The organism is Heyndrickxia ginsengihumi (assembly GCF_011008565.1).
Taxonomy (GTDB): domain Bacteria; phylum Bacillota; class Bacilli; order Bacillales; family Bacillaceae_C; genus Weizmannia; species Weizmannia ginsengihumi.
Genome location: NZ_JAAIWK010000026.1, coordinates 1 through 50,236 on the forward strand (window position 1 = coordinate 1; position 50,236 = coordinate 50,236).

General features: G+C 35.5%; 45 protein-coding genes and 2 other annotated features. Of the genes, 40 read left to right on the forward strand and 5 right to left on the reverse strand.

The genetic code is table 11. From position 1 onward, the window contains the following. The first annotated feature begins 389 nt into the window (after positions 1-389). The 9 genes from sppA to G4D61_RS14235 all read left to right on the forward strand — a co-directional run bounded on the left by sppA (position 390) and on the right by G4D61_RS14235 (position 8,377). Complete coding sequence (gene sppA / locus G4D61_RS14195) at positions 390-1,400, forward strand: signal peptide peptidase SppA (protein ID WP_035355516.1); 1,011 nt, start codon at positions 390-392, stop codon at positions 1,398-1,400. Between the two features lie 15 nt (positions 1,401-1,415). Continuing rightward, complete coding sequence (locus tag G4D61_RS14200) at positions 1,416-1,934, forward strand: RDD family protein (protein WP_025731665.1); 519 nt, start codon at positions 1,416-1,418, stop codon at positions 1,932-1,934. Positions 1,935-2,187: 253 nt separating this feature from the next. Further along, positions 2,188-2,880, forward strand: coding sequence for a DUF2953 domain-containing protein (locus G4D61_RS14205; protein WP_035349421.1), 693 nt, complete (start codon positions 2,188-2,190; stop codon positions 2,878-2,880). Between the two features lie 37 nt (positions 2,881-2,917). Next, complete coding sequence (gene ytfJ / locus G4D61_RS14210) at positions 2,918-3,370, forward strand: GerW family sporulation protein (protein WP_035355515.1); 453 nt, start codon at positions 2,918-2,920, stop codon at positions 3,368-3,370. Positions 3,371-3,524: 154 nt separating this feature from the next. After that, a complete protein-coding gene (tpx, locus tag G4D61_RS14215; RefSeq protein WP_035355513.1) occupies positions 3,525-4,028 on the forward strand; it encodes a thiol peroxidase in 504 nt (167 codons plus the stop codon). A gap of 89 nt (positions 4,029-4,117) precedes the next feature. Then, complete coding sequence (locus G4D61_RS14220; RefSeq protein ID WP_025731669.1) at positions 4,118-5,116, forward strand: class I SAM-dependent methyltransferase; 999 nt, start codon at positions 4,118-4,120, stop codon at positions 5,114-5,116. 207 nt (positions 5,117-5,323) lie between these two features. Next, entirely contained in the window at positions 5,324-6,568 is a 1,245-nt protein-coding gene (locus tag G4D61_RS14225; RefSeq protein WP_025730621.1) for an acetate kinase, read from the forward strand. A gap of 92 nt (positions 6,569-6,660) precedes the next feature. Next, on the forward strand, positions 6,661-7,221 hold the full coding sequence (locus tag G4D61_RS14230; protein ID WP_052137931.1) for a CBO0543 family protein: 561 nt from the start codon (positions 6,661-6,663) through the stop codon (positions 7,219-7,221). Between the two features lie 253 nt (positions 7,222-7,474). After that, positions 7,475-8,377, forward strand: coding sequence for an aldo/keto reductase (locus G4D61_RS14235; protein ID WP_025730617.1), 903 nt, complete (start codon positions 7,475-7,477; stop codon positions 8,375-8,377). Between the two features lie 58 nt (positions 8,378-8,435). Here the strand turns inward: G4D61_RS14235 and G4D61_RS14240 are convergent, their stop codons facing one another. Next, on the reverse strand, positions 8,436-8,891 hold the full coding sequence (locus tag G4D61_RS14240) for a universal stress protein (protein WP_025730614.1): 456 nt from the start codon (positions 8,889-8,891) through the stop codon (positions 8,436-8,438). A gap of 331 nt (positions 8,892-9,222) precedes the next feature. On the opposite strand from G4D61_RS14240, the gene ald reads away from it, so the two are divergent. Then, entirely contained in the window at positions 9,223-10,338 is a 1,116-nt protein-coding gene (gene ald, locus G4D61_RS14245; protein ID WP_025730612.1) for an alanine dehydrogenase, read from the forward strand. Positions 10,339-10,555: 217 nt separating this feature from the next. Here the strand turns inward: ald and G4D61_RS14250 are convergent, their stop codons facing one another. Continuing rightward, positions 10,556-11,653 carry a M24 family metallopeptidase gene (locus G4D61_RS14250; RefSeq protein WP_035355510.1) on the reverse strand — a complete coding sequence of 366 codons (1,098 nt, stop codon included), beginning with the start codon at positions 11,651-11,653 and terminating at the stop codon, positions 10,556-10,558. A gap of 139 nt (positions 11,654-11,792) precedes the next feature. On the opposite strand from G4D61_RS14250, the gene G4D61_RS14255 reads away from it, so the two are divergent. From G4D61_RS14255 to G4D61_RS14275, 5 genes are all read left to right on the forward strand, one after another. Then, positions 11,793-12,476, forward strand: coding sequence for a metal-dependent hydrolase (locus G4D61_RS14255; protein ID WP_035355507.1), 684 nt, complete (start codon positions 11,793-11,795; stop codon positions 12,474-12,476). 305 nt (positions 12,477-12,781) lie between these two features. Next, on the forward strand, positions 12,782-13,408 hold the full coding sequence (locus G4D61_RS14260; protein WP_025730607.1) for an FMN-dependent NADH-azoreductase: 627 nt from the start codon (positions 12,782-12,784) through the stop codon (positions 13,406-13,408). Positions 13,409-13,534: 126 nt separating this feature from the next. Next, entirely contained in the window at positions 13,535-14,350 is an 816-nt protein-coding gene (locus G4D61_RS14265; RefSeq protein WP_025730605.1) for a lipid II flippase Amj family protein, read from the forward strand. Positions 14,351-14,796: 446 nt separating this feature from the next. Further along, the gene (locus tag G4D61_RS14270; protein ID WP_025730604.1) at positions 14,797-16,113 is read left to right on the forward strand and encodes a DRTGG domain-containing protein; all 1,317 of its coding nucleotides are present in this window, start codon (positions 14,797-14,799) and stop codon (positions 16,111-16,113) included. Between the two features lie 46 nt (positions 16,114-16,159). Continuing rightward, positions 16,160-17,095 (forward strand): DHH family phosphoesterase, encoded by a 936-nt coding sequence (locus G4D61_RS14275; RefSeq protein ID WP_025730602.1) that lies wholly within the window; start codon positions 16,160-16,162, stop codon positions 17,093-17,095. Positions 17,096-17,135: 40 nt separating this feature from the next. Here G4D61_RS14275 and ytrI read toward each other — a convergent pair whose 3' ends face one another. After that, positions 17,136-17,642 carry a sporulation membrane protein YtrI gene (gene ytrI, locus G4D61_RS14280; protein WP_025730600.1) on the reverse strand — a complete coding sequence of 169 codons (507 nt, stop codon included), beginning with the start codon at positions 17,640-17,642 and terminating at the stop codon, positions 17,136-17,138. Beyond that, positions 17,639-17,971: a sporulation membrane protein YtrH gene (ytrH, locus tag G4D61_RS14285; RefSeq protein WP_025730598.1), complete on the reverse strand. Its 333-nt coding sequence runs from the start codon at positions 17,969-17,971 to the stop codon at positions 17,639-17,641. The genes ytrI and ytrH overlap by 4 nt, the downstream gene beginning before the upstream one ends. 257 nt (positions 17,972-18,228) lie before the next feature. Here ytrH and dnaE point away from each other — a divergent pair, with 257 nt between their 5' ends. The 7 genes from dnaE (at position 18,229) to G4D61_RS14320 (ending at position 28,532) form a co-directional block, all read left to right on the forward strand. Then, positions 18,229-21,582 (forward strand): DNA polymerase III subunit alpha, encoded by a 3,354-nt coding sequence (dnaE, locus tag G4D61_RS14290; RefSeq protein ID WP_163174195.1) that lies wholly within the window; start codon positions 18,229-18,231, stop codon positions 21,580-21,582. 106 nt (positions 21,583-21,688) lie between these two features. Next, positions 21,689-22,927 (forward strand): NADP-dependent malic enzyme, encoded by a 1,239-nt coding sequence (gene ystJ, locus G4D61_RS14295; RefSeq protein WP_025730594.1) that lies wholly within the window; start codon positions 21,689-21,691, stop codon positions 22,925-22,927. Positions 22,928-23,169: 242 nt separating this feature from the next. Continuing rightward, complete coding sequence (gene accD, locus G4D61_RS14300; RefSeq protein ID WP_025730593.1) at positions 23,170-24,039, forward strand: acetyl-CoA carboxylase, carboxyltransferase subunit beta; 870 nt, start codon at positions 23,170-23,172, stop codon at positions 24,037-24,039. Continuing rightward, the gene (gene accA / locus G4D61_RS14305) at positions 24,033-25,016 is read left to right on the forward strand and encodes an acetyl-CoA carboxylase carboxyl transferase subunit alpha (RefSeq protein ID WP_025730591.1); all 984 of its coding nucleotides are present in this window, start codon (positions 24,033-24,035) and stop codon (positions 25,014-25,016) included. Before accD ends, accA begins: the two co-directional genes overlap by 7 nt. Before the next feature lie 362 nt (positions 25,017-25,378). Next, positions 25,379-26,338 carry a 6-phosphofructokinase gene (gene pfkA, locus G4D61_RS14310; RefSeq protein WP_025730589.1) on the forward strand — a complete coding sequence of 320 codons (960 nt, stop codon included), beginning with the start codon at positions 25,379-25,381 and terminating at the stop codon, positions 26,336-26,338. A 20-nt stretch (positions 26,339-26,358) separates the two neighbouring features. Further along, on the forward strand, positions 26,359-28,119 hold the full coding sequence (gene pyk / locus G4D61_RS14315; RefSeq protein ID WP_025730587.1) for a pyruvate kinase: 1,761 nt from the start codon (positions 26,359-26,361) through the stop codon (positions 28,117-28,119). 29 nt (positions 28,120-28,148) lie between these two features. Further along, the gene (locus G4D61_RS14320) at positions 28,149-28,532 is read left to right on the forward strand and encodes an FxsA family protein (RefSeq protein ID WP_035355500.1); all 384 of its coding nucleotides are present in this window, start codon (positions 28,149-28,151) and stop codon (positions 28,530-28,532) included. A 128-nt stretch (positions 28,533-28,660) separates the two neighbouring features. Here G4D61_RS14320 and ytvI read toward each other — a convergent pair whose 3' ends face one another. Beyond that, positions 28,661-29,782 carry a sporulation integral membrane protein YtvI gene (gene ytvI, locus G4D61_RS14325; protein ID WP_025730583.1) on the reverse strand — a complete coding sequence of 374 codons (1,122 nt, stop codon included), beginning with the start codon at positions 29,780-29,782 and terminating at the stop codon, positions 28,661-28,663. Positions 29,783-30,108: 326 nt separating this feature from the next. Here ytvI and G4D61_RS14330 point away from each other — a divergent pair, with 326 nt between their 5' ends. From G4D61_RS14330 to rplT, 18 genes are all read left to right on the forward strand, one after another. Beyond that, positions 30,109-30,579, forward strand: a complete 471-nt coding sequence (locus G4D61_RS14330) for a DUF441 domain-containing protein (protein ID WP_025730581.1) — start codon at positions 30,109-30,111, stop codon at positions 30,577-30,579. Positions 30,580-31,115: 536 nt separating this feature from the next. Continuing rightward, positions 31,116-32,231 (forward strand): citrate synthase, encoded by a 1,116-nt coding sequence (citZ, locus tag G4D61_RS14335; protein ID WP_025730579.1) that lies wholly within the window; start codon positions 31,116-31,118, stop codon positions 32,229-32,231. Positions 32,232-32,421: 190 nt separating this feature from the next. Further along, positions 32,422-33,696, forward strand: coding sequence for an NADP-dependent isocitrate dehydrogenase (icd, locus tag G4D61_RS14340; RefSeq protein WP_025730577.1), 1,275 nt, complete (start codon positions 32,422-32,424; stop codon positions 33,694-33,696). Between the two features lie 69 nt (positions 33,697-33,765). Then, a complete protein-coding gene (mdh, locus tag G4D61_RS14345; RefSeq protein ID WP_025730575.1) occupies positions 33,766-34,704 on the forward strand; it encodes a malate dehydrogenase in 939 nt (312 codons plus the stop codon). A gap of 322 nt (positions 34,705-35,026) precedes the next feature. Continuing rightward, a complete protein-coding gene (gene polA, locus G4D61_RS14350; protein WP_025730573.1) occupies positions 35,027-37,654 on the forward strand; it encodes a DNA polymerase I in 2,628 nt (875 codons plus the stop codon). 39 nt (positions 37,655-37,693) lie between these two features. Beyond that, a complete protein-coding gene (gene mutM, locus G4D61_RS14355; protein ID WP_025730571.1) occupies positions 37,694-38,527 on the forward strand; it encodes a DNA-formamidopyrimidine glycosylase in 834 nt (277 codons plus the stop codon). 72 nt (positions 38,528-38,599) lie between these two features. After that, positions 38,600-39,244, forward strand: coding sequence for a sporulation membrane protein YtaF (gene ytaF / locus G4D61_RS14360; protein WP_025730570.1), 645 nt, complete (start codon positions 38,600-38,602; stop codon positions 39,242-39,244). Between the two features lie 15 nt (positions 39,245-39,259). Continuing rightward, entirely contained in the window at positions 39,260-39,862 is a 603-nt protein-coding gene (gene coaE, locus G4D61_RS14365; RefSeq protein ID WP_163174197.1) for a dephospho-CoA kinase, read from the forward strand. 194 nt (positions 39,863-40,056) lie between these two features. Beyond that, complete coding sequence (locus G4D61_RS14370; protein ID WP_025730567.1) at positions 40,057-41,088, forward strand: glyceraldehyde-3-phosphate dehydrogenase; 1,032 nt, start codon at positions 40,057-40,059, stop codon at positions 41,086-41,088. A 468-nt stretch (positions 41,089-41,556) separates the two neighbouring features. Continuing rightward, entirely contained in the window at positions 41,557-41,940 is a 384-nt protein-coding gene (speD, locus tag G4D61_RS14375) for an adenosylmethionine decarboxylase (RefSeq protein ID WP_025730566.1), read from the forward strand. 126 nt (positions 41,941-42,066) lie between these two features. After that, positions 42,067-42,525 (forward strand): transcriptional regulator NrdR, encoded by a 459-nt coding sequence (gene nrdR / locus G4D61_RS14380; RefSeq protein WP_025730564.1) that lies wholly within the window; start codon positions 42,067-42,069, stop codon positions 42,523-42,525. Between the two features lie 80 nt (positions 42,526-42,605). Next, on the forward strand, positions 42,606-44,003 hold the full coding sequence (locus G4D61_RS14385; RefSeq protein WP_025730562.1) for a replication initiation and membrane attachment family protein: 1,398 nt from the start codon (positions 42,606-42,608) through the stop codon (positions 44,001-44,003). 5 nt (positions 44,004-44,008) lie between these two features. Then, complete coding sequence (gene dnaI, locus G4D61_RS14390) at positions 44,009-44,947, forward strand: primosomal protein DnaI (RefSeq protein WP_025730560.1); 939 nt, start codon at positions 44,009-44,011, stop codon at positions 44,945-44,947. Between the two features lie 231 nt (positions 44,948-45,178). Continuing rightward, positions 45,179-46,036: a putative sporulation protein YtxC gene (locus tag G4D61_RS14395; RefSeq protein ID WP_035355840.1), complete on the forward strand. Its 858-nt coding sequence runs from the start codon at positions 45,179-45,181 to the stop codon at positions 46,034-46,036. Positions 46,037-46,105: 69 nt separating this feature from the next. Beyond that, positions 46,106-46,328 (forward strand) — a binding site (T-box leader). Between the two features lie 39 nt (positions 46,329-46,367). Then, positions 46,368-48,293, forward strand: coding sequence for a threonine--tRNA ligase (thrS, locus tag G4D61_RS14400; protein WP_025730555.1), 1,926 nt, complete (start codon positions 46,368-46,370; stop codon positions 48,291-48,293). 370 nt (positions 48,294-48,663) lie between these two features. After that, positions 48,664-48,797: a sequence feature (ribosomal protein L20 leader region), on the forward strand. Positions 48,798-48,892: 95 nt separating this feature from the next. Further along, positions 48,893-49,435: a translation initiation factor IF-3 gene (gene infC / locus G4D61_RS14405; RefSeq protein ID WP_152604354.1), complete on the forward strand. Its 543-nt coding sequence runs from the start codon at positions 48,893-48,895 to the stop codon at positions 49,433-49,435. Positions 49,436-49,464: 29 nt separating this feature from the next. Further along, positions 49,465-49,662, forward strand: coding sequence for a 50S ribosomal protein L35 (rpmI, locus tag G4D61_RS14410; RefSeq protein WP_025730551.1), 198 nt, complete (start codon positions 49,465-49,467; stop codon positions 49,660-49,662). A gap of 29 nt (positions 49,663-49,691) precedes the next feature. After that, entirely contained in the window at positions 49,692-50,051 is a 360-nt protein-coding gene (rplT, locus tag G4D61_RS14415) for a 50S ribosomal protein L20 (RefSeq protein ID WP_025730550.1), read from the forward strand. Positions 50,052-50,236 lie beyond the last annotated feature (185 nt).

Consider the following 50,236-nt stretch of genomic DNA (forward strand, 5'->3'; position numbering starts at 1 on the left):
GTCTGAACTAGAACAACAAACTGCCTTTTTTCTGCCTTTGCTAAATCAATTTATATAAAAACGTAAGATTTTCAGTGGCCTCCGTGCAGCGCCGAGGAGGCTCATTATTCGCCCGCGGAAAGCGAGCATCCTGGAGCGGAAATCAACTAACTACCCCTTTTAATAAACAAACAAGGTTTACGAAAACAGCGTTTAGTTTATATAAAAATGAATCCACTTATTTTTTACTACTTGGCTATTTAAGTAATTTGCATAAGTACAGGGAACAATCCTGTTATAGGAATTAATAAGTCTTTATAAAGTTATGCCCATTCAGTAAAATGAGTTATGTACTGCCATTTTTTACATATCATTGGAAATAGCAAAGAAATAGAAGGGATGAATGATATATGAGCAAAAAAAGGTGGGGAGCACTTGCAATAGCCGTAGGATTATTTATTGTTTCAATAATCGTTAATATTGCAAGTATTGCAGTCAAAAAAGATTTTTCTAAAATGTTCGATGAAAGTTTTTCTACCTCTGATAATGATTTATCTGAAAAGACGATTCATGATGGGAATGAGAACAAGAAAATTGTTATTTTAAATGTAGAAGGTACGATCCAAGATACAGGAGAGTCCAATAGTCTTTTGAGTACGGGCGAATATAATCAGCATACGTTTCTACAAGAATTAAATCAGGCAGAGCATGATTCAAGTATAAAAGGAATCATTTTACGGATTAATTCACCTGGAGGTGGCGTAGTTGAATCAGCAGAAATTCATAAAAAATTAATGGATATAAAAAAGAAAACGAAAAAACCGATTTATGTATCTATGGGCTCAATGGCTGCATCAGGAGCTTATTATATTTCCACGGCTGCCGATCAAATTTATGCAAGTCCCGACACTCTAACGGGTTCTTTAGGCGTCATTATGGAAAGTGTAAATTACGGAAAGTTGGCGAAAAAGCTTGGTATTGAATTCCCGACAATCAAAAGCGGTGAATATAAAGATATTATGAGTCCAAGCAGAGAAATGACAGATAGTGAAAAAGAGATTCTGCAAAAAATGGTGGATGATTCATATGAAGGATTTGTGAGTGTAATTGCAAGCGGACGTCATATGTCTAAGAAAGAAGTGCGTAAGATTGCGGATGGCCGTGTATATGATGGGAAACAAGCTAAACAATTAAATTTAATTGATCATTTCGGTTATTTAGACGATACGATTACGCATATGAAGAAGGACCATCATCTTGATGGTGCAGAAGTAGTTGAATACGAAACAAGCGGCGGATTGGAATCGTTATTATCCGCTTCTACGCAAAAAATATTTGGCAAAGAAGCAGAGGCTACAGGGCTAATGCAATTACTTACACAATCTAATACACCCCGGTTAATGTATATGTACTCAAGGTAAGAGGAGGTGATCGTCATGGATCAACAGTTTAAACAAGAGGTTGATAATGAAATAGAGGAAATTGAGACACAAAAGAAAAATGATTCCTATCGGTTAGCTGGATTTTGGATAAGATGTTGGGCATATTTGTTAGATCTCGTTGTGATTGGTAGCATTGATCGTCTCATTGTGCATCCGATTTTTCGCATAGCTGATGTACCTTTACATGATGGTAGCATGTTTTCTCCTATTTCTATTGTTTCTGCACTTGTTTTTTACGGATATTTTGTTCTCATGACAAAATGGTGGGGACAGACAATTGGAAAAATGGTTTTTGGAATCAAAGTAGTATCTGAAAAGCAACTCGAGTGTATTAGTTGGAGTTCAGTGATCTTTCGTGAAATCATTGGTAGATATATATCCGTTACAATTTTTATTCTATATATTATTGTGGCGTTCACATCAAAAAAACAAGGATTACATGATATGTTTGCAGATACTGTAGTAATACACGAACGCGCTTTAAAAACAATTCAAACAGTAAAACCTGCTTAAATAACGAGCTTACTTTGAGACTCGAAACAATGTATGATGAAAACTTAAAGAAATTTACGGGAAATAATTGTGCAAGGCTGTTGACAGACTTATTGCTTTTTAGTTTGTCGGCAGTCTTTTTTAATTTAGATGGGCGGTTCTTACGGAACGCGAACTCCTTAAAGCAAAAAACAATCTCGTCTTTACAATATTAAATTAGCGGGTGTAGTTTATTTTTTTTAGACGTTGGCGATAATGATAAGCTGAAAGGCTGATGATTAATATGATATGGGCGATTTCAATTGTTTTTATCTTATTGTTTCTAATAATTTTACTTTGTATTTCATCGTTAGTCATAACGCTCGATTTTGCGCATCAACAAGACAATGATCATTTCACAATCCAAGTTCGTTTATGGCGCTTTATTCGGCATACGATTGCAATTCCGATGGTAAAAGTAGAAGAAGATGCGCCAAATATAGTATTTAAGAAAGAAGGAAAAGGAAAAGGGGCAGAGACAGAGGCAGAGACAACAAAGAAAATTACTCCGGAAAAAATAGAAACGAATATACACCGTTTTAAAATTTTATTAGAAAAAGTCTTCGGGTTAAAGATTATAATAGGCGATTTTATAAAATCAATTCAAATTAAAAAATTGGAATGGCATACAACAATAGGCTTATATGATGCCGCCACGACGGGGATTGTAACTGGAGGAATATGGGCAGCAAAAGGTGGCATACTAAAATTAATTTTAGAAAATCTTATTGTACATACGACACCGAATATTTCTGTCACTCCTTCGTTTCAGCGCCCAATTTCTGAAATACATTTCGTATGTATGTTTCAATTTCAAATAGGAAAAGCTATATTGACTGGTTTAAAAATCATCAAATACTGGCGAGGTAGTAAGAATCCAAAAAAGATTCAAACTCTGTTTAAACATGAGGAGAACCAAACAGGCTGATGATTTTTAAGGAAAAATATGGACAGGAGGCATTTAAATGGGTTCACATCCAATTGAAGGTTTGATGACTGCAGCAATGGAAAATTTAAAAGAAATGGTCGATGTTAATACGATCATAGGTGATCCTGTTGAAACACCTGACGGCAGTGTAATTCTCACTGTATCTAAAGTTGGTTTTGGATTCGCGGCCGGCGGTAGCCAATTTAACACGAAGGCGAAACAAGATACTAATCAAAACGGTCAAGCGCAAGTTGATCTCCCGTTTGGCGGTGGAAGCGGCGGCGGTGTTTCAATTACACCAATTGCTTTTCTCATTGTTCAATCTACGGGAGTTAAAATGCTTCATCTCGATGAAAGCACACATTTATTTGACAAAATAATAGATATTGCACCTAGTGTAGTTGAAAAAATTCAAGGAATGCTTAAACAGAAATCCAATAATTCTAATAATATGAATACAGCATCTGCACCGCAAGCAGGAAATCAATAAAAGAGTTTCATTTTCAAAAACTCGCCGTATTGGCGAGTTTTTAATTGGAAATTTTATTCATAGTTCAGTATGATAGTATGTGAAAGACTTTTGTTTACATATGTCCTTTTTGTAAACTGATATTTCTTGAAAACAATTTTAAGGAGGTTTTTTTATGGCTTCAGTTACTTTCAAAGGAAATCCAGTTACACTGTTAGGTAGTGAAGTAAAAGCAGGAGATAAAGCTCCAAATTTTACAGTTTTAGATAATGATCTTAATGAAGTAACATTAAATGATACTAAAGGATCTGTTCGAATTATTAGTGTTGTTCCTTCTATTGATACAGGTGTTTGCGATGCTCAAACTCGTCGCTTTAACGAAGAAGCAGCTAAATTAGGCAAAGATGTAAAGGTGTTGACTATTTCTGTTGACTTACCGTTTGCACAAAAACGTTGGTGTGCAGCTTCTGGTCTTGAGCATGTACAAGTACTATCTGATCATCGTGATCTTTCATTTGGTCAAGCGTACGGTGTAGTAATGAAAGAATTACGCTTACTTGCACGTTCAGTATTTGTAATCGATTCAAATGATCAAGTTACATATGTTGAATATGTAAGTGAAGGCACAAATCATCCAGATTATGAAAAAGCTCTTGAAGCAGCGAAACAAGCAAACTAATATTTAACAATTCCCCGATTTAGGTCGGGGATTTTATATGAAGATACAGTTTTGTTTAATATAAAGTAAAGCAGTAGGAGGCAAAATGTATGAGTGAATCTCCAGTAGAAAAGATTTTTGAAGTGCTGAATGAATCTTCTCAGATCTTGCAGCATAGCCTTTCATGTACATATTTAGAAGCACTTGCTGAAACAGGAGAAAATCTTTTTGAAGGAAAGATTTTACAGGAAGGTCTAAAAGACAATACGATAAAGAAATTGGAAGATCTGTACCATCATTTTAATATTGGTGAATTTTCCAAGGAACAAGTTCGCAAAGCCTATCAATTGGCTATGTTAAAAGGAATGAAGGACTATGTTCAAGCCAATCATCAAATGACACCTGATACGATTGGCTTATTTATGAGCTATCTCATATCAAAATTTATGGATCGTGTTCAAGCATATTCAATGTTAGATCCTGCAGTTGGGACAGGTAATTTACTTACGACCATTTTAAATCAGCAAGAAAATAAAAACATTACAGCATACGGTGTTGAAATCGATGAAATCTTAATTAAACTTGCTTACGTTGGGGCTAATTTACAACAACAGCAAATTGAATTTTTTAACCAAGATTCTCTTGCACATCTTTTCATTGATCCAGTTGATGTCGTTGTTTGTGATTTACCGGTTGGCTATTATCCTAATGATATTGGTGCCAAAGAATACATACTTAAAGCCGATCAAGGCCATTCGTATGCACACCACCTATTTATTGAACAAAGTCTAAAACATACAAAACCAGGCGGATATTTGTTTTTCTTAATCCCTAATCAATTATTTGAATCAAAGGAAGCGCCAAAGCTTCATCAATTTTTAAAGGAACATGCTTATATCCAAGCGATACTACAACTTCCTTTGTCAATTTTTAAAAATGAACAGTCTGCCAAAAGTATTTTTGTCCTTCAAAAAACAGCAGAAAATATTAGTGCTCCTAACCAAGTACTCCTTGCAAATCTACCATCATTATCAAATCAACAGGCAGTGCAGGATATGATTAAAAAAATTGATGCATGGTGTGCAGAAAATATTCCGACAAATTCTTGACATTGGTGATAACCAATGTCTTTTTTTATAAAATAAAGTATGATATAATCAATATATGAAAGCGCTTGCGCGGAATAAATTTTTTTATCGGATAAATAAAATGAAAATTATTTTGATTTTACGAAAAATTCTTTAGATACAGGCAGCATGATAGTCAACATGATAAGTCAGTAAGTTTCATCATTGAAATATGAAAGGATGAAGTATATGACAAAGATTATGGCTATAAATGCAGGAAGCTCATCTTTAAAATTTCAATTATTTAATATGCCAAAAGAAGAAATCATTACAAAAGGGGTTATTGAAAGAATTGGATTTAAAGATGCGTTCTTTAAAATTATGGTAAAAGGAAGAGAGGTGCAAGAAGTCAAACCAATTCTCAGTCATGAAGAAGCGGTGAAACTGCTTTTAAAAAAATTAACACAATTGAACATTATCCATTCCTTAAATGAAATTGATGGAGTAGGTCATCGAGTCGTTCATGGTGGAGAAATGTTTGAGGATTCGGCCATTGTGGATGAAAACGTCTTACAAAGAATCGAAGAATTAGCAGAATTGGCACCTCTTCATAATCGTGCCAATGCAATTGGAATACGGGCATTTCAATCTGTTTTGCCTAATGTTACACAAGTTGCTGTTTTCGATACAGCTTTTCATCAATCGATGCCACCTAGCTCTTATTTATATAGTTTGCCTTATGAATATTACGAAAAATATCGTATTCGTAAATACGGATTTCACGGAACATCTCATAAATATGTAAGTAGAAGAGCTGCGCAGCTATTAAGAAGACCAATAAAAGATTTGCGGCTTATTAGTTGTCACTTGGGGAATGGTGCGAGTATTACTGCTATTCAAGGGGGGAAATCGGTAGATACTTCAATGGGATTTACACCTTTAGCAGGGGTAACAATGGGGACGCGTTCAGGGGATATAGATCCAGCGCTAATTCCTTTTATTATGGAAAAGACAGGAAAGACTGCTGAGGAAGTGATCGATATCCTTAACAAAGAGTCTGGTCTTCTTGGATTATCAGGTGTTTCAAGCGATCTCCGCGATATTCAAGAATCTGTAGAGCAACAACATAATCATCGTGCTGAATTGGCACTAGAAGTATTTGCAAGCAAAATTCATGAATATATAGGTTCATATGCTGCAAAAATGGCTGGAGTTGATGCGATCATTTTTACAGCGGGCATTGGTACAAACAGTGATTTTATTCGTGCAAAAATATTGACTGGGTTGGAATTTATGGGAGTTTATTGGGATCCAAATTTAAATAGAATAAATGGAAAAGAAGCGTTTATTAACTACCCGCATTCACCTGTAAAAGTACTCATCATTCCTACAAATGAAGAGGTTATGATTGCACGTGATGTTGTTCGACTTGAAAAAGATTTTCTTAATGAGAGCTATGAGGCTAATGAAGTAATCGAAAGCTCTTCATATTAAAATATGTATTAATCCCTTCCTTTGTTTTGTATAGTAGCTGATTTAACGGGAAAGAATAAAGTAATTAGTTATTACAAAGGTTGGGAATGCAAATGAGCCTATATTTACTCAATTCATATCATACGATTGAAATGAAACAACAAGAGCTTCATCAATTATCATTGCATTTTTGGCTGGATCATAATCTATGGACTTGGAAATGGTGGCTTTTACTCGTATTAACTGTATTGCCTTTAATTATTTGGTGGAAAGTTTTAGAGAAAACAAAAGGGTTTGAAATTGCCTTTTATGGATCTATGTTAAGTCTTTCGGCATTAATACTAGATGTCATTGGGTCGGAGTGGGATTGGTGGGCTTATCCAGTTAAATTGCTGCCAGGAATACCGCCGTTTATAACTGCAGATTCGATATTAGTGCCGGTTGTTTTTATGATCGTTTATCAACATTATTCCTTAACCTGGAAGACATTTTTTATTTCCTCATTTATAACGGCAATGATTGTTGCATTTTTATGTGAACCTATAATGATCTGGGTTGGATATTATCAGCTTGTTAAGTGGAAACTCGTCTATTCTTTTTTATACTATTTGTTAGCAACATGTATTGCAAGATATTTGATCGTTAAAATAAAACGTCTTTCTTCTAAAGAATAGTCGACTTACTATTCTTCACGTCATTGGTTACTTACAGGTGAAAATGATCATGATTGCCTGAACAATTTCTTAATATGGTATGATTAATTTAAAGAGTCGATATGATAGATTTTTTTGATTCAACGTTCATAACTGTTGTAAATCGGATTTTTCTTTTTAGTAAAAGTAGCATCTAGAGAAAGAAAAGGTAATGCTGCAATATTTGTTAGGTTAGAAATTACTATATTGCTTAAAAAGGGGAGAATCAGTACATATGGACCGTATTCAATTGGCACCGGATTTAAGCTTTTCACGCTTTATTCACGGTTTTTGGAGAGCCGCAGAATGGAAAATGAGTGATCAAGAACGGCTAACTTTTATTGAAGAATGTAGAGAGCAAGGGATTTCAACATTTGATCATGCAGATATCTACGGTAGTTATACATGTGAAAGCCTTTTTGGCGAGGCATTACGTTTACAGCCAACCATTCGCGATCAAATTGAAATTGTAACGAAGTGTGGAATTGTCCTTCCTTCATCAAATCGGCCTAATCATACATCACATTATTACAATACGAGCTACGAACATATTATTCAATCATGTGAAACTTCTTTAAAAAATCTTCATACAGATTATATAGACGTACTTTTAATTCACCGCCCAGATCCATTTATGAATCCTGAAGAAGTGGCAGAGGCATTTACTAAATTAAAAAGAGAAGGAAAAGTTCGTTATTTTGGTGTATCAAATTTTAAATTTCATCAGTTTCAACTACTTCAATCTTATTTAGATTTTGATTTAGTTACAAACCAAATTGAAATTTCGGCATATGAATTAGAAAATATTCATGACGGCACTTTGAATTTTTGCCAAGAAAAAAGAATTCCGCCGATGGCTTGGTCACCGCTTGCTGGGGGAAAAATCTTTAAAGGTTCTGACGAAAAAGTGTGCAGACTACGTACGGCATTAGAAGAAGTGCAGGGAGAAATTAATGCGCATTCTATTGATGAAGTTTTATATGCATGGTTGTTGTCACATTCAGCTAAAATTATGCCGATTATCGGATCTGGAAAAATAGATCGAATTAAAACGGCAGTACAATCATTATCATATAAATTGACGCCAGAACAATGGTATAACATTTATACGAGCTCTACTGGATATGATGTACCATAATATTTATAAAAACAACAATGGCCTTTTCGAATATTAATCGAAAAGGCCGTTGTTATTTTTATGCGTCTTCAAACTCCTTTGAAGTTCGAACAACAAGCACGTCACAAGATGATGAACGTACAATATGTTCAGATACACTGCCGATAAAAAGTCGTTCGACTGCATTTAGTCCTGTCGCTCCACAAACGATTAAATCAGCTTTTACTTTTGGAGCAATATCTGCTGTAATAGCCGTTTTTGGTGAGCCGAGATGAATAAATGTTTCAGCCTTGATCCCTTTTTCTTCTGCCTTTTTCTGATAGGTCTGAAGCAATTTCTCACCAAACTTTTCATTTTCATTATAAAGAGTAGAATCAATCGGTGTAAGTGTTGAGAGTGCTCTATTATCAATGATATGTACAATTGATAATTGTGCATCGTTTCGCCTTGCAATTTCAATCGATTTCGTAAACGCCCATTCCGCTTCTTTTGAACCATCGACTGCCACTAGAATATGACGGTAGGTTAAACTCATGATTACTCATCTCCTTTTAAAGCAATAGTGTTCCCTTTCTATTTTACTAAACTTTTTAAATTTTGTATGTGTATAAAATGCGAAATATTTTTATTATATATTTTATTCACCTATTGAAAGAAAGGGTTTTCATGATAAAATATAATAGAAAAAGGCATAGAAAACTTTACATAGATTTGATAAAATGAAGATGTTTTAAGAATATTCTTAGTATTTGTAAGATTATCTTACAAGCTTTTTTCGTGTAAAAGTTATGAACCTGATAAGATGATTACACAGTACTAAGATATATTTATATACTAATAGTTCACATACTAAGGAGGAAGTTTTTATGCGCATCGGAGTTCCAAAGGAAATCAAAAACAACGAAAATCGTGTGGCGATGACCCCAGCAGGAGTTGTTACCTTAGTACAAGCAGGACATGAAGTATTTATTGAAACGAATGCAGGACTTGATTCAGGTTTTACAAATGAGGATTATATTCAAGCTGGCGCAAACATTGTTGATACAGCGGAAGCAGCATGGTCATATGACATGGTGTTAAAAGTAAAAGAACCAGTTGAAAGTGAATATCCTTATTTTAGAGAAGGAATGATTTTATTTACATATTTACATCTTGCGGCAGCACCGCAATTAACGGAGGAATTATTAAAGAAAAAAGTTGTAGGAATTGCCTACGAAACTGTTCAGCTTGCCAATCGTTCACTGCCATTATTAACACCAATGAGTGAAGTAGCTGGTAGAATGGCTCCACAAATAGGTGCGCAATTTCTTGAAAAGAATAATGGTGGTAAAGGTGTGCTACTGTCAGGTGTTCCTGGTGTACTTCCAGGGAAAATTACGATCATTGGCGGAGGTGTAGCAGGGACGAATGCTGCTAAAATCGCTACTGGTTTAGGTGCTGATGTTACAGTTATTGAGTTGAACCCTGAACGGTTAAGACAATTGGATGATATTTTTGGAAATAAGATCAAAACGTTAATTTCCAATCCTTTTCATATTGCTGAGGCTGTCAAAGAATCTGATTTGGTAATTGGTGCTGTGCTCATCCCAGGTGCAAAAGCTCCAAGGTTGGTGACAGAAGAAATGATTCGTTCTATGCAACCTGGATCAGTAATAGTGGACATTGCAATTGACCAAGGAGGAATTTTTGAAACGACTGATCGTGTTACAACTCATGACGACCCAACATATGTAAAGCATGATGTTGTTCATTATGCTGTTGCGAATATTCCTGGTGCTGTTGCTAGAACCTCTACTATTGCGTTAACAAATGTAACGGTTCCGTATGCGCTTGAAATTGCAAATAAAGGTTACAAAAAAGCAACTTTAGAAAATGAGGCTTTATTTAAAGGAGTCAATACATTAGGAGGACACGTTACTTATAAAGCAGTCGCTGATTCCCTAGAATTACCGTATGTAGAAGCAGGATCATTATTAAAATAGGCTCTATTGTAAGAGGTGTGATTCATAAAGGAAACTGATTGGAGCAGAAGTGAGACGCTTGTGGGAATAGCGAAATGGTGAAACGCCGAGAAGACTCCGAACCGCCCACTGGAAGTGAAAATCAACAAACACATCTTTTTTGGAACAAGCTTTAAACGAAAAAAACTGCGTTAGAGCATGTGCTTTAACGCAGTTTTTTATGTCTGATGTAGCCGATTTATTTCACATACTGTAGAGCTTTTGGATACTTCGTTAATACTTCCACACCATCTTTTGTCACATATACATCATCTTCAATACGAACACCAGCAATGTCCGGTACGTATATACCAGGTTCAATTGTGAACACCATTCCTTCTTGTAAAACAAGCTCATTCGTATTTGTTACAGAAGGATATTCATGGACACTAACGCCAAGTCCATGTCCGAGGCGATGGGTGAAATATTCTCCATAACCTGCTTCGGTAATGATGTTACGGGCTGTTAAATCAATATCTTTTGCAAGCATTCCTGGTTTTACTGCATTAATTGCCGCTTCTTCAGCTTTCAATACGGTTTCATAAATTTCAATTTGTCGTTCAGTTAAATCACCGAAAGCAACTGTTCGTGTAATATCAGAGCAATAACCTTTATGTACTACGCCAAGATCAAACAATATCAGATTTCCTTTTGTAATCTTTGTTAAATCTGGATTACCGTGTGGTGATGCTGCTTTTGTCCCACTTAAAACAGTTGTTGCAAAGCTCATTTCAGAAATACCTTTTTTCTTCAGTTCATATTCAATCGCAGCAACAATGTCTAATTCTGTTTTTCCTTCTTTAATTTCACTAATTCCTACTTGGATAGCCAAATCCGCATATGCAGCTGCTTCTTGAAGAATTTGTTTTTCCTGTTCGTCTTTAATTAAACGTAAAGTTCGCAACTTTTCTTCTGCTGCTACAAATGCAGCATCTTTATAACGGGCTAAAAATTGTTCATATCTTTCGACGATTAAATGTTCTTTTTCAATTGCCCAAGTACGTACAGTATTTATACGCCCATGTACTTTTTTCTCAACAATGTCCCAAGGATTCTCAATATCTGTGTATCCTACAATTTCATACTCCCAGCCAGCATTTCTCGCATCATGAGCTTCCATTGCCGGACAAATTAAGAAAGGTTCCTTTTCTTGGAAAATTGCAATGCCAAGTAGTCTTTCATGAGGATCACTGCGAAAACCACTTAAATAAAAAACGTTGTCTGTTGAGGTGATGAATGCAGCATCAATGTTTTCTTGTTGAAGCCAATTCATCACATGTTTCATGCGTTGATTCATATGTTCATCTCCTAATCGAAACTACCATTAGCATATCAAAAAATAGTGCCGGTTTCTATATCCAATGCTTATAAGAGGATTTCTTACGATAAAATCGAATATAATAGAGAAAGAATATTGACTAAGGAGTGAACAAACGATGAAAGTATCTTATCACGGACATTCAGTTGTGAAGATTGAAACAAACGGAAAAACGATCCTTATTGATCCTTTTATTACTGGAAATGGACAAACCGATTTGCGTGTAGAAAACGAAAGTCCTGATTTTATCGTGCTAACTCATGGGCATGATGATCATATTGGAGATACTATTGTACTTGCAAAGAAAAAAAATGCATTAGTCATTGCGAATAATGAAATTGCTCATTATTTAAGTTGGCAAGGATTGAACACGCATCCATTACATATCGGTGGTTCACGGGAATTTGAATTTGGAAAAGTGAAGTTAACTCAGGCTTTTCACGGTTCAGCATTGATGAATCCTGAAAAGCAAGAAATTATTTATTTAGGCATGCCTACCGGAGTCCTCTTATTTATTGAAGGGAAAACAATCTATCATGCGGGTGATACAGGATTATTTTCAGATATGAAATTAATTGGTGAACGACATCCAATTGATTTGGCTTTTCTTCCGATAGGAGATAATTTTACAATGGGACCAGAGGATGCGGCCGTTGCAGCTGAGTTTCTAAAAGCGAAAACCGTTGTTCCAATTCATTACAATACGTTTCCGCCAATTAAACAAGATCCACAAACATTCATCAATCTATTAAAAGAAAACAATGGTAAGATTATGAATGCTGGAGATGTTATTGAATTATAATAATTATCTATCAAATTACGGCTATTTCGGACTGTGGGCAAACTCCTGGAAAGGGAGGTTTGTTTGCAGTTTTTTCATACTTTAAAAGCAGATTTCCCGTCCTAGGATGCCTGTTTCTCCCAAGGTCACACTTGTTCCTTAAGGGTCTACCTTGAGTCCTTTCTGCAACTAATCATTTTAAATTTGAAGTAATTCTTAATGTGCCAAGTCTAATTGCTTGCATGTTATTTTTTTAGTTTATATAATGACTAATGTTTTTACATATAAAAACATCCTTTATAATAAAATTTTAGGGGGAAAAGGAATTGGCAAGTGTATTATTTATAAAAGCAAATGATCGTGATGTAGAACAGTCTACAAGCGTAAAAATGTACGAAACATTTTTAAAAGCATATAAGGAAAGTCATCCAAATGATGAAATTGCGGAATTAGATCTTTTTAAAGTGGAGCTTCCATATTACGGAAACGATGCGATTATGGCTATGTATAAATCAAGCCAAGGTATGGAATTAACAGAAGCAGAGAAGGCTTATGCTAATCTTATTTCAAGTTATTTAGATCAATTTTTAGCAGCAGATAAAGTTGTATTTGCATTTCCATTATGGAACTTCACTGTTCCAGCACCATTAATTACTTACATCTCTTACTTAGCTCAAGCAGGAAAAACATTTAAGTATACGCCTGAAGGAGCTGTCGGTTTAGTAGGTGATAAAAAAGTTGCATTATTGAGCGCGCGCGGAGGCGTTTATTCTGTAGAACCAATGCTTTCTTCAGAAATGGCGCATCGTTATGTGAAAACAATTTTAAACTTCTTCGGAGTTAATAATCCAGCAGAAGTTATTATTGAAGGTCATAATCAATTCCCAGATAAAGCTGCTGATATCGTATCAGAAGGCTTAAGTAAAACTGCAGAATTAGCCGCAAAATTTTAAGCTAGTAGATTAAAAGAAAAAAAGACGTGTACTCGTTCGGTACACGTCTTTTTTGTTGAAGCTATATTTCCTTGTATGCGTTTTAGTGTATAATACTGATAAAATTAATCATAAGGAGTCTTGTGTATGGAATTAATAACAGGGAAGGTCATGATTATCGCGATGTTCCTATTGATCATTACCATGATTGAAACGTTAGCTTATACAACAAGGATTTCAGGTGCAAGAGTAAAATTAATTGCAACGGCATTATCTTTATTTAGTACCCTTGTCATCGTTTCAAGATTTTCCACTATGATACAGCAACCGCTGACAGCGAAACTAATTGTAAATGCTCCGCATGAGCATAAACTAGCTTTTATCGAAGAGCAATATAGAATTCTTATTGCTGTAACGACAATAGGTGTTATCATCGGTATTTTTCTTTTTCCTACATTTATTAATATTTTTTCACGAGCAATTATTCTACTATCAAAGGAACGTGGAGCGGTCTTGTCGCTATTTATAAAACATTTTAATTTAAACGGGATAAAGAAAATAGGCAGCTGTTTTAGAATGCCGAAGCTATCATACTTAAAAGGGATTACATTAAAAACGATTCCTAAACGACTCTTTATCGTAAATGTGTTAATTACGGCAGTTTTCACAGTAGGAGTACTTTCTTCTATATATGCGTCGATGCTCGTTCCGTCCGACTACGCGCAGGCTGCGTTAATGTCATCGGGAATTATTAATGGTGTTGCGACAATATTACTGACGTTATTTATCGATCCAAAAGCTTCTGTATTGGCTGATAGAGTTATAAAAAATCAAAGTGCTTATATTTATTTAAAAAGTTATTCATTAACAATGGTTAGCTCAAAATTAGTCGGTACGATTGTTGCCCAACTATTATTCATTCCAGCAGCTTATTATGTTGCATGGTTTGCAAAATGGATTTAGTTTTTTTATTAAGGCTTAAGTGTAGACAAATTCCTATTAAATCTATTTTTTGATGGGGGTTTGTCTTTTTTTAAAAAATCGCAAATTTGGAGAAGTGTCCGTTCGGCGCTTGCTGCAGAAAGTGAGCGGTAAGCTGTGTAAAACTACTAAATATAAGATGAATAGTAGAAAAACATGTTATCATTATGAGATTTCTCTTATATTTTTTATTATTTTACACTGTCTTATTTTAAGAGCGGGAGGAATTTATAGCGTTGTCATTGATATTCGACTGCTTTTCAAATTATAATGGAATAAAACCTTCATTATTTTTTGGGTGATCTACTAACCCTCCATCGTTTACCCCCGTTGCTTGTCCACTGTCTTGCATATACATATGGTAAAGTAATGTTATATTTGAGAAACGAATAACTCTGCGTTGAGAATGGATAAAAAGGGTGAGAAGTTTGGCAACTAAGCATGAACAGATTTTACAGTACATTAACAAATTAGCAATAGGTGAGAAAATATCAGTACGACAGATTGCAAAAGCTTTAAATGTTAGTGAGGGAACTGCTTATCGTGCAATAAAAGATGCTGAAAATAAAGGTTATGTAAGTACGATTGAACGGGTCGGAACAATTCGAATCGAGCAAAAAAAGAAAGAAAATATTGAAAAATTAACGTTTTCTGAAGTTGTGAATATTATTGATGGACAGGTGCTTGGAGGAAGGTCCGGGCTGCATAAAACATTGACGAAATTCGTAATTGGGGCAATGGAACTGGAAGCAATGTCTAAATATACTGAGGCAGGAAATTTGCTGATCGTAGGAAACCGTGTGGATGCCCATGAACTGGCATTAAGCTCCGGTGCAGCAGTGTTAATTACCGGTGGATTTGATACAGAGGATTATGTAAAGAAAATAGCTGACGAAAAAGAATTGCCAATTATATCAACGAGCTATGATACATTTACAGTTGCGACGATGATTAACCGTGCTGTATATGACCAATTAATCAAAAAAGAAATTATTTTAGTAGAAGATATTTTAACACCTTTGCAAAACACTGCTTATTTGTATACTGATGATACCGTTCAAAAATGGTATGAACAGAAGAGGGAAACTGGTCACTCTCGATTTCCTGTTGTAGAAAGGAATTTAAAAGTAGTTGGGATGGTTACCTCGAAAGACATTATGGAAAATGATAACAACATCCCTGTAGAAAAAGTAATGACGAAAAGTCCGATCACAGTTAGTGAAAAAACGAGTGTTACTTCTGTTGCTCATATGATGATATGGGAAGGGATAGAAATTTTACCTGTTGTTGATGAATTGAATCGTTTGAAGGGGATTGTAAGTCGTCAAGATGTTTTAAAAGAGCTGCAGATGACGCAAAGACAGCCTCAAGTGGGGGAAACTATCGATAATATTATTACCACGCAGTTAGATGCATCTTCGCAAAAATCAGATCATGGTGAGTTGTTTCAATTCGAAGTAACACCGCAAATGACTAATCCATTAGGAACAATTTCCTATGGAGTGTTTACTTCCTTAATTTATGAGGTTACAAATCGGTATTTACGATCTCTAAAAAAAGGGGAAATTATTATTGAAAGTATGACCACTTATTTTATTAAACCAATTCAATTAGAAAGTTTAATTGAAATTGTTCCTAAAGTACTTGATTTAGGACGAAAGTTTGCCAAAGTGGATATAGAAGTTTTCAATAAAGGTCATTTAGTCGGAAAAGTACTCGTAATGTCCAATTTAATTGAAAGATAAATCAATGACAAAAAAAGAATAATGGTGATGAGGAAGGATGGTTGGAATGAAGGAGAAAATTTTACAAACAATTCAACAATATAATACGATTATTGTGCATCGTCATGTACGTCCAGATCCAGATGCATATGGTTCGCAAGGCGGATTAGTAGAGGTGTTGAAGGCTTCTTTCCCAGACAAACATATTTATGCAGTTGGTAAGCCTGAACCTAGTTTAGAATTTTTACATACTTTGGATCAAATTCCGGATGAAACGTATGACAAAGCACTTGTCATCGTATGTGATACGGCAAATCAAGAGCGTGTTAGTGATCAGCGATATAAAAATGGAGACATGCTTATCAAAATTGACCATCATCCGAATGTTGATGCTTACGGAGATATTCAGTGGGTTGATACAAATGCTTCATCCGTAAGTGAAATGATTTATGAATTTTATTTATTTGGCAAAGAAAAAGGGTTAAAAATGAATGATAAAGCTGCGAGATTGATTTATGCTGGAATTGTTGGCGACACCGGCCGTTTTCTTTATCCGAGTACAACAGAAAAAACTTTTGATTATGCTGGAGAACTGATTCACTATTCATTTGATCGTACTGAGCTGTATAATAAACTATATGAAGTAGATTCGAAAGTGATCAGGTTACAAGGGTCAATCTATCAAAACTTTGAATTGCTTGAAAATGGGGCAGCTATCGTTAAGATCTCAAAAGAGATGCTCCAGGAATATGGTGTTCAAGCGACACAAGCATCACAGCTCGTTAGTACATTAGGAGATATTAAAGGATTAAAAGCATGGTGTTTCTTTGTAGAGGAAGATGATCAAATTCGCGTCCGGCTTCGTTCGAAAGGTCCTGTTATTAATACGCTCGCACAAAAATATAACGGTGGCGGACATCCGCTAGCTGCAGGAGCTTCAATTTACTCTTGGAATGAAGTGGAATCGATTAAAGAAGATTTAATTACTCTATGTAAAGAATAATGATGAGGCAAACGAGAGGAACAAATACTGTCGTTTGCCTCTAATCATCAAGCTTAAGTTCTAAATTAATCGTGATTGTAGTATAGAAGAGAATGTTTCTAACGACAAAAGTATATCGTCTATTATTAATTTTAATCGTTTTATTTTCTAACATTTTAATAACTAAATCTTTGTTTTGATAGGCAGAATTCAAGTTTTTTGCAATAAGTGGACTTAAATCTTTTTTTATTTCTTCTTCTGCTTCGAAAATGCTTTGGGAATCCTTAATATCGTATCTCTCAAAGTTTTTAATTTTAACCTCAATATTTTCAATTGTAAGGAGCTTTGAATTTTTACGGTTTAATTTTTGATATGCTTCCTGCCAAATTTGCTTTTCCTGCTGTAAATCTTGTATCGTTTGTTCCTGTTTTTCAAGGGTCTTCGCTTGGCGTTCATGAATCGTTCCAAACATAAACAGAAATATGAGCCAGCTAAGACAGCCACCGACAATTGCCCCTGCCAAAAATCGTTGCCAACTAGGCTTTCTATAAAGAGGTGGAATTCTCATAGTACGTTTTCCTGTGTAATCCACGAGATAATAAGAGCAGCCGATTTTGCTCCGCCCATAGCAGATAAAATGAGAAGAAATTGTTTGAAAAGCACAATTGTCTCACCTTGCAGGAATCCTCTTTCAAAGCTGTAAACCGTGTCAAATGTTCCTCCGATCGCCGCAATGATTGCCCAAATTCGCAATCCTCTGGCAATCTTTGATATTTCTGTTAAGAGTGGTTCTCCTGTAATAAATGAAGCAAGGCCACCGATTAAAGTTCCACCTATCATAACTCCAAAGGCAATAAAAAAGCTATTAAAAAAAGCAGGGAAAAATCCTTCTGTCAAAGAAACCAACTCCACAAACATATTTATTAATAAAATATATGGGACAACATCTTCCTATATGAAATCGAACATATTTTCTTTTTTTAAATAAGGAATTATAATAAGAAAAGCGGAGGCGACTTGAATACACCCGACAAGCAAATGTTCTTTCGACAAGCAAGTGGTACTGTAACTTGATTGGCGAAAGGTTATTTGACCGCGATTAACTAAGTGCTAATATGAATGTTTAACGAATGAATAAAAAGGTGGTGTTGATTTTGGCTTTTGTACACCTGCAGGTTTCAACTGCATATAGTCTTTTATCAAGTACAATTTCGATTTCCAAATGGGTACAACAAGCAAAAAAATTCCACTATGATACATTGGCAATAACAGATAGAAATGTTCTATATGGAACGATTTCTTTTTATAATGAATGCAAAAAAAATGGGATTAAGCCAATTATTGGATTAACAGCAGATGTTGTGAGTCCAGTTGCACATGATCAAGGATATCCGCTTGTATTGTTGGCTAAAGATGAGACGGGCTATCAAAATTTATTGAAAATATCAAGTACGATACAAACAAAGTCTCCTCAAGGTATTTTGCTGAATTGGTTGCGTGCCTATAGTGAAGGTTTATTTGCAATTTCCCCAGGAATAGATGGTGAAATTGAACAATATGTGTTGCAAGGAGATATGGAAAAGGCGGAAACAATTGCGTGCCATTTCAAACAAATATTTGGCGAGGATTCCTTTTTTTTATCATTGCAGCAGCATCAGTTAGAAGAGGAAAACATTATTTTGCCGAAAATCGTTGAGCTAAGTGAAAAAATCGGTGTGAAGACGATTGTAACAAACAACGTGCAATATTTAAGCAAAGACGATGCATTTGCACATGAATGCCTCTTAACCATTAAAGCAGGCATGAAGCTTTCAGATGAAAACCGCCCAAAGCTTTTTTCAGAAGAATATTATTTCAAATCGCAAGATGAAATGAACGAACTTTTTTTTGATTATAAAGAAGCTTTACTGAATACAGAAAAAGTGGCTGCAGCTTGTAATCTTGAAATTAAGATGAATCAGCGATTGCTCCCAAAATATCCACTAGAAGATGGACGCTCTGCAGATCAATGGTTGGAACAATTGTGCCGTGAAGGATTGGCAAAGCGTATTAAGGATGTAAATAAAGTATATGAAGACCGCTTGCAATATGAATTGGAAATCATTCAAACGATGCAATTTAGTGATTATTTTTTAATCGTTTGGGATTTTATGAAGTATGCAAGAGAAAAGGGGATTATCACAGGTCCAGGGCGGGGGTCGGCGGCAGGTTCGTTAGTAGCATACGTTTTATATATTACGGATGTAGATCCAATTAAACATGAGCTATTATTTGAACGGTTTTTAAACCCTGAAAGAATTACGATGCCGGATATTGATTCAGATTTTCCAGATCATCGCCGCGATGAAATGATTCAATATGTAGCCAAAAAGTACGGACAACTTCATGTTGCACAAATTATTACGTTTGGGACGTTTGCTGCGAAAGCGGCGGCTAGAGATGTTGCAAGAATATTTGGCTTTAATTCAAAAGAAATGGAGTATTTATCTAGGATTATACCTTCTCAATTAGGAATGACGCTGAAACAAGCATATCAGGAGTCAGAACAGCTTCGTCAATTCATTCAGGAATCACAACTAAATCGCAAACTTTTTGAGACAGCATTAAGAATTGAAGGTCTTCCGCGACACGCATCTACGCATGCCGCCGGCGTTATCATATCCGATAAACCGCTCGTTCACTTTGTTCCAATTCAAGATGGTCATGAAGGTGTTTATTTAACTCAATTCCCAATGAATCATTTGGAAGAAATTGGATTGCTAAAAATGGACTTCCTCGGATTGCGAAATTTAACGATATTAGAGCAAATTTTAACGAATATTCGAAAGGGGACCGGCAAAATGATCCGGCTCCAAGAGATTCCACTAAACGACTCTAAAGCATTTGAATTATTAAGCAAGGGAAATACAACAGGCGTTTTTCAGTTAGAATCTGATGGGATGCGTAAAGTTTTACAATTACTAAAACCGACGGAACTTGAAGATATCGTTGCAGTGAATGCACTATATCGACCAGGGCCTATGGAAAATATATCGGTCTACATAAAAAGAAAACATGGTGAAGAGCCTGTTTTTTATGCACATGAAGATTTAAAGCCAATTTTAGAAAAAACTTATGGAGTCATTGTCTATCAAGAACAAATTATGCAGATTGCTTCTAAGATGGCAGGCTTTACACTCGGAGAAGCAGATTTGCTTAGAAGGGCTGTTAGTAAAAAGAAAAAAGAAGCACTTGACCGGGAGAGAAATCATTTTATAAATGGCGCGTTAAAAAAAGGATATGATGAGAAAATGGCGAATCATATTTATGACTTAATAATCCGTTTTGCGAATTATGGATTTAATCGAAGTCATGCTGTTGCATACAGCTTCATTGCCTACCAGCTTGCATATTTAAAAGCCCATTATCCTGTTTATTTTATGGCGAGCTTATTAACTTCGGTGATTGGCAATGAGGATAAAATTTCTCAATATGTCCGCGAAGCTCAGCAAATGGGAATAGAGATATTGCCACCTTCCATTAATCATAGCTACTACTCTTTTGCAGTTGAGAAAGGTGCTATTCGTTTTAGTCTGGCGGCAATAAAAGGGATTGGTTACGCTTCATTAAAGGACATCATGAAAAATCGAAGCGGCCGTCCATTTTCAACTCTATTCGATCTTTGCTTACGGGTTAAAGGGCTAAATCGAAAAATATTGGAATCATTCATATTAGCAGGTGCTTTGGATGATTTCAACAAAGATCGGGCTGTTTTGTTGGCAAGTATTGATGTTGCTTTGGAGCATGCTGATGTGATGAGGCCGCTAACAGAAGAAGGAGATCTATTTTTTGATGATGAGTCGCTTCAAATCGAGCCCAATTACGCAGAAGCGGAACCGATGCCATTAATTGATAAACTAACATATGAAAAACAATTTTTAGGTTTATATTTAACCGACCATCCCGTTCGCCACTATCGTTCTAGATGGGAGCGAGAAGGATTTGCGACGATTGAGAGCTTACAATTTGGTAAGCGAAAGTTTCATGCTGGAGTCTACGTTAATGATGTGAAGACGATTCGGACGAAAAAAGGGGAAATGATGGCATTTCTTAAATTGAGTGACGAAACCGGAGAAATTGAGGGTGTTGTATTTCCAAAAACTTATAATCAGTATCATTCTGTTTTTCAAAAAGATGATGTGATTGTAATAGAAGGTACTGTAGAAAACAGAAATGAAAAAGCACAACTCATTGTACAAAAAATAATAGATATGGCAAATATTCACAACGTGGAGAATAAGGAAACAAAGTTATTTTTAAGGATCCCTTCAAATGCCATAAAAACAGAATTACTAATTGAAATAAAACAGCTGCTTAATGATTTTCAGGGAAGTACGCCTGTCATTTTACATTATGAAGATGACCATCAAACGATACAACTCTCAAGGAAAGACTGGGTTAACCCAACGAGTCATTTTTTGAATAAACTAATAGATTTACTAGGTTCACAAAATGTAATTTTGAAATAAACTTTTTATCTACAAGTTAATTATGTTATATTGTTTAGTAGACCTGTCTATTCTGACCATCATAGAAGTGCATAAATTGCCTTTTTAAGAAATGGGGAGTGAGTTCATGTCATTGAGAGAAGAAGCATTACATATGCATCGTGTTAACAAGGGGAAATTAGAATCAAAATCAAAAGTTTCTGTGAAAAACGCAAATGATTTAAGTTTAGCATATTCACCTGGAGTGGCTGAACCTTGTAAAATGATTTATGATAAACCAGAAACCGTGTATGAATATACGATGAAAGGCAATATGGTTGCAGTTGTGACAGATGGCACAGCTGTTTTAGGCTTAGGGAATATTGGACCGGAAGCTGCCATGCCAGTTATGGAAGGTAAGGCAATTCTGTTTAAAAGCTTTGCAGGCGTAGATGGATTTCCGATCTGTTTAAATGCGAAAAGCGTAGATGAAATTGTTGAGACCGTAAAGCGTCTTGAGCCAACTTTCGGTGGAGTGAATTTAGAAGATATCGCTGCACCAAACTGTTTTGCAATAGAAGAAAGGCTAAAGAAGGAAATGAATATTCCTGTTTTCCATGATGATCAACATGGGACTGCTATTGTAACGGTTGCCGGCTTAGTAAATGCGTTAAAAATTGTTGGCAAAAAGATGTCAGAAATTAAAGTGGTAGCAAGCGGTGCAGGAGCAGCTGGTATCGCTATTATTAAATTACTATATCATTTTGGTGTTCGTGACATTATTATGTGTGATTCTAAAGGCGCAATTTATGAAGGCCGCACATACGGCATGAATAAAGTAAAGTCAGAAGTTGCGAAATATACGAACCGTGATAAAAAAGAAGGTACGTTAGCAGACGTTATAAAAGATGCTGATGTATTTGTTGGTGTATCTGTTGAAGGGGCACTTACAAAAGAAATGGTTGAATCAATGAACAAAGATGCTATTATTTTTGCGATGGCCAATCCAAACCCAGAAATTATGCCAGCTGATGCAAAAGCCGCTGGTGCAAAAGTTATTGGTACAGGTCGCTCTGATTTTCCAAACCAAGTCAATAATGTTCTTGCTTTTCCTGGCATATTTAGAGGAGCTTTAGATGTAAGAGCAACACATATCAACGAAAAAATGAAGCAAGCAGCTGTGAAGGCTATTGCTGATTTAATTGAAGAGCATGAACTAAATGCGGACTACGTAATTCCACGTCCATTTGATCCTCGTGTAGCGCCTGCAGTTGCTGCCGCGGTAGCAAAAGCTGCAATGGAAACAGGTGTAGCAAGAATTCAAGTTGATCCAGAGGCTATTAGAGAAAAAACAATGCGACTTGCGCAAATTGATAAAAATGTGTAATGATTTTACATGTCCACAATAAATGTTAAAATTGTATAGTTGGAGTTTGAGACAAAAAAGAAATATATTATTACTTAATGCAATTATTTTATTATTTTAGCAGTTAAAGCTAATGTGCCTAATGCATGCATGTTAGTAAAATTCATATTAAATAACATTATAACAGCTATTTAAGGAAAAATGAGTGAGGAGCTCTTTTCCTATGTTCTGGATGCTGCCTGCATAAAAAGGAGGGGTAATACTTGCTGAAAGATTTTTTTTCTAAGCCGAAAAAAAGAAAATATGCGACTATCCCTTCAGAAAAAGTAAAACAAGATGTTCCTGAAGGAATTATGTCAAAATGTCCAAACTGCCGCACAATTATGTATACGAAAGAATTACAAAAAAATCAAAAAGTATGCATACACTGTGGATATCACTATCAGATGACAGCATTTGAAAGAGTTGAAAGCTTTATTGATGAAGGGACTTTTGAGGAGTTCGATCAATTGTTAGTTTCAAAAAATCCATTAGAATTTCCTGGATATCTTGAAAAACTAGAAAAAGATCGTCAAAAGACAAACATGAATGAAGCAGTTATGACTGGTAAAGGAAAAATCAATAATATTGACATTGTGCTTTCTGTTATGGATGCTCATTTTAGAATGGGAAGCATGGGGTCTGTTGTGGGCGAAAAAATCACCCGGGCGATTGAAGAGGCTGATAAACTGCAAGTTCCGTTTATTATTTTCACAGCTTCTGGCGGTGCAAGAATGCAAGAAGGAATTTACTCATTAATGCAAATGGCGAAAACAAGTGCAGCATTACAAAAATTTAGTGATCATGGCGGTTTGACCATTTCTATCATGACACATCCAACAACAGGCGGAGTATCTGCTAGCTTTGCCTCACTTGGAGATTTTAATTTTGCAGAACCTGGAGCACTTATCGGTTTTGCTGGTCGCCGTATTATTGAACAAACGATTCGTGAGGAACTACCTGAAGATTTCCAAACGGCTGAGTTTTTATTAAAACATGGTCAATTGGATGAAGTTGTTCATCGTCACGATTTAAAAGAGACGATCACGAAAATTCTTGATATGCATCAGCAAGTAGGTGAATTACAATGGTAAATGAACTTGAATTTGAAAAACCATTAGTTGAGCTGAAAAGAAAAATAGCAGAGCTTAGGGATTTTACAAGTCAATCTGATGTAGACTTATCTAATGAAATTGAAAAGCTTGAGTCGCGTTTAACGGTTCTTGAGAAGGAAATTTATGAAAATATGGAGCCTTGGGATCGCATTCAGATTGCCCGTTTTCCAGAGCGTCCAACTTCATTAGATTATATCCAATATCTATTTACGGATTTCATCGAACTCCACGGTGATCGTCTATATGGTGATGATGAGGCGATCGTAGCCGGGATTGCAAAGTTTAAAGGATTGCCAGTAACCATCATTGGACAGCAACGAGGAAAAGATACAAAGGAAAATATCCGTCGGAACTTTGGAATGCCGCATCCTGAAGGCTATCGAAAGGCATTACGCCTGATGAAGCAAGCGGAAAAATTCCATCGTCCAATTATCACTTTTATTGATACTAAAGGTGCTTATCCTGGTAAAGCAGCAGAAGAACGCGGGATAGCGGAGGCGATCGCCCGTAATTTGTTTGAAATGGCGGGCATGAGTGTTCCAATTATTTGTTTTATTATCGGTGAAGGTGCTAGTGGTGGGGCACTAGGAATTGGTGTTGGTGATCATGTGCATGTGTTAGAGAACTCATGGTTTTCAGTTATTTCCCCAGAATCTGCCGCAGCATTGCTATGGAAGGATGCTAGTCAAGCAAAACGCGCTGTTTCAACGATGAAAATGACTGCACCTGAAATTAAAAAAATGGGTATTATTGATGAGCTTATTCCTGAAGTAAAAGGTGGGGCTCATAAAGATGTCCAAGCACAGGCTGATTTGATGAGTCCTTTCTTAGAAGCATCTTTGAAAGCATTACTTTCTTTACCTTCAGATGAACTTATTCAACAACGTTATGAAAAGTATCGAAAGATCGGAGAATTTTCAGTTTTAGATTCATTCGTGAATTCACAGCAATCATAACTTTTCTCACGGTAGGCAAGCGGATGTTAATAACCGCTTGCCTATCTAATTGTAAATATTTACTTCTGTTTAATTATGTGTGCATTCAATTACATAAATAGGGATAAAATAAAGGTACTTCGGTCATAAGACTGATACAACATTCAGTCAATTGCGAATATTGTACACTTGTTAACGTCCTCAATTTGTCTAGACACATATTGTTCAAAGAATCACATTTTAAAAATTCTTACTTTTTCACAATTGATTGAGAACCTGTATCTAAAGTGGTATTTTAGATATATTCAAAGGCAGAGTTGGCGATAATAATTACGTTAAAAAATCGTCTGCCATTTAAGACTACATAACTTGAGGTGAAACAGATGAAACGTATTGGTGTTTTAACAAGCGGTGGCGATGCTCCAGGAATGAACGCAGCTGTACGCGCAATTGCTCGTAAAGGCATTTATCATGGTTTAGAAGTATTTGGTGTTCATCAAGGATACAGCGGCTTAATTGAAGGTCATATTGAAAAATTAGAAGCTGGTTCAGTTGGCGATATTATTCAAAGAGGAGGAACGATTCTTCAGTCTGCAAGATGTCCTGAATTCAAGACTTTAGAAGGACAACAAAAAGGAATTGAACAATTAAAGAAACATGGTATTGAAGCTTTAGTTGTTATTGGTGGTGACGGATCTTATCAAGGAGCAAAAAAATTAACTGAACATGGTTATCCTTGTATAGGTGTTCCAGGAACAATCGACAATGATATTCCAGGTACAGATTTTACAATTGGTTTCGATACAGCTTTAAATACAGTATTAGACGCAATTGATAAAATTCGCGATACTGCTTCTTCACATGAACGTACGTTTATTATTGAAGTTATGGGAAGAAATGCAGGAGATATCGCTCTCTGGTCAGGATTAGCAGGTGGAGCAGAATCTATTATTATTCCAGAAGAAAATTTTGATATGAATGATATTGTTCAACGTTTAAACCAAGGTAGTGAGCGTGGCAAAAAACATAGTATTATCATCGTTGCTGAAGGTGTTATGAGTGGTACAGCATTTGCTGAAAAATTAGGAAAAGTATCAAATTATGATACACGTGTTTCTGTACTAGGTCATATTCAACGTGGTGGTTCTCCAACGGCATTTGACCGCGTTCTTGCAAGCCGCTTAGGAGCAAGAGCAGTTGAATTATTGCTAGAGGGTAAAGGCGGAAGAGCAGTCGGAATTGAAAATAACAAACTTGTCGATCATGATATTCTTGAGATTTTAGGAAAACCACATAACATCGATAACAGCATGTATAAACTATCCAAAGAATTGTCTATATAAGCAAAATAGGAGGAAATACGATGAAAAAGACAAAAATTGTATGTACAATTGGACCAGCAAGTGAATCTGTAGAAATGTTAGAAACATTAATGAAGAATGGAATGGATGTTGCCCGTCTTAACTTCTCACACGGTGACTTTGAAGAACATGGCGCACGTATCCGTAACATTCGTCAAGCTGCTGCTAATCAAAATAAAACAGTCGCTTTGCTACTTGATACAAAAGGTCCGGAAATTCGTACGCATAATATGCAAGATGGGGCTATTGAACTAATAGAAGGTACAAATGTTACTATTTCGATGAAAGAAGTTCTTGGTACAACAGAAAAATTTTCTGTAACGTATGAAGGTCTTATTGATGATGTAACAGCAGGGTCTAAAATTTTACTAGATGACGGTTTAATTGAACTTGAAGTAACAAGTATTGATAAAGCAAATGAAGAAATTCATACAAAAGTATTAAACCGCGGTGTATTAAAAAATAAAAAAGGTGTCAATGTTCCAGGTGTATCTGTAAACCTACCAGGTATTACAGAAAAAGATGCACAAGATATTTTATTTGGTATTGAACAAGGCGTTGACTTTATTGCTGCATCATTTGTTCGTCGTCCTTCTGATGTATTAGAAATTAGAAGATTGCTTGAAGAAAACAATGCATTGCACATTAAAATCATTCCTAAAATTGAAAACCAAGAAGGCGTAGATAATATTGATGAAATTTTAGCTGTATCTGACGGCCTAATGGTTGCTCGTGGTGACCTTGGTGTAGAAATTCCAACTGAAGCTGTACCTTTAGTACAAAAAGAGTTAATTAGAAAATGTAACACATTAGGTAAACCAGTTATTACAGCTACACAAATGCTTGATTCAATGCAACGCAACCCACGCCCAACTCGCGCAGAAGCTAGTGACGTTGCAAATGCAATTTTCGACGGAACAGACGCAATCATGCTTTCAGGTGAAACAGCTGCAGGAAAATATCCAGCAGAAGCGGTACAAACAATGTACAATATTGCCATTCATGTTGAACAAGCTTTAGATCATCGCAGTATTTTAACAAATCGCAGTAATGATACTGAGCATAATATGACAGATGCCATTTGCCAATCAGTTGCACACACTGCTTTAAACTTAGATGTAAAAGCTATCATCGCACCAACGGAAAGCGGATATACTGCACGCATGATTTCAAAATATCGACCAAAAGCACCAATTATTGCGGTTACTTCTAATGAAAATGTAAAACGTAGCCTAACATTATTATCTGGTGTTTATCCACAATTAGGCGAAAAAGCGCAAACGACAGATGAAATGCTTGAAATTGCTGTAGATGAAAGCTTGAATTCAGGAATTGTAGATCATGGAGATCTTGTTGTTATTACAGCAGGTGTACCAGTTAGCGGTACAGGTACAACTAACTTAATGAAAGTTCATTTAATTGGTGATGAGCTAGCAAAAGGTCAAGGAATTGGCCGCAAAACTGCATATGGTAATGTTGTAATTGCGAAGAATGCAGAAGAAGCAAATGCAAAAGTAACAGAAAATGCAATTTTAGTGACAACAAGTACTGACAAAGACATGGTTCCAGCAATCGAAAAATGCCGTGCGTTAATTGTAGAAGAAGGCGGACTTACTAGCCATGCTGCTGTTGTTGGCATCAATCTTGGTATTCCTGTTATTGTTGGCCTTAAAGAAGCAACAACTTTATTTGCTGATGGACAACAAGTAACAGTCGATGCTGCTCATGGAAAAGTGTACAATGGACGTGCTAGCGTTCTATAATTAAAAATTTACGGAGAGAAGGAGATTTGATGAGGTACATAATGCCTATTTTCATTATTGTACCAGTAATTGAAATTGCTCTATTTATATGGTCAGGTCGTGTGTTTGGGTTTCTGCCAACCATTTTGTTCATGATCTTGTCAGCAATCATTGGCGCTTATTTAACAAAACGTCAAGGATTAACAATGATCCGAAATGCACAAAGACAACTGTCATATGGACAAATACCTGGCAATACAATATTAGATGGAATATGTTTGCTATTTGGTGGCATATGTCTAATGACACCTGGCTTTCTAACAGATACCATCGGTCTCCTTTTTCTCATTCCGTTTACACGAAAGTTATTGAAACCAGTTGTCATAAAAATGATAAAACAATGGTTTTATCATCGACAATTTAAATTCTATTAATAAAAAAGAGGATGTCTTAAAAAAAGGCCAAACACGATATCAACATATATTGGGTATACTGAATGGTATAGTACCTAATATATTGTGATATGTATTTGACCTAAGAGAGATCCTCTTTTTATTATGTTTTATTTGAGTGTATCTTTTCCTACTATGTAATACCAAACATCTCGGAATACATTAGTTCGAATAAGTGTTTGAATAATAACGAGGACGATTGGACCGAGAATAAGCCCTAAAAATCCAACTACCTTAAATCCTACAAAGATAGAAATTAAAGTTGCAAGTGGATCAAGGCCAATACTTGAAGATAAAACTTTCGGTTCCATGATTTGTCTTTGCGCAACAACGATAATATAGAGGACAGACAAACCAATTGCCAAAGGATAGTTTCCTGTGATGATCTCATATATAATCCAAGGAATAAACACAGCGCCTGTCCCTAAGTACGGCAAAATGTCTACAAGCCCGCAAACGAGAGCAATCGTGATGGCATAGTCAACACGTAAAATGAGAAGCCCAATAAGTACAAGTACTAATGTCATAGAAATAAGTGTTAGTTCAGCACGAACAAATCCGAGCAAAGCTTTACGCAAATCGCCAATGACATTCGCACTACTTTTACTTGCTTTTTCAGGAAGTAATTGAGTCACTTTTCTTGCTAGCTTGTGCCAGTCTTTACTGATAAAAAATGTAGCTAAAAAGGCAAATAAAATGACTGTAGCTGCATTTGGTATCCATGAGACAAGTGCTGGTAATTTCCGAAATAATGCTTGTAAAAAGTCTCCAGCATTTGAGGCAATTTTCTGCCCAGTATTTTGGATGTTATGAACAATTGTATCTTGTTGACCGTTATTTAAATTGTTAAACATCCCAGCTAGTTTATCGTACAGCGGCAAAACTTGAGATGTAATGAGTTTTTCAGAGTACGTTACGACTGTTTGCACATGTTTTGGTAGAATATCTGCAAGATAATTCGCTCCATTTACAATTTCAGCAACTAATAAAGTAACAAGCCCTACAAAAAACGCGATGAGTAAGATAATAGTTGTAATGACAGCGAGAGTTCGTGGGAACTTTGCTTTCTTTTCTAAAAAATTCACAATCGGATTAATGAGCAATGCGATAAAAACAGCGATTAAAAAAGGATATGCATATTTAATCATCAAGTAAATTGCAAATAATGATATAAGTGTGACTGCAACAACATTAAAGATTCTAATCGCTCGATGAATATATATAGAATTCAATGATAAACCTCCTTTTTATTTTTATTGTACATGTTGGATTCATTAAACTAAAGAGAAAAATTTACTCTCCACCCAGGCTAATAAAATGAAAAAACACTTTTATTATTATAGCTGACGTATCAATATATGGTAAAACATAACTATTTTTTTGTCTTTATTTGACATCATTATAAAAAATTGAGAAATTCTGTATTATAAGAATTGATTAGCATATTTTCATTCTCGACATATATTTGCACGCTCATACTCTTTAGTTGCGATTTACGTTTCTAGTAACAAAACTTTTATTTGAATATATTTTTGACAAAAGGTTAGAAGGTGTATGAATGATGAATCAAGCTTATTTATTTTTACTTATGTTAATGGTGATTGGGTTAGTAGCAAAAAATCAGTCATTAATTATTGCGATTGTAGTGTTACTGCTATTAAAAATTTGCGGTTTAGATGGAAAGGCGTTTTCGTTTATTCAATCGAAAGGAATAAACTGGGGTGTTACAGTTATTACGATAGCTGTGTTAGCACCGATTGCAAGCGGACAAATCGGTTTTAGGGAATTATTAGATTCTATGAAATCACCATATGCATGGATCGCCCTTGCTTCGGGAATTGCTGTTGCATTAATCGCAAAGAACGGGATATCATTGCTTTCTAGTGATCCACAAATAACGACAGCTCTAGTCATTGGAACAATTGCAGCGGTAGCATTATTCAGGGGTGTAGCTGTAGGGCCGTTGATTGGAGCCGGAATTGCATATATGGCAATGAAAATTGTAGAATGGGTAACGCATAGTTTATAATTTTTAACATTTAATTTCATTCTAGCGGTGATCGTTAAAAGAAAAAGAATCTATGCTATTCTTTCGTCAAACTGTAAACAAACTCCTTTAAAATGGAAGTTTGTTTACAGTTTTTTTAGTGTTGATTTCACTCCAGTGGCTCGCTTTTTGCGGGTGGAAACCGTTTATCTAAATTTCCGACAAACAAAAAAAGAATAAATTTTTCGGCAGTCTGAAGCTATTTCATTCTTTCTTTTTTTCGTTTTGAAGACATCATAAATAACTATAAGACTATAAAAAAATGTTAAGATTTTTTGACGAAATGATATACAAAAGTATCAGATTATTGTTTATAATAAATATGTAAGCGAAAACAGTAAGTTCAAACAATAGACAAATATAAATATTATATTATAATAAGTTATGTGATCGCTTGCATAGTTCAAAAAATACAGATATTAATATCAATTTATTTGTTTCTAAATTTCATTTCAGTAAATAATGAAAGCTCGGTTAACAAGAAAGTGTAAAAACCTTAGGGAAAAGGAGAGATCGTTATGACAGCAACACGTGGTCTTGAAGGGGTTGTAGCTTCAGAAACTTCAATCAGTTCCATTATTGATGACACGCTTACATATGTCGGCTATAACATTGATGATTTAGCTGATCATGCTAGTTTTGAAGAAGTCATCTACTTATTATGGCATCTAAAATTGCCAAATCAACAGGAACTTGATGAATTAAAGCAGCAATTAATCGAAAATATGGAGTTGCCACAAGGGGTTATTGATGCTTTTAAATTGTATTCGCTTCAAAATGTTCATCCTATGGCTGCATTACGAACTGCTGTATCACAACTTGGGCTGTACGATGATGAAGCTGATATAATGGAAAAAGAGGCGAACTATCGTAAAGCTATCCGCCTCCAAGCAAAAATTCCAACTATTGTTGCTGCATTTGCACGCATTCGCAAAGGTTTAGATCCAGTATCTCCAAGGAAAGATTTAGGCTTGGCTGCAAACTTCTTATATATGTTAAAGGGAAAAGAACCTGATGACATTGAAGTTGAGGCATTTAATAAAGCGCTTGTTTTACATGCAGACCATGAATTAAACGCATCAACATTTACAGCACGTGTTTGTGTTGCAACATTATCTGATATCTATTCTGGAATTACAGCTGCAATTGGCGCTTTAAAGGGGCCTCTTCATGGTGGTGCAAATGAACAAGTAATGAAGATGCTGACAGAAATTGGTTCAGCTGATAGAATTGAAGATTATCTCCATGAAAAATTCCGAAATAAAGAGAAGATCATGGGTTTTGGTCACCGCGTTTATCGTAAAGGCGATCCGCGCGCGAAACATTTAAAGAAAATGTCAGAAAAATTGACAAAGCTAACTGGGCAACCATATTACTATGATATGTCTGTGAAAATTGAACAGATTGTTACTTCTGAAAAGGGCATACCTGCCAATGTAGATTTTTACTCTGCATCTGTTTATCATAGTTTAGGCATTGACCATGACTTATTTACACCAATTTTTGCTGTAAGCCGTGTATCAGGATGGTTAGCCCATATTTTAGAACAATATTCAAATAACCGTATCATCCGTCCGCGTGCTGAATACGTGGGACCAGGTATGCAAACTTATGTAAAAATTGAAGATCGCTAGAATGAAATTGTTTTGAACCTCGCATTTAACTGTTGAGGATCATATAAAAAACACTCATTGGGGAATGGGATTTTTTATAGAGGAAACTAACTTATCTTTTGGATTAACCTTGTCATATAGTGCTATGCGTCAAGGTTAATCCAGCACAAATGCATTTGAAAGATTTTATTGAATTGGAGGAGAAAGCATTATGTCAAATGGCGAAAAAATCACAGTTAATAATGGTGTTTTACAAACACCTAATCATCCAATTATTCCTTTTATCGAAGGTGATGGAACAGGACCAGATATTTGGGCAGCTTCACAAAGAGTACTAGATGCTGCAGTTGAAAAAGCATATAATGGCGAAAGAAAAATTGAGTGGAAAGAAGTTTACGCTGGAGAAAAAGCATTCAATAAGACAGGTGAATGGTTACCAGCAGAAACATTAGATGTTATTCGTGAATATTTAATTGCAATTAAAGGACCTTTAACAACACCTGTTGGTGGCGGCATTCGTTCTTTAAACGTTGCTTTACGTCAAGAACTAGATTTATTTGTATGCTTGCGCCCAGTTCGTTATTTTGATGGTGTGCCTTCTCCCGTAAAACGTCCAGAAGATACTGATATGGTTATTTTCCGTGAGAATACTGAAGATATTTACGCAGGTATTGAATATCAAGAAGGTTCAGCAGAAGTAAAGAAAGTGATCGAGTTTTTACAGAATGAAATGGGTGTTAAGAAAATTCGTTTTCCTGAAACTTCAGGCATTGGTATTAAACCAGTTTCAAAAGAAGGTACTGAACGTCTAGTACGCGCTGCAATTAATTATGCTATAAAAGAAGGACGTAAATCTGTTACACTAGTACATAAAGGAAATATTATGAAATTCACTGAAGGAGCTTTCAAAAATTGGGGCTATGAATTAGCTGAAAGAGAATTTGGTGATAAAGTATTTACTTGGGCTGAATACGACCGTATTAAAGAAGCAAATGGTGTAGACGCTGCAAATGAAGCACAAAAAGATGCTGAAACAAATGGTAAAATCATTATTAAAGATTCTATTGCTGACATCTTCCTACAACAAATTTTAACTCGTCCACGTGAGTTTGATGTAGTTGCAACAATGAATTTAAATGGTGACTATATCTCTGATGCACTTGCTGCTCAAGTTGGTGGAATTGGAATTGCACCAGGTGCAAACATTAACTATGAATCTGGTCACGCTATTTTTGAAGCAACACATGGAACAGCTCCTAAATATGCAGGGCTAGATAAAGTGAACCCTTCATCTGTTATTCTTTCAGGAGTATTAATGCTTGAACATTTAGGTTGGAATGAAGCAGCAGATTTAATTACAAAATCTATGGAAAAAACAATTGCTTCTAAAGTTGTTACTTATGATTTTGCACGTTTAATGGAAGGCGCTACAGAAGTAAAATGTTCAGCTTTTGGCGATGAGCTTATTAAAAACATGGCTGAATAATATTGTTTCCAATTGACTGAATTTACTCCAGCCAATTTATATTATTATATTTTATAAGGAGGAATTGTCATGGCTTTGAATAGAAAAAAAGTTTCTGTTATTGGTGGCGGATTTACTGGTGCAACGACAGCCTTTTTATTGGCTCAAAAAGAACTTGCAGATGTTGTGTTAGTGGACATTCCTAAAATGGAAAATCCAACTAAAGGTAAGGCGTTAGATATGTTAGAAGCCTCACCGGTACAAGGATTTGATGCAAATATAAAAGGTACATCGAACTATGAAGATACGAAAGATTCAGATGTTGTTGTTATAACTGCAGGTATTGCCCGAAAACCAGGTATGAGCCGTGACGACCTCGTACAAACGAACCAAAAGGTAATGAAGAGCGTAACACAAGAAATCGTTAAATATTCTCCAAACGCGATTATTATTGTGTTAACAAATCCTGTTGATGCAATGACATATACTGTCTTTAAAGAATCAGGATTTCCTAAAGAGCGTGTAATCGGGCAATCGGGTGTCTTAGATACTGCCCGTTTCCGTACATTTATCGCACAAGAATTAAACCTTTCTGTGAAGGATGTTACAGGTTTTGTATTAGGTGGACACGGTGATGATATGGTTCCACTTGTACGCTATTCTTATGCTGGCGGCATTCCATTGGAAACATTAATTCCGAAAAAACGCCTTGACGAAATTGTAGAACGTACACGTAAAGGTGGAGGAGAGATTGTTAATCTTCTTGGAAATGGCAGTGCTTATTATGCTCCTGCAGCGTCACTTGTAGAAATGGTAGAAGCAATATTAAAAGATCAGCGTCGTGTACTGCCGGCTATTGCATATTTAGAAGGCGAGTACGGCTACGATGGTATTTATCTAGGCGTCCCAACTATTTTAGGCGGAAATGGATTAGAAAAAGTAATTGAACTTGAATTAACTGATGAAGAAAAAGCAGCATTAGACAAATCTGCTAATTCTGTAAAAAATGTAATGCAAGTTTTAGCATAAAAGTGATTGCTAGAAAGGACAGATTCCCTTTAATCATAGGGGATCTGTCTTTTTTTGATCTATTTTAAAAGATTTTATTATACATGTTGCTCACTTTAGCAGCTCCTATTATTATTCAGTTAATTATTTTAGATTGAAGCGGAAGGACGAAATTCCTGCAGAAACGAGGCCCCTGGCTACTCCCTTTTTGAGGATAAATAGAATCTGAAATAAGATAAAAGAAACGGCCATCCCATCTAGCATATTTTCTCTTTTTCCATGAACATGCTAAAATGAGAAAAGAATATTTCTGACGTATTCTCCATATAATCAGGGGGTTTTCATATTGAAAAAAATTGTATTAATAGATGGGAATAGTATTGCCTATCGGGCGTTTTTCGCCTTGCCACTGTTAAATAACGATAAAGGCATACATACAAATGCTGTGTATGGTTTTACAACAATGTTAACGAAAATATTAGAAGAGGAAAAACCTACACATATTTTAGTCGCTTTTGATGCGGGGAAAACTACCTTTAGACATCAAACATTTCAAGAGTATAAAGGAACGCGGCAAAAAACCCCTCCAGAGCTCTCAGAACAGTTCCCTATTATTCGTGAGTTGTTAACTGCATTTGGTATTAAGTTTTATGAACTAGAAAATTATGAAGCAGATGATATTATCGGCACGTTCTCGAAAATTGCTGAAGAAGAGGATTTTACTGTGAAAATCATCTCTGGGGATAAAGATATGACACAGCTTTCTTCGCCGAAAACAACAGTAATGATTACGCGCAAAGGTATTACGGATATGGAAGAGTATACACCGGAACATCTTCAAGATAAGTATGGGTTAACTCCAGAACAAATTATTGATATGAAAGGACTTATGGGAGATACATCTGATAATATTCCAGGTGTTCCTGGAGTAGGCGAGAAAACAGCCATTAAGTTGTTGAAACAATTCCCAACAGTTGAAGAGTTACTGGACCATATTGATGAAGTGAGTGGAAAAAAACTTAAAGAAAAATTAGAGGAATTTAAAGAACAAGCGCTAATGAGTAAGAAACTCGCAACGATTTACCGTGAAGCACCTCTTACACTATCTATTCAGGATACGGCATATACAAATCCGGATACAAATAAATTAAGCGCCTTATATCAAGAACTTGGTTTTAAATCATTATTAGAAAAAATAGATGGAGCCGTTTCAGAGTCACCAAAAGTATTAGATGATATTACTTTTACTTTTGCTGAAGAGATAACAGAAGAATTATTTACTGATGACTCATCACTTTACATTGAAATACTTGACGATAATTATCATACAGCAGATGTCATCGGGATCAGCATAAAAAATGAAAATGGATTATTTTATGTGAGAACAGAGCAGGCTCTCCAATCAACTTTATTTAAAAATTGGATTGAAGATGAAACGAAGCGAAAATATGTATATGATGCAAAACGATCAATCGTTGCATTAAGACGATTTGATTTAGATTTAAAAGGGATTGATTTTGACCTCCTTCTTGCGTCATACATATTGAATCCTTCTGATAATGTAGACGATTTTGCTTCGGTTGCGAATAAGCACGGCTACAATAATGTACAAAAAGATGAAGTTGTATACGGTAAAGGGGCAAAAAGGAAACTACCTGAGGAACATGTGTATGCTAAACATATTGCCCGTAAAGCGCAAGGTATTGAAGAATTAGTCGAGCATTGCAGAAAGGCTCTTTCTGAGAATGAGCAGCTAGATTTGTTTCATAAACTAGAAATGCCATTATCATTAATATTGGCAAATATGGAATCTATTGGCGTCAAGGTCGACATCGAGCGCTTAAAGGAAATGGGAGAAGATATTACAAACCAGCTCCATGCAATTGAAGAAAGTATTTATCAGCATGCCGGTGAAACATTTAACATTAATTCTCCAAAACAATTAGGTGTCATTTTATTTGAAAAATTAGGTCTTCCCGTTATTAAAAAAACAAAAACAGGATATTCGACTTCAGCAGATGTATTAGAAAAGTTGGAACCGGCCCATGAAATTGTAAAAGAAATTCTTCATTACAGACAATTAGGGAAATTACAATCGACTTATATTGAAGGACTATTGAAAGTTGTTCATGACGATCAAAAAGTTCACACTAGATTCAATCAAGCATTGACACAAACAGGAAGACTGAGCTCAACAGATCCTAATTTACAAAACATTCCTATTCGTTTAGAAGAAGGACGGAAAATTAGACAAGCATTTATACCTTCGGAGAAAGATTGGGTTATTTTTTCTGCGGATTATTCACAAGTTGAATTGCGTGTATTAGCACATATCTCTGGTGATGACAAGCTAATCTCAGCTTTCCAGGAGGATATGGATATTCATACGAAAACGGCGATGGATGTTTTTCATGTGAAAGCAGAAGAGGTAACAGCCAATATGAGAAGGCAAGCAAAGGCTGTTAATTTTGGCATCGTCTATGGAATTAGTGATTATGGGTTATCACAAAATTTAAATATTACGAGAAAAGAAGCAGGACAATTTATTGAGCGATATTTTGACAGTTATCCGCGTGTAAAACAATATATGGAAGAGATTGTACAAGAAGCGAAGCAAAAGGGCTATGTCTCTACATTATTAAAACGCAGACGTTACATCCCTGAAATTACGAGCCGCAACTTTAATATTCGCAGTTTTGCGGAGCGTACAGCTATGAACACGCCGATTCAAGGGAGCGCCGCAGATATTATTAAAAAAGCGATGATTGACATGGCTGAACGTTTACAGCAAGAAAAATTACAAGCGCGTCTATTACTGCAAGTTCATGATGAACTTATTTTTGAAGCACCAAAAGATGAAATTGAAATATTAAAACAAATCGTTCCTGATGTCATGGAACATGCACTCGAACTAGCTGTACCGCTTAAAGTTGATTATGCTTATGGGCCAACATGGTTCGATGCAAAATAATTTCTTATTGCGCACATAATTAGGAAAGGAGGAGAGTATATGCCGGAATTGCCAGAGGTAGAAACGATACGAAGGACATTAGAAACACTTGTGATTGGCAAGAAAATTAAAAGTGTAAGTATTTATTGGCCGAAAATCATTAAACGGCCAGAGATTGTTGAGCAGTTTCAAGATGCATTAGTCGATCAAACAATCTTATCAATCGGCAGACGTGGGAAATTTCTTATTTTCTATACAGATGATTATGCACTTGTGTCACATTTGCGCATGGAAGGAAAGTATCGTGTCTTTCCTACAGATGAACCGATAGACAAGCACACACATGTTATTTTCCATTTTACCGATCATTTTGATTTAAGATACAATGATGTTCGTAAATTTGGAACAATGCATTTATTTAATAAAGGTAAGGAACTGGATTCAGAGCCGCTTGTACAGTTGGGACCTGAACCGTTTTTTGAAGATTTCACCGCGGCCTATTTATATGCAAAACTACAAAAAACGGAACGAAGCATTAAAGCAGTTTTACTTGATCAAAAGGTAGTGACAGGGCTCGGAAATATATATGTTGATGAATCTCTGTTTAGAGCGGGAATTTATCCGGAAAGAAAAGCTAAATCCTTAACAAAAAAAGAGGTAAACAAGCTTCATAAAGAGATTATTAGTACTTTACAGGAAGCGGTAGATAAAGGTGGCAGTACAATCCGTTCGTATATCAATTCTCAAGGACAGATGGGAATGTTTCAGCTAAATCTTTTTGTATACGGACGCAAAGGTGAAGCATGCCGAAAATGTGGCACTTTAATTGAAAAAAACGTTACTGCTGGTAGAGGAACTCATTATTGCCCAAATTGTCAAAGAAAACGTAAATGATTATATAGGAACATTGGCTAAGCTCCTTCCATATACTATTTTAGTGATGTGAAAACAGGAAGGAGAATAACAATGTTTTTTAAGCTATCTATTTTTATATTGGCTTTCGCTGTAAGTTTAGATAACTTTAGTACTGGATTCACATATGGCTTAAGAAAGATGAGAATTCCTCTTAAATCGGTTCTTATAATAGCGATTTGTTCTGGGGTATCCTTATTTATTTCAATGCTTTTTGGAAAATCATTACTTACTTTTATGCAACCAGAAGTTGCAAATCGCATTGGTGGTACTATTTTAATTTTAATTGGCGCATGGGTATTGTTTCAGTTTTTCCGCTCTCGTCATGAGCAAGAAGATGATGAAGCAGTATTAGAGGAAAAAGTAGTGCTGAATTTAGAAATTCGTTCATTAGGTTTTGTGATCCATATTTTGAAAAAACCAACGAGTGCTGATTTTGACCGTTCAGGAACAATTACTGGCATTGAAGCGTTTATGTTAGGAATTGCTTTATCATTAGATGCGTTTGGAGCGGGGATAGGAGCAGCAATGATGGGCTACTCATCATACTTATTAAGTATATTAGTTACTTTAATGAGCTTTTTGTTTGTTTCAGGGGGATTAAAGTTAGGAAACATATTTTCACACTTAAGCTGGATGAAAAAAGTCTCATTTTTACCAGGAATTTTACTTATATTAATTGGAATCTATAAATTCTAGAGAGGCATTAGGGGTATGGCAAATATTATTGGATTAACCGGCGGGATCGCAAGTGGAAAAAGTACAGTTTCAAGTATGTTGAAGTCGAAAGGTTTTACGATCATTGATGCTGATATTGCAGCAAGAAAAGTGGTAGAAAAAGGAGAACAAGCCTACACCAAAATTATTGAGGCTTTTGGCAGGACAATTCTTCATGAAAACGGATCAATTGATCGAAAAAAACTTGGGGAAATTGTTTTTAATGATGAAAAAAAAAGGCAGCTTTTAAACGGTATTATCCATCCGGAAATTCGGGCATGTATGTTGCGTGAGAAAGAGGATGCAGTAAAAAAAGGAAAACAGACGGTGATCTTAGATATACCGCTGTTATTTGAAAATAAACTTGAATGGATGGTTGATCGAACGATTTTAGTATATGTTGATGACCATATTCAATTAGAAAGACTTATGCTGCGCAATCATTTTTCAGAGCAGGAAGCAAAAAGCAGAATTCAGGCACAAATGCCGTTAATAAAAAAACGTGCTTTAGCTGATAAAGTGATTAATAATAATGGCAGTATGACAAATACTTTAAAGCAATTAGAACAAATTATTCATGAGTGGAATTTAAAGCCTTAATAGTCATAGTGAATAAGGTCCGATATCCTTGCTACATTACAGGTTGTAATGTAGTGAGGAATATCTGCCTTATTTTTTTATAGTGAAATAACAGAAAAAAGAAAATAATGATTTCACAGGAAAATAAATATGTTATACTATATGTAGAATTTAGTGATATAAGTATAACATTATTTTTAAAGGGGTTGTACGATATGACAACAAAAATAGCGATAAACGGTTTTGGTCGTATTGGTCGAATGGTTTTTAGAAAAGCAATGGCAGACCATACTTTAAATATTGTTGCGGTGAATGCAAGTTATCCTGCTGAAACATTAGCACATTTAATAAAATATGATACGATCCATGGCGTTTTTAAAGGAGAAATACAAGTTGAACAAGATGCATTAATCATCGACGGAAAACGGGTACAATTAATAAGTGAACGTGATCCAGCACAATTACCATGGAAGAAGCTAGGAATCGATATTGTCATTGAGGCGACAGGAAAGTTTAACAGTCGTGAGAAAGCAGCTCTTCATTTACAGGCCGGGGCCAAAAAGGTTATTTTAACAGCGCCAGGAAAAAATGAAGATGTGACAATTGTAATAGGAGTGAATGAAAACGTTTTAAATGTTGATCATCACCAAATTATTTCCAATGCGTCATGTACAACAAACTGCCTTGCCCCTGTAGCAAAAGTGTTAGATGAGCAGTTTGGCATTATAAACGGATTAATGACGACGGTACATTCATATACAAATGATCAAAAAAATATTGATAATCCACATAAAGATTTACGACGTGCCCGTGCATGCGGTCAGTCCATTATTCCGACAACGACAGGTGCTGCAAAAGCATTAGGTATCGTGTTGCCGAAACTACAAGGAAAATTACATGGTATGGCATTAAGGGTACCAACACCAAATGTTTCATTAGTGGATTTAGTAGTGGACTTACGGAAAGAAGTGACGGCAGAGGAAGTCAATGAAGCATTTATGTCAGCTGCCAAAGGATCAATGCGCGGCATTTTAGATGTTACATTTGAACCGCTTGTATCAACTGATTTTAATACGAATGAGCATTCTGCCATTATTGATGGCCTTTCGACGATGGTAATGGGGAAGAATAAAGTGAAAGTACTTGCTTGGTATGATAACGAATGGGGTTATTCTTGCCGTGTTGTTGATTTAGTATCATTTGTAGCCAATAAAATTAATGATCACAATAAAATTACGATGGCATAATCAATTTTCTTATAATTAAATATTGTTTTAATCATTCTTTATGTTTAATTTTAAAAAAGCCTTCACATGATAAGACGTATAGTGAAGGTTTTTTATTGCCTTTTTTTACTAGCTCTGCACATTGCAATTGTAAGAGATCGTAATGTTGTTTACTTTTGAAAGACGTATCATAACTTATGCTTCCCTATTAAAGAAACAATATCTGTAAATAGAATTTTTCAAGTGCGAAAGCATAACGTTTTTAAATAAAAATAAAAAACTTGTATTGCAAATAATAAACAAAATAAGTATACTATGTTTCGTGAACTTCTACGTTTTTTGTTTGTAACAAAAATGAAGTTGGCCGATAATGTCGCTACTTAAAGGGTTAGGACCTCTTTGGACTAACTTTCCCCCGTGGTAGCTACAAATAAGCAACATGCAAAACTGTTCTTAGATCGCTAAATTCATGTTAAAGGGGGAACGATCATGGAAACAATGGGTCGTCATGTTATTGAAGAATTATGGGGCTGTAATATTGACAAGCTTAATGATATAGAATTTATTGAACAAATGTTTGTTGATGCAGCATTGAAATCTGGAGCTGAAATTCGCGAGGTAGCCTTTCATAAATTTGCACCTCAAGGTGTAAGTGGGGTTGTAATTATTTCTGAGTCTCACTTAACGATACACAGTTTTCCAGAACATGGATATGCAAGTATTGACGTGTATACTTGTGGTGATTTAGATCCAAAGATTGCGGCAAACTATATTGCTGAGAGATTGGATGCAACTTCTCGCGAGACAATTGAACTTCCCCGTGGTATGGGTCCCGTGCAAGTAAAGTCACCTGTGCGAGAAGAAGTAAAATAACGAATAATCAACGAGATGATGCTATTCATCTCGTTTTTAATTTGGCAATAATAAGTAATGGTTGTGATTTTTAGTTCTTTTTTATATGATGTAGTTAATAATGTTCATTAAAACGGAGCTGGTATTATGAAATGTCCGTCATGTCATCATAATAATACGCGTGTCATTGATTCACGGCCTGTAGATGAAGGACGTTCAATTAGAAGAAGACGTGAGTGTGAAGTTTGTTCATTTCGATTTACAACTTTTGAAAAGGTAGAAGAGACTCCACTAATTGTTGTTAAAAAAGAAGGAATTAGAGAAGAATTTGATAGAGAAAAAATTTTACGTGGTCTTATTAAGGCTTGTGAAAAACGTCCAGTTTCATTAGAAGTTCTTGAAAATATGTCAATGGATATTGAGAAAAATATTAGAAGTCAAGGCTACGCAGAGGTTAAATCAGATTTAATTGGTGAAATGGTGATGGACAGGCTCTCAAAAGTAGATGAAGTTTCGTATGTAAGATTCGCTTCTGTTTATCGCCAATTTAAAGATTTGAACGTGTTTTTAGATGAACTTAAAGAACTTTTGAACAAGAATTCATAAAAGGCTAGAGTGGCTCATTCTAGCTTTTTTACATATAAAAGGTTCAACAGAGCTTTTTTTGTAAGTAAGGATGTGCCAGCATGAAACAAATATGGAATGAAATACAGCCAGTAGATCAGTACAAAATTGTATTAAAAGGAATGTTAAACCATTTTGATCAAAAGGTGATGTCTCTTTTATATCAACCGCTTATTGGACCGAACTGTTACAGTCTCTATATGACGCTATGGAATGAAGTGGAAGTAAATCGCCTATGGTCTGAGACATGGAATCATTATCATCTAATGAATTTTTTGCATTTAAATTTACAACAGATTTATGAAGCACGCCTAAAGCTTGAAGGGATTGGGCTGCTAAAGACATATACAAAAAACGTTGACGATGTACGAACGTTTATTTATGAGTTGCAACCTCCTTTATCTCCAGAACAATTTTTTAACGATGGATTTTTAAATATTTTTTTATATCGTCAAATTGGGAAAACGCATTTTTTAAAATTAAAGAAATTTTTCTCAGATCAACGAGTGGAAGCATCAGATTTTCAAGATATTACTCGTTCTTTTCATGATGTGTTTAAAACTTCAATCGATGAACAAATGATTTATAACGAAGAATTGCAGGAAATCAGCAAGCTTCATGGTGATGAACAATTTATTGCAAGGCGTGAAGCAGAGCAAATTAAAATTGAAAATCATCATTTTAATTTCGATATTCTATTTGCTGAATTAAGAGACTTTATGATCCCGCAACGTGCCATTACATCTGAAGTAAAAGAAGCAATTATAAAATTATCTTATCTATATGGCATAAATGAATTAGATATGAAAAGTATCTTACTAAGTGCAGTAAATGCAGAACAGACAATTGAAATTGATGAACTTCGAAAATTGGCAAGAGATTGGTATCAGATTGAACATCAAGAGGGGCTTCCTCAGCTTGTAGATCGGATACAACCAGCAATGTATCGGTCTTCGGTCAAAAATGAGGGAGATACAGAAGAAGAAAAATTAATTACTTATTTAGAAACTACTTCTCCAAGACAGGTGTTAATGGATATATCCGATGGTAGCGAACCTGCAAAGGCGGATCTTCAGGCAATTGAAGATGTGATGTTCCAGCAACAATTACCTCCAGGCGTTATGAATGTGCTTATCCAATATGTGCTCATTAAAACAGATATGAAATTAACAAAAAATTATTTAGAAAAAGTAGCCTCACATTGGGCCCGGAAAAAATTGAAAACTGTTAAAGAGGCAATGGAATTTGCAATAAAGGAAGACCGCCAGTACAAACAATGGGTGAATACAAAAGATAATAAGACACAAAGACGTAAACCTGTTCGAACAGAAAAGCTCCCTGATTGGTTTGCTGAGGAAAACAATGAAAAAGCGGCACAAAAGGAAATACAAAATACAGAATCATTAGAGGAAAAAAGGAAAAGGCTCGAACAAATTCGCAATCAATATAAGAAAGGGTGAGATAAGTGGAAAATATCAATCGTACATTAAAAAAGCTTTCGTCTAGTCAGCAATTTCAACAACGCTATGAGATGATGAGAAATGAAATTATGTCTCACCCTGATGTTCAACGATTTTTTGAACAGCATCGTGGAGAAATTACAAAAACGATCATCGAAAAAAGTTTAATGAAATTATATGAGTACATTTCACAAGAAAAAAATTGCAGTAAATGCAAAAATTTAGGACAATGTATCAATATGATGAAAGGTTATGTTCCAGAGCTAGTTTTACAAGGTGATATGATCAATATTGAATATAAACGTTGTCCAACAAAAATCGTTGCTGATGAGCGAAGCAAAACAGCTAAGTTGATTCAAAGCATGTATATGCCAAAAGATATTCTTCACGCTAATTTCGGTGACTTTTCTTTAGATTATAATGGCCGTTTCGTCGCTTATGAGTTAGCAGAACAATTCGTTCGCGAATATGAGCCTGGGAAAAGAATGAAAGGCTTATATCTGTATGGGAAGTTTGGGGTTGGAAAGTCTTATTTACTAGGGGCAATTGCTAACCAACTTGCAGAAATGAAGCATGTTTCATCATTAATCGTGTATGTTCCAGAATTTTTCCGAGAAATGAAGCAATCTTTAGGCAATCATTCAACAAATGACAAAATTGAAGCGGTAAAAAAAGTACCAATATTAATGTTGGATGATATTGGTGCGGAAGCGATGTCCAGTTGGACAAGAGATGAAGTGCTAGGTTCCATTCTTCAATATCGAATGCAGGAAGAACTGCCGACATTTTTTACATCAAATTTTAATTATGATGAGCTTGAATACCATCTTTCATATACGCAACGAGGCGAGGAAGAAAAGCTGAAAGCAGCAAGAATCATGGAAAGAATTCAATATTTAACAACTCCAGTATTAATGGATGGCCCCAATCAGCGAAAATCTTAAAGGTCTGATGCCGCCTGCTGTAAATGAGATATAGAGTGATCTCATTTGTGGCATGGTGGCAGATGACCTTTTTTATATGATGAAAAAAGTGATTTACATTCTAAATAGTCCAAGTCCCCCATATACATGAAATATGGTAAAAGCTTTTAGAGCTTACATACAGATACTTGTAGGAATAAACAATGCGGATGGGATGACAGATTGATCTTCCGTAATAGGGGGGGACCATGCTTGGACTTAATTTTCAAATATATGAAAGACGCTTTATGGCTACAGCAATATTTTTGTGAGCACTTTGAAGAAGACATCAATGTGTACGAAACACTTTTTCAAAACCAAGAACACGCACTTGCGACGATCCCAGATGATCAGGGGGCAAGCAAAGGTAAAGTAAAAGACGCTATTATTCAATTAATTTTATCGAAAAAAAGAAATGAATGGATTCGCAAAAGATTATCAGAATTTTATTATTTCACCGAGGAGCAAGAGCAAAATAATATATTAGAAATTATCATTGATATGCTTAATGGTAGCCGTAAAGAATTACTAGCTTTCGTGAAACGATTAGATGAACCAAATGAGCTAGAAAAAGCAGTGTATTCATCACTGGAGTCTGATACAGTTTCCATTGATTCATTATTGACTTTTCGCTTAAAAGAATATTTTGAACGATTAGAAACATATATCGAAATTGCGATTGATGAATATAAGATGGAACAGGATTATCAAATTTATGTACAAACATTACGTGACTACTTAAAGAATCGTGAGGCGCGCATCGCTCATATCAATCTTTACTTTGAAGAATATGGGAAGTTTTATAATGAGCAGTTCCAAGAAATATCGAAAAATGAAATGAGCGAATTGCTTGATCGCCGTTTATTGACCAATCATCCTATATATATTGATTCTGCGACCATTGCACCGTTGCTATCAATCGCACCGACTAACATTTTTATTTATACAAATGAGCCGGATAGCGGATTAATTCGAACCATTTGTAATATTTTTGAAGAAAGAGTAACCATTTTATCAAAGGAAATATTTTTGCAAGCCAAAAAACATCCACGTGTGTTAAATGAATCATAAAAAAGGAATGCCCTTGATTTTTTTTGAATGAACTCATATAATTACTAACATAATGTAATTATATAAAATGAACAAGTAATGATGAGGACAAGGGTATTCTATTTACGGTTTACAGAGAGGAAAGTCATGGCTGCAAGCTTTCTAACACGACTAGATTACTTACCACCTCTGAACTTCAACTGCGAACTTTAGTAGTAGTTGGCGGATACGTTCCGTTATCAATCACTAAGTCATATCTTATGCAAGATATGAAAATTAGGGTGGAACCACGTGTATTCAACTCGTCCCTTTCTTTAGGGACGAGTTTTTTATTTTTTAAGGAGTGATAAAAATGTCAGATGTATTAAAAATATCTTTTCCAGACGGTGCAATAAAGGAGTTCCCTAATGGTACTACAACAGAAGATATTGCTGCTTCAATCAGCCCTGGGTTAAAGAAAAAAGCACTCGCTGGTAAAATAAATGGATCATTAATTGATTTGCGTACTCCAATTGAAGAAGACGGTGCGATTGAAATTGTGACACCAGATCATGAAGATGCATTAGGAATTCTTCGCCATAGTACAGCACATTTAATGGCACAAGCAGTTAGACGTATATTTGGAAATGTGAAATTAGGTGTAGGTCCAGTAATTGAAAACGGCTTTTTCTATGACATGGATCTTGAAGAATCGATCACACCTGAAGATCTTCCAAAGATTGAAAAAGAAATGAAAAAAATTGTAAATGAAAATTTAGAGGTTGTTCGTAAAGTAGTGACTCGTGCTGAAGCGAAACAATTGTTTGCTGATGATGAATACAAACAAGAATTAATTGATGCTATTCCTGAAGAGGAAAAGGTTACAATTTATGAACAAGGAGAATTTTTTGATCTATGCCGCGGTGTGCATGTCCCATCAACAGGTAAAATTAAAGAATTTAAATTGTTAAGTATTGCCGGTGCATATTGGCGGGGTGACAGCAATAATAAAATGATGCAACGCGTATATGGAACTGCATTCTTCAAAAAAGAAGATTTAGATGCACATTTAAAATTCCTTGAAGAAGCGAAAGAGCGTGATCATCGAAAAATTGGTAAGGAACTTCAATTATTTACGAATTCCCAAAAGGTTGGACAAGGTCTTCCGTTATGGCTTCCAAAAGGTGCAACTATTCGCCGCACAATTGAGCGCTATATCGTTGATAAGGAAGAACGTCTTGGTTACAACCATGTTTACACACCAGTATTAGGAAGTGTTGAACTTTATAAAACAAGTGGACACTGGGATCATTACCATGAGGACATGTTTCCAGTAATGGAAATGGATAACGAACAATTAGTATTACGTCCAATGAACTGTCCGCATCATATGATGATTTATAAAAATGCGATTCATAGTTACCGTGAGTTGCCAATTCGTATTGCAGAGCTTGGTACAATGCATCGTTATGAAATGTCTGGGGCACTTTCTGGTTTGCAGCGTGTACGTGGTATGACTTTAAATGATGCTCATATTTTCGTCCGTCCAGATCAAATTAAAGAAGAATTTAAACGTGTTGTTCAATTAATTCTTGCTGTTTATGAAGATTTTGATATAAAAGAGTACTCTTTCCGACTTTCTTATCGTGATCCGAATAATACTGAAAAATATTTTGATGACGATGAGATGTGGAACAAAGCACAATCAATGCTAAAAGAAACAATGGATGAACTTGAATTAGATTATTATGAAGCAGAAGGGGAAGCTGCTTTCTATGGTCCAAAGTTAGATGTTCAAGTTCGTACAGCGTTAGGTAAAGATGAAACATTATCAACTGTGCAACTTGATTTCTTGTTACCAGAACGATTTGACTTAACATATGTTGGCGAAGACGGAAAACCTCATCGTCCAGTTGTAATTCACCGTGGTGTTGTATCTACAATGGAACGCTTTGTTGCCTTCTTAATCGAAGAATACAAAGGCGCTTTCCCAACATGGTTAGCACCAGTACAAGTAGAAGTTATACCAGTTTCTCCTGATGCTCATCACGACTATGCAAAACAAATTCAAGAACAGTTACAAGCAGAAGGCTTCCGTGTAGAAGTTGATGATCGCGATGAAAAAATGGGCTACAAAATTCGTGAAGCACAAATCCAAAAAATTCCTTATGCACTTGTTGTCGGGGATAATGAAGTAAATGCGCAAGCTGTTAATGTAAGAAAATATGGTGAAAAAAACTCAGAAACGATTCCGTTTGCTGAATTTCTAACAAAACTAAAAGAAGAAGTAAATAAATAAAGGCCATTTTCGTAAACTTTGTTGTTAAATGAGTCGTTCATAAAATAAAAATGATTAGAGCGCAAGGTACGAATTCCTGTCCCTTGTGCCCCAATCATTTTTAAAAATAGTTGAAAAAGTTCACGAAACAGCATGATGATAAGATCAATATTTAGTATTTTCCTGTATTTTCAGGCTCATTTTTTGTCATGAAAAAAAGTGCTTGCAATTCAATTCAGTTTTCTATACAATAAAAAAAGTTGATTACTAGAAAACTTAAATCCATTGTTTTCTTCTTCATTTAAGTAAGATCATCATATTGAGAATCATATTGAATTGACATATTGAAGTAATCATGATATATTAATTTGAGAAAAATGAATATATGTTTGTGGGAAAGAAGGAGCAACCCGCTTCTCACCTGTTGACGCATATGTGTAGTTATCAGGTTTTGAAATTCATAGCATTCACGACTATTTATACGAATGTAGTGCGGGTTCTCATGACTCGCGCTTTTTTAGTTTTAAAATGTTTTCATGCGTTTTTTTAAAAACGATAACGGGTTTGTTTTTCTATCCCAAACGATGTATTCTCTCACGCTCTATATGATGAGCATTTTTATGGAAAACACTTGGAGGTGGCTAATTATTAGCAAAGACATGATGGTAAACGATGGCATTCGTGCCCGTGAAGTTCGTCTTATTGGTCAAAACGGAGAACAGCTTGGTGTTAAATCACGCAATGAAGCTTTAGAAATTGCAACTCGTGTGAATTTGGATCTTGTTCTTGTAGCTCCAAACGCTAAACCCCCAGTAGCCCGTATTATGGACTATGGAAAATATCGTTTTGAACAACAGAAGAAGGAAAAAGAAACACGTAAAAAACAAAAAGTCATTAATATTAAAGAGGTTCGTTTGAGCCCGACGATTGAAGAACATGACTTTAACACTAAGCTACGCAATGCCCGTAAATTTTTAGAAAAAGGCGATAAAGTAAAAGCATCGATCCGTTTTAAAGGTCGTGCGATTACCCATAAAGAAATTGGACAACGTGTATTGGATCGTTTTGCTGAAGCATGCGGAGATGTTAGTACAGTTGAATCCAAACCAAAAATGGATGGTCGTAGCATGTTCTTAGTATTAGCACCAAAAATTGAAAAGTAATTTGTCAAGATATTGAGGAGGACTACCAAATGCCAAAAATGAAAACTCACCGCGGCTCTGCTAAACGTTTTAAGAAAACAGGTTCTGGCAGCTTAAAACGTTCACACGCTTACAGAAGCCACTTATTTGCAAATAAAGACACGAAACAAAAACGTCACCTTCGCAAATCTGCGCTTGTATCAAAAAGTGACTTTAAACGTATTCGTCATATGTTAGATAATCTATAAGAAGATCGTTTTAATAGGAGGAAAATAATATGCCACGTGTAAAAGGCGGAACAGTTACCCGCAGACGTCGTAAAAAAGTAATTAAATTAGCAAAAGGTTATTTTGGTTCTAAACATACATTATTCAAAGTTGCTAACCAACAAGTAATGAAATCTTATATGTATGCGTATCGCGATCGTCGTCAAAAGAAACGCGATTTCCGTAAACTATGGATTACTCGTATCAATGCAGCTGCACGCATCAATGGTCTTTCTTACAGCCGTTTAATGCATGGTCTTAAATTAGCTGGTATTGAAGTAAACCGTAAAATGCTTGCTGACTTAGCGATTAATGATGCACAAGCATTTGCTGAATTAGCAAACCAAGCTAAAGCACAATTATCTAAATAATTGCCTGTTCTTATTGAGAATGGTTTAGTTTGTTGATAAAAGGGATTTAGAATGTTTTCATTCTGAATCCCTTTTTTAATTTAAACTGGCTCTATTATATTTGTTGGGGTGTGAATAAAATTCAGACATAAAAATACACGTAAACTCCTAAATCCTTTACACTTGAATTGTCGAGAAACAAATGA

Coding starts and splice junctions, on each gene's coding strand:
- sppA (WP_035355516.1), top strand. CDS start 390: ATGAGCAAAAAAAGGTGGGGAGCACTTGCAATAGCCGTAGGATTATTT.
- G4D61_RS14200 (WP_025731665.1), top strand. CDS start 1,416: ATGGATCAACAGTTTAAACAAGAGGTTGATAATGAAATAGAGGAAATT.
- G4D61_RS14205 (WP_035349421.1), top strand. CDS start 2,188: ATGATTAATATGATATGGGCGATTTCAATTGTTTTTATCTTATTGTTT.
- ytfJ (WP_035355515.1), top strand. CDS start 2,918: ATGGGTTCACATCCAATTGAAGGTTTGATGACTGCAGCAATGGAAAAT.
- tpx (WP_035355513.1), top strand. CDS start 3,525: ATGGCTTCAGTTACTTTCAAAGGAAATCCAGTTACACTGTTAGGTAGT.
- G4D61_RS14220 (WP_025731669.1), top strand. CDS start 4,118: ATGAGTGAATCTCCAGTAGAAAAGATTTTTGAAGTGCTGAATGAATCT.
- G4D61_RS14225 (WP_025730621.1), top strand. CDS start 5,324: ATGACAAAGATTATGGCTATAAATGCAGGAAGCTCATCTTTAAAATTT.
- G4D61_RS14230 (WP_052137931.1), top strand. CDS start 6,661: ATGAGCCTATATTTACTCAATTCATATCATACGATTGAAATGAAACAA.
- G4D61_RS14235 (WP_025730617.1), top strand. CDS start 7,475: ATGGACCGTATTCAATTGGCACCGGATTTAAGCTTTTCACGCTTTATT.
- G4D61_RS14240 (WP_025730614.1), bottom strand. CDS start 8,891: ATGAGTTTAACCTACCGTCATATTCTAGTGGCAGTCGATGGTTCAAAA.
- ald (WP_025730612.1), top strand. CDS start 9,223: ATGCGCATCGGAGTTCCAAAGGAAATCAAAAACAACGAAAATCGTGTG.
- G4D61_RS14250 (WP_035355510.1), bottom strand. CDS start 11,653: ATGAATCAACGCATGAAACATGTGATGAATTGGCTTCAACAAGAAAAC.
- G4D61_RS14255 (WP_035355507.1), top strand. CDS start 11,793: ATGAAAGTATCTTATCACGGACATTCAGTTGTGAAGATTGAAACAAAC.
- G4D61_RS14265 (WP_025730605.1), top strand. CDS start 13,535: ATGGAATTAATAACAGGGAAGGTCATGATTATCGCGATGTTCCTATTG.
- G4D61_RS14275 (WP_025730602.1), top strand. CDS start 16,160: ATGAAGGAGAAAATTTTACAAACAATTCAACAATATAATACGATTATT.
- ytrI (WP_025730600.1), bottom strand. CDS start 17,642: ATGAGAATTCCACCTCTTTATAGAAAGCCTAGTTGGCAACGATTTTTG.
- ystJ (WP_025730594.1), top strand. CDS start 21,689: ATGTCATTGAGAGAAGAAGCATTACATATGCATCGTGTTAACAAGGGG.
- accA (WP_025730591.1), top strand. CDS start 24,033: ATGGTAAATGAACTTGAATTTGAAAAACCATTAGTTGAGCTGAAAAGA.
- pfkA (WP_025730589.1), top strand. CDS start 25,379: ATGAAACGTATTGGTGTTTTAACAAGCGGTGGCGATGCTCCAGGAATG.
- pyk (WP_025730587.1), top strand. CDS start 26,359: ATGAAAAAGACAAAAATTGTATGTACAATTGGACCAGCAAGTGAATCT.
- G4D61_RS14320 (WP_035355500.1), top strand. CDS start 28,149: ATGAGGTACATAATGCCTATTTTCATTATTGTACCAGTAATTGAAATT.
- G4D61_RS14330 (WP_025730581.1), top strand. CDS start 30,109: ATGATGAATCAAGCTTATTTATTTTTACTTATGTTAATGGTGATTGGG.
- citZ (WP_025730579.1), top strand. CDS start 31,116: ATGACAGCAACACGTGGTCTTGAAGGGGTTGTAGCTTCAGAAACTTCA.
- icd (WP_025730577.1), top strand. CDS start 32,422: ATGTCAAATGGCGAAAAAATCACAGTTAATAATGGTGTTTTACAAACA.
- mdh (WP_025730575.1), top strand. CDS start 33,766: ATGGCTTTGAATAGAAAAAAAGTTTCTGTTATTGGTGGCGGATTTACT.
- mutM (WP_025730571.1), top strand. CDS start 37,694: ATGCCGGAATTGCCAGAGGTAGAAACGATACGAAGGACATTAGAAACA.
- ytaF (WP_025730570.1), top strand. CDS start 38,600: ATGTTTTTTAAGCTATCTATTTTTATATTGGCTTTCGCTGTAAGTTTA.
- coaE (WP_163174197.1), top strand. CDS start 39,260: ATGGCAAATATTATTGGATTAACCGGCGGGATCGCAAGTGGAAAAAGT.
- G4D61_RS14370 (WP_025730567.1), top strand. CDS start 40,057: ATGACAACAAAAATAGCGATAAACGGTTTTGGTCGTATTGGTCGAATG.
- speD (WP_025730566.1), top strand. CDS start 41,557: ATGGAAACAATGGGTCGTCATGTTATTGAAGAATTATGGGGCTGTAAT.
- nrdR (WP_025730564.1), top strand. CDS start 42,067: ATGAAATGTCCGTCATGTCATCATAATAATACGCGTGTCATTGATTCA.
- G4D61_RS14385 (WP_025730562.1), top strand. CDS start 42,606: ATGAAACAAATATGGAATGAAATACAGCCAGTAGATCAGTACAAAATT.
- thrS (WP_025730555.1), top strand. CDS start 46,368: ATGTCAGATGTATTAAAAATATCTTTTCCAGACGGTGCAATAAAGGAG.
- infC (WP_152604354.1), top strand. CDS start 48,893: ATGGAAAACACTTGGAGGTGGCTAATTATTAGCAAAGACATGATGGTA.
- rpmI (WP_025730551.1), top strand. CDS start 49,465: ATGCCAAAAATGAAAACTCACCGCGGCTCTGCTAAACGTTTTAAGAAA.
- rplT (WP_025730550.1), top strand. CDS start 49,692: ATGCCACGTGTAAAAGGCGGAACAGTTACCCGCAGACGTCGTAAAAAA.